At 44.6% G+C, this 57,671-nt stretch carries 48 protein-coding genes and 1 pseudogene (1 of these 49 only partly in view); 15 read left to right on the forward strand and 34 right to left on the reverse strand.

Features of this window, described 5'->3' with window-relative positions:
* Nucleotides 1-23: 23 nt before the first annotated feature.
* The 4 genes from ACFI6L_RS08645 to ACFI6L_RS08660 all read right to left on the reverse strand — a co-directional run bounded on the left by ACFI6L_RS08645 (nucleotide 24) and on the right by ACFI6L_RS08660 (nucleotide 3,975).
* Nucleotides 24-320: a type II toxin-antitoxin system RelE/ParE family toxin gene (locus ACFI6L_RS08645; protein ID WP_014976887.1), complete on the reverse strand. Its 297-nt coding sequence runs from the start codon at nucleotides 318-320 to the stop codon at nucleotides 24-26.
* Entirely contained in the window at nucleotides 317-547 is a 231-nt protein-coding gene (locus tag ACFI6L_RS08650; RefSeq protein ID WP_014976888.1) for a type II toxin-antitoxin system ParD family antitoxin, read from the reverse strand. Before ACFI6L_RS08650 ends, ACFI6L_RS08645 begins: the two co-directional genes overlap by 4 nt.
* A 354-nt stretch (nucleotides 548-901) precedes the next feature.
* Entirely contained in the window at nucleotides 902-2,116 is a 1,215-nt protein-coding gene (gene fabB, locus ACFI6L_RS08655; RefSeq protein WP_014949953.1) for a beta-ketoacyl-ACP synthase I, read from the reverse strand.
* Nucleotides 2,117-2,409: 293 nt separating this feature from the next.
* A complete protein-coding gene (locus ACFI6L_RS08660) occupies nucleotides 2,410-3,975 on the reverse strand; it encodes an AMP-binding protein (protein WP_462573793.1) in 1,566 nt (521 codons plus the stop codon).
* A 223-nt stretch (nucleotides 3,976-4,198) separates the two neighbouring features.
* Between ACFI6L_RS08660 and ACFI6L_RS08665 the strand changes: the two genes are divergently transcribed.
* Complete coding sequence (locus tag ACFI6L_RS08665; protein WP_462573794.1) at nucleotides 4,199-5,473, forward strand: Kelch repeat-containing protein; 1,275 nt, start codon at nucleotides 4,199-4,201, stop codon at nucleotides 5,471-5,473.
* Nucleotides 5,474-5,476: 3 nt separating this feature from the next.
* Complete coding sequence (mnmC, locus tag ACFI6L_RS08670; RefSeq protein ID WP_462573795.1) at nucleotides 5,477-7,537, forward strand: bifunctional tRNA (5-methylaminomethyl-2-thiouridine)(34)-methyltransferase MnmC2/FAD-dependent 5-carboxymethylaminomethyl-2-thiouridine(34) oxidoreductase MnmC1; 2,061 nt, start codon at nucleotides 5,477-5,479, stop codon at nucleotides 7,535-7,537.
* A 124-nt stretch (nucleotides 7,538-7,661) separates the two neighbouring features.
* Here mnmC and ACFI6L_RS08675 read toward each other — a convergent pair whose 3' ends face one another.
* The 7 genes and pseudogenes from ACFI6L_RS08675 to ACFI6L_RS08705 all read right to left on the reverse strand — a co-directional run bounded on the left by ACFI6L_RS08675 (nucleotide 7,662) and on the right by ACFI6L_RS08705 (nucleotide 12,090).
* A complete protein-coding gene (locus ACFI6L_RS08675) occupies nucleotides 7,662-8,387 on the reverse strand; it encodes a FlgO family outer membrane protein (RefSeq protein WP_342340731.1) in 726 nt (241 codons plus the stop codon).
* 10 nt (nucleotides 8,388-8,397) lie between these two features.
* A complete protein-coding gene (locus tag ACFI6L_RS08680) occupies nucleotides 8,398-9,162 on the reverse strand; it encodes a FlgO family outer membrane protein (RefSeq protein WP_462573796.1) in 765 nt (254 codons plus the stop codon).
* A gap of 4 nt (nucleotides 9,163-9,166) precedes the next feature.
* A complete protein-coding gene (locus ACFI6L_RS08685; protein WP_462573797.1) occupies nucleotides 9,167-9,832 on the reverse strand; it encodes a FlgO family outer membrane protein in 666 nt (221 codons plus the stop codon).
* A 409-nt stretch (nucleotides 9,833-10,241) separates the two neighbouring features.
* Nucleotides 10,242-10,661 (reverse strand): GNAT family N-acetyltransferase, encoded by a 420-nt coding sequence (locus tag ACFI6L_RS08690; RefSeq protein ID WP_462573798.1) that lies wholly within the window; start codon nucleotides 10,659-10,661, stop codon nucleotides 10,242-10,244.
* Nucleotides 10,658-11,036, reverse strand: a pseudogene (locus ACFI6L_RS08695) (VOC family protein). The gene ACFI6L_RS08690 and the pseudogene ACFI6L_RS08695 overlap by 4 nt, the downstream one beginning before the upstream one ends.
* 45 nt (nucleotides 11,037-11,081) lie before the next feature.
* Nucleotides 11,082-11,519, reverse strand: coding sequence for a GNAT family N-acetyltransferase (locus ACFI6L_RS08700; RefSeq protein ID WP_462573799.1), 438 nt, complete (start codon nucleotides 11,517-11,519; stop codon nucleotides 11,082-11,084).
* A gap of 73 nt (nucleotides 11,520-11,592) precedes the next feature.
* Nucleotides 11,593-12,090, reverse strand: a complete 498-nt coding sequence (locus tag ACFI6L_RS08705; protein WP_462573800.1) for a DUF2938 domain-containing protein — start codon at nucleotides 12,088-12,090, stop codon at nucleotides 11,593-11,595.
* A gap of 91 nt (nucleotides 12,091-12,181) precedes the next feature.
* On the opposite strand from ACFI6L_RS08705, the gene ACFI6L_RS08710 reads away from it, so the two are divergent.
* Complete coding sequence (locus ACFI6L_RS08710; RefSeq protein WP_131136576.1) at nucleotides 12,182-12,601, forward strand: helix-turn-helix domain-containing protein; 420 nt, start codon at nucleotides 12,182-12,184, stop codon at nucleotides 12,599-12,601.
* A 60-nt stretch (nucleotides 12,602-12,661) separates the two neighbouring features.
* Here the strand turns inward: ACFI6L_RS08710 and ACFI6L_RS08715 are convergent, their stop codons facing one another.
* Nucleotides 12,662-13,150: a GNAT family N-acetyltransferase gene (locus tag ACFI6L_RS08715; protein WP_080589185.1), complete on the reverse strand. Its 489-nt coding sequence runs from the start codon at nucleotides 13,148-13,150 to the stop codon at nucleotides 12,662-12,664.
* A 5-nt stretch (nucleotides 13,151-13,155) separates the two neighbouring features.
* Nucleotides 13,156-13,887 (reverse strand): SDR family oxidoreductase, encoded by a 732-nt coding sequence (locus ACFI6L_RS08720; protein ID WP_462556547.1) that lies wholly within the window; start codon nucleotides 13,885-13,887, stop codon nucleotides 13,156-13,158.
* A 119-nt stretch (nucleotides 13,888-14,006) separates the two neighbouring features.
* Here ACFI6L_RS08720 and ACFI6L_RS08725 point away from each other — a divergent pair, with 119 nt between their 5' ends.
* Nucleotides 14,007-15,533, forward strand: coding sequence for an ATP-binding cassette domain-containing protein (locus ACFI6L_RS08725; protein ID WP_462556550.1), 1,527 nt, complete (start codon nucleotides 14,007-14,009; stop codon nucleotides 15,531-15,533).
* Nucleotides 15,534-16,022: 489 nt separating this feature from the next.
* Here ACFI6L_RS08725 and ACFI6L_RS08730 read toward each other — a convergent pair whose 3' ends face one another.
* The 3 genes from ACFI6L_RS08730 to ACFI6L_RS08740 all read right to left on the reverse strand — a co-directional run bounded on the left by ACFI6L_RS08730 (nucleotide 16,023) and on the right by ACFI6L_RS08740 (nucleotide 18,948).
* Nucleotides 16,023-16,706: a DUF1826 domain-containing protein gene (locus ACFI6L_RS08730; protein ID WP_462573801.1), complete on the reverse strand. Its 684-nt coding sequence runs from the start codon at nucleotides 16,704-16,706 to the stop codon at nucleotides 16,023-16,025.
* A gap of 1 nt (nucleotide 16,707) precedes the next feature.
* Nucleotides 16,708-17,910, reverse strand: a complete 1,203-nt coding sequence (zigA, locus tag ACFI6L_RS08735) for a zinc metallochaperone GTPase ZigA (RefSeq protein ID WP_462573802.1) — start codon at nucleotides 17,908-17,910, stop codon at nucleotides 16,708-16,710.
* A gap of 81 nt (nucleotides 17,911-17,991) precedes the next feature.
* Nucleotides 17,992-18,948, reverse strand: a complete 957-nt coding sequence (locus ACFI6L_RS08740; RefSeq protein WP_462573803.1) for a GlxA family transcriptional regulator — start codon at nucleotides 18,946-18,948, stop codon at nucleotides 17,992-17,994.
* Nucleotides 18,949-19,052: 104 nt separating this feature from the next.
* Between ACFI6L_RS08740 and ACFI6L_RS08745 the strand changes: the two genes are divergently transcribed.
* A complete protein-coding gene (locus tag ACFI6L_RS08745; RefSeq protein WP_462573804.1) occupies nucleotides 19,053-19,598 on the forward strand; it encodes a cysteine hydrolase family protein in 546 nt (181 codons plus the stop codon).
* Between the two features lie 32 nt (nucleotides 19,599-19,630).
* Here the strand turns inward: ACFI6L_RS08745 and ACFI6L_RS08750 are convergent, their stop codons facing one another.
* The 7 genes from ACFI6L_RS08750 to ACFI6L_RS08780 all read right to left on the reverse strand — a co-directional run bounded on the left by ACFI6L_RS08750 (nucleotide 19,631) and on the right by ACFI6L_RS08780 (nucleotide 31,284).
* Nucleotides 19,631-20,191, reverse strand: coding sequence for an isochorismatase family protein (locus ACFI6L_RS08750; RefSeq protein ID WP_232306401.1), 561 nt, complete (start codon nucleotides 20,189-20,191; stop codon nucleotides 19,631-19,633).
* Nucleotides 20,192-20,273: 82 nt separating this feature from the next.
* Entirely contained in the window at nucleotides 20,274-21,581 is a 1,308-nt protein-coding gene (locus tag ACFI6L_RS08755; protein ID WP_462556565.1) for a short-chain fatty acid transporter, read from the reverse strand.
* Nucleotides 21,582-21,648: 67 nt separating this feature from the next.
* On the reverse strand, nucleotides 21,649-25,770 hold the full coding sequence (locus ACFI6L_RS08760; protein ID WP_462556568.1) for a hybrid sensor histidine kinase/response regulator: 4,122 nt from the start codon (nucleotides 25,768-25,770) through the stop codon (nucleotides 21,649-21,651).
* A gap of 266 nt (nucleotides 25,771-26,036) precedes the next feature.
* Nucleotides 26,037-28,790: a M16 family metallopeptidase gene (locus ACFI6L_RS08765; RefSeq protein ID WP_462556571.1), complete on the reverse strand. Its 2,754-nt coding sequence runs from the start codon at nucleotides 28,788-28,790 to the stop codon at nucleotides 26,037-26,039.
* 204 nt (nucleotides 28,791-28,994) lie between these two features.
* Complete coding sequence (locus ACFI6L_RS08770) at nucleotides 28,995-29,288, reverse strand: YfcL family protein (RefSeq protein WP_278347074.1); 294 nt, start codon at nucleotides 29,286-29,288, stop codon at nucleotides 28,995-28,997.
* Between the two features lie 96 nt (nucleotides 29,289-29,384).
* Nucleotides 29,385-30,548 carry an ATP-NAD kinase family protein gene (locus tag ACFI6L_RS08775; RefSeq protein WP_014949977.1) on the reverse strand — a complete coding sequence of 388 codons (1,164 nt, stop codon included), beginning with the start codon at nucleotides 30,546-30,548 and terminating at the stop codon, nucleotides 29,385-29,387.
* Nucleotides 30,549-30,561: 13 nt separating this feature from the next.
* A complete protein-coding gene (locus ACFI6L_RS08780) occupies nucleotides 30,562-31,284 on the reverse strand; it encodes an elongation factor P hydroxylase (protein WP_423088982.1) in 723 nt (240 codons plus the stop codon).
* A gap of 154 nt (nucleotides 31,285-31,438) precedes the next feature.
* Here ACFI6L_RS08780 and ACFI6L_RS08785 point away from each other — a divergent pair, with 154 nt between their 5' ends.
* The 4 genes from ACFI6L_RS08785 (at nucleotide 31,439) to ACFI6L_RS08800 (ending at nucleotide 36,243) form a co-directional block, all read left to right on the forward strand.
* Nucleotides 31,439-32,149, forward strand: a complete 711-nt coding sequence (locus ACFI6L_RS08785; RefSeq protein ID WP_462573805.1) for an FFLEELY motif protein — start codon at nucleotides 31,439-31,441, stop codon at nucleotides 32,147-32,149.
* Nucleotides 32,150-32,213: 64 nt separating this feature from the next.
* Nucleotides 32,214-32,663: an acyl-CoA thioesterase gene (locus ACFI6L_RS08790; RefSeq protein ID WP_039225244.1), complete on the forward strand. Its 450-nt coding sequence runs from the start codon at nucleotides 32,214-32,216 to the stop codon at nucleotides 32,661-32,663.
* Nucleotides 32,660-33,898: a retropepsin-like aspartic protease family protein gene (locus tag ACFI6L_RS08795; protein ID WP_462573806.1), complete on the forward strand. Its 1,239-nt coding sequence runs from the start codon at nucleotides 32,660-32,662 to the stop codon at nucleotides 33,896-33,898. Before ACFI6L_RS08790 ends, ACFI6L_RS08795 begins: the two co-directional genes overlap by 4 nt.
* Nucleotides 33,899-33,981: 83 nt before the next feature.
* Nucleotides 33,982-36,243, forward strand: a complete 2,262-nt coding sequence (locus ACFI6L_RS08800) for an ammonia-forming cytochrome c nitrite reductase subunit c552 (protein ID WP_462573807.1) — start codon at nucleotides 33,982-33,984, stop codon at nucleotides 36,241-36,243.
* A 60-nt stretch (nucleotides 36,244-36,303) separates the two neighbouring features.
* Here the strand turns inward: ACFI6L_RS08800 and ACFI6L_RS08805 are convergent, their stop codons facing one another.
* The 3 genes from ACFI6L_RS08805 to ACFI6L_RS08815 all read right to left on the reverse strand — a co-directional run bounded on the left by ACFI6L_RS08805 (nucleotide 36,304) and on the right by ACFI6L_RS08815 (nucleotide 39,808).
* Nucleotides 36,304-36,666 (reverse strand): HopJ type III effector protein, encoded by a 363-nt coding sequence (locus ACFI6L_RS08805; RefSeq protein ID WP_101566614.1) that lies wholly within the window; start codon nucleotides 36,664-36,666, stop codon nucleotides 36,304-36,306.
* Between the two features lie 141 nt (nucleotides 36,667-36,807).
* Nucleotides 36,808-38,850 (reverse strand): NADPH-dependent 2,4-dienoyl-CoA reductase, encoded by a 2,043-nt coding sequence (locus ACFI6L_RS08810; RefSeq protein ID WP_101565124.1) that lies wholly within the window; start codon nucleotides 38,848-38,850, stop codon nucleotides 36,808-36,810.
* A 118-nt stretch (nucleotides 38,851-38,968) separates the two neighbouring features.
* Nucleotides 38,969-39,808 carry a crotonase/enoyl-CoA hydratase family protein gene (locus ACFI6L_RS08815; protein ID WP_462573809.1) on the reverse strand — a complete coding sequence of 280 codons (840 nt, stop codon included), beginning with the start codon at nucleotides 39,806-39,808 and terminating at the stop codon, nucleotides 38,969-38,971.
* Nucleotides 39,809-39,945: 137 nt separating this feature from the next.
* Between ACFI6L_RS08815 and ACFI6L_RS08820 the strand changes: the two genes are divergently transcribed.
* Nucleotides 39,946-40,557: a TetR/AcrR family transcriptional regulator gene (locus ACFI6L_RS08820; RefSeq protein ID WP_101565126.1), complete on the forward strand. Its 612-nt coding sequence runs from the start codon at nucleotides 39,946-39,948 to the stop codon at nucleotides 40,555-40,557.
* 51 nt (nucleotides 40,558-40,608) lie between these two features.
* Here the strand turns inward: ACFI6L_RS08820 and ACFI6L_RS08825 are convergent, their stop codons facing one another.
* The gene (locus tag ACFI6L_RS08825) at nucleotides 40,609-42,261 is read right to left on the reverse strand and encodes a GMC family oxidoreductase (protein WP_462573810.1); all 1,653 of its coding nucleotides are present in this window, start codon (nucleotides 42,259-42,261) and stop codon (nucleotides 40,609-40,611) included.
* Between the two features lie 214 nt (nucleotides 42,262-42,475).
* Between ACFI6L_RS08825 and ACFI6L_RS08830 the strand changes: the two genes are divergently transcribed.
* Entirely contained in the window at nucleotides 42,476-43,201 is a 726-nt protein-coding gene (locus ACFI6L_RS08830) for a DUF1439 domain-containing protein (protein ID WP_462573811.1), read from the forward strand.
* 28 nt (nucleotides 43,202-43,229) lie between these two features.
* Here the strand turns inward: ACFI6L_RS08830 and ACFI6L_RS08835 are convergent, their stop codons facing one another.
* Genes ACFI6L_RS08835 through ACFI6L_RS08845 form a run of 3 tightly spaced genes read right to left on the reverse strand, consistent with a single transcriptional unit; the run spans nucleotide 43,230 to nucleotide 46,610 of the window.
* A complete protein-coding gene (locus ACFI6L_RS08835; RefSeq protein ID WP_014949988.1) occupies nucleotides 43,230-44,669 on the reverse strand; it encodes a wax ester/triacylglycerol synthase domain-containing protein in 1,440 nt (479 codons plus the stop codon).
* Between the two features lie 10 nt (nucleotides 44,670-44,679).
* Nucleotides 44,680-45,345: a TetR/AcrR family transcriptional regulator gene (locus ACFI6L_RS08840; protein ID WP_014976915.1), complete on the reverse strand. Its 666-nt coding sequence runs from the start codon at nucleotides 45,343-45,345 to the stop codon at nucleotides 44,680-44,682.
* Between the two features lie 56 nt (nucleotides 45,346-45,401).
* Nucleotides 45,402-46,610 (reverse strand): DUF445 domain-containing protein, encoded by a 1,209-nt coding sequence (locus tag ACFI6L_RS08845; protein ID WP_014976916.1) that lies wholly within the window; start codon nucleotides 46,608-46,610, stop codon nucleotides 45,402-45,404.
* A 414-nt stretch (nucleotides 46,611-47,024) separates the two neighbouring features.
* On the opposite strand from ACFI6L_RS08845, the gene ACFI6L_RS08850 reads away from it, so the two are divergent.
* The 3 genes from ACFI6L_RS08850 (at nucleotide 47,025) to ACFI6L_RS08860 (ending at nucleotide 50,591) form a co-directional block, all read left to right on the forward strand.
* Nucleotides 47,025-48,485: a DUF3336 domain-containing protein gene (locus ACFI6L_RS08850; RefSeq protein ID WP_014976917.1), complete on the forward strand. Its 1,461-nt coding sequence runs from the start codon at nucleotides 47,025-47,027 to the stop codon at nucleotides 48,483-48,485.
* Between the two features lie 78 nt (nucleotides 48,486-48,563).
* Nucleotides 48,564-49,997 carry a hypothetical protein gene (locus ACFI6L_RS08855; RefSeq protein ID WP_049587740.1) on the forward strand — a complete coding sequence of 478 codons (1,434 nt, stop codon included), beginning with the start codon at nucleotides 48,564-48,566 and terminating at the stop codon, nucleotides 49,995-49,997.
* A 57-nt stretch (nucleotides 49,998-50,054) separates the two neighbouring features.
* On the forward strand, nucleotides 50,055-50,591 hold the full coding sequence (locus tag ACFI6L_RS08860) for a DUF3592 domain-containing protein (RefSeq protein ID WP_156078532.1): 537 nt from the start codon (nucleotides 50,055-50,057) through the stop codon (nucleotides 50,589-50,591).
* A 376-nt stretch (nucleotides 50,592-50,967) separates the two neighbouring features.
* On the opposite strand, the gene ACFI6L_RS08865 is transcribed toward ACFI6L_RS08860, so the two are convergent.
* The 4 genes from ACFI6L_RS08865 to fadR all read right to left on the reverse strand — a co-directional run bounded on the left by ACFI6L_RS08865 (nucleotide 50,968) and on the right by fadR (nucleotide 55,696).
* Nucleotides 50,968-51,732, reverse strand: coding sequence for a hypothetical protein (locus ACFI6L_RS08865; RefSeq protein ID WP_462573812.1), 765 nt, complete (start codon nucleotides 51,730-51,732; stop codon nucleotides 50,968-50,970).
* A gap of 187 nt (nucleotides 51,733-51,919) precedes the next feature.
* Nucleotides 51,920-52,279: a phasin-related domain-containing protein gene (locus tag ACFI6L_RS08870; RefSeq protein WP_014949994.1), complete on the reverse strand. Its 360-nt coding sequence runs from the start codon at nucleotides 52,277-52,279 to the stop codon at nucleotides 51,920-51,922.
* A 174-nt stretch (nucleotides 52,280-52,453) separates the two neighbouring features.
* On the reverse strand, nucleotides 52,454-54,631 hold the full coding sequence (locus ACFI6L_RS08875; protein WP_462573814.1) for a S9 family peptidase: 2,178 nt from the start codon (nucleotides 54,629-54,631) through the stop codon (nucleotides 52,454-52,456).
* A 354-nt stretch (nucleotides 54,632-54,985) separates the two neighbouring features.
* Entirely contained in the window at nucleotides 54,986-55,696 is a 711-nt protein-coding gene (gene fadR, locus ACFI6L_RS08880; protein ID WP_014949996.1) for a fatty acid metabolism transcriptional regulator FadR, read from the reverse strand.
* 430 nt (nucleotides 55,697-56,126) lie between these two features.
* Here fadR and nhaB point away from each other — a divergent pair, with 430 nt between their 5' ends.
* Nucleotides 56,127-57,671, forward strand: partial view of a sodium/proton antiporter NhaB gene (gene nhaB / locus ACFI6L_RS08885; protein ID WP_014949997.1) — the 5' portion only. It continues 30 nt past the right edge of the window; the window shows 1,545 of its 1,575 coding nt (coding positions 1-1,545); it begins with the start codon at nucleotides 56,127-56,129; its stop codon lies beyond the right edge, outside the window.

Raw genomic sequence — 57,671 nt, forward strand, 5'->3', positions numbered from 1 at the left:
TTACTGGGTCTTTCCTTCGTATTTCAATCGCATAGATGTATAGAGTATTTCATCTGTTGATGAAGTACCCTAATGACGAAAATGCCGTCATCGACTTTTTTATAGAAGACCATGTGCCTATGAACTGGCAGTTGAAAGTAAGTCTTTCTGATATCCTCAGCTGAAGTACCGATACTAGGGTTTTCCGCCAGAATGACTAGAGCTTCGTGTAGGGCAACAAGATAGGCTTCAGCTTGAGTTACGCCATGAATATTGGCTGAATAATCGTAAATCCCGGAGATAACTTCCTCTGCTTTATTGGAGAGGGTATATTTATTCATTCTGAGGCTCGAGTTTTCTTAACTTGAATAATATCTAAAACATTCTTATCACTTTTCCCACTCAATTCACCTTCTATGAGAGCTAAGCTAATTGCCTCTCGCTCACTCTGATTGCGACGCACTAAATCGCGAATATAATCACTAGCATTAGCAAATTTGCCAGTTTTTACTTGTTCATCAATCCACGTACGCATTTCGTCAGGAAGCGACACATTTAAAGTTGCCATTGTCTATTTCCGAATGTCCACCATTTGCAAATTATGGCAAACATTGACAAAGATTGCCGATTGAGTAATGAAAGTTAGTTTAACCGATAGCTCAGAGCACTTAGTTAAACGACAAATTCAGCGTCACTCGAAACACTGCGCTTAATAAAAATTTGACATTCTGCTTCACGGACAAAACACACAATTACAATCGCTTAAGCGGCCGCTTCTGAAAACACAGGTTTTATTTAAAATAATATCAATAAAAAAAGGGCGTAAACACAAGCACCCACGGTGCTCAGGTTTACGCCCTTTTGTCTTCTTTGAAACTTCTTAACTGAAGCTAAAAAAGCTTACTGGTTCAAGCGGTTTTAATTAACCGTTGTAACGCTGCATAACAAGCGTTGCGTTAGTGCCGCCGAAACCAAAGCTGTTAGACATAATTGTGTTTAACGTTGCTTCACGAGCTTGGGTAACAATATCTAGCCCTTGTGCCGCGTCGTCCAGTGTGTCGATGTTAATTGATGGCGCAATAAAGTTATTCTCCATCATCAACAAGCTGTAAATAGCTTCGTTTACACCCGCTGCACCTAGTGCGTGACCTGTCAGTGACTTAGTTGCACTAATTGGTACGCCCGCTTGGCCAAACACTTCTTGAATCGCCGCAAGTTCCTTCACGTCACCTACAGGCGTAGATGTGCCGTGGGTATTCAAGTAATCGATTGGCGCATCGATATTTTGCATTGCCATTTTCATACAGCGAATTGCGCCTTCACCCGACGGTGCAACCATGTCGAAACCGTCTGATGTAGCGCCGTAACCTACCACTTCACCGTAGATTTTTGCGCCGCGCGCTAGTGCGTGCTCAAGTTCTTCAACAACAACCATACCGCCGCCGCCTGAACTTACAAAGCCGTCGCGTGCTGCGTCATAAGTACGTGATGCCACAGCAGGATTGTCGTTATATTTAGAGCTTAGTGCGCCCATAGCGTCGAATTGGCTTGATAGTGACCAATGTAGTTCTTCGCCGCCACCGGCGAATACTACGTCTTGCTTACCAAGCTGAATAAGCTCTAGCGCATTACCAATACAGTGGGCACTGGTCGCACACGCAGAAGCAATTGAATAGTTCACGCCGCGAATTTTAAACGGTGTGGCTAAACAAGCTGATACCGTAGACGCCATACAGCGAGGAACCATGTATGGACCAACACGCTTAACGCCCTTTTCGCGAAGAATATCTGCAGAAAGCACTTGGTTTTCAGAAGAAGCACCACCTGAGCCTGCGATAATACCTGTGCGCTCGTTTGAAATGTCGCTTTCTTCTAAACCAGAGTCTGCAATGGCTTGTTGCATCGCCACATATGCGTAGCCTGCCGCATCGCCCATAAAGCGCATAGCTTTACGGTCAATATGGTCTTTCAAATCGATGTCGATGTTGCCCCAAACTTGGCTGCGAAGGCCCATTTCGGCGAACTGTTCTGAAAATGTAATTCCAGACTTACCCGCTTTAAGTGAAGCAAGTACGTCTTCTTTATTTACGCCGATGCTTGATACGATACCAAGACCGGTGATAACTGCTCTTCTCATAGTTTACCCTTTGCGTTGTTGCGGCTTATGGTAACGATTTTGAATGATAAAGTGGTCTGCTCTGCCAATTGCCATACTCAAATTTGTTAAACTTCAGCTTTACAGTACCTGTTTCAAATCTGGGCTTATGTATACAAACAGGTAATTTCCCACTTCCCTTCTTTTTCGTTTTTGCCGTCTTCGTCTAAGCTTTCTTGTTCAGAATATTTCCAATGTAGCACGAATGCACAGGGTCATGACCAGCGTTAATTTATACCTTCACAAAACCTTCAAAATAGCTTTAGCGGTTTCTTTTATTGACCAAAGTGAGCTCTAAGTTTGTTCTTAAATATTTTACCCGTATCTTCTCTGGGCAGAGTATCGAGTATTTGCAACATTTTAGGCCACTTGAACCGCGCCAGTTTGCCATCTAAATACCCGTGTAGCGCATCAATCGACAGCGCATTGCCGGGTGAGCATTGAACAGCCACCACAACTTTTTCACCATACTCAGCATCAGCCACGCCGAACACTGCACAGTCTGTAACCTCTGGCATTTCTATGATGACGCTTTCTATTTCAGCAGGAAATATATTGGCACCACCTGAGATGATCATGTCTTTTTTTCTATCGCAAATATATAAGTAGCCATCTTCGTCCACATAGCCCATATCACCTAATGTCGTGAATTCACCAACATGTAAGTCGCTTTGCGTGCCCGTAGTATTGGTATATTTGAATGGCGCGAACATGGAAAGGTGCGCATATATAACGCCAACATCACCTACTTCGCACTCCTCTTTATCGTCGCTCAGTATTTTAATCGCGGCACCGGGAATGGGCTTACCCACAGAATTTGGCCTATCTAATGCTTCGCGAGATGAAATTAAGGTCATAAAGCCTAATTCACTAGCGCCATAAGACTCATAGAAAATTGGACCAAACCAGTTAATCATGGCTTCTTTCACATCGCTAGGCAGTGCGGACCCGGTTGATAAAGCAAATCGCAAACTTGAAGTGTCGTATTTGCTTCTTATCGACTCGGGCAGTTTAAGTAGCCTCACCATCATGGTGGGAACAATATAGGCGTGGGTCAGTTTAAACCGCTCTATGTCTTGTAAAAAGCGTTCGGGGTCGAATTGAGGCTCAATGTATACATCAATATTACCCGCTGCTAAACAGCAGAGCGTAAGCGCATGTGGTGCACTGTGATAAAGCGGTGCCGAGACGAAGAAGCGATCACCTATTGATAGCTGCATTAACGCTTCAGACAGCCCTTTAAATATCAAATAAGGATCTGGCCGAGTTAGGTCTACATCTCGCTTAATTCCTTTAGGTTTTCCAGTGCTGCCAGATGTGTAGGGAAACATGCCCTTAAAGCGCTTGGGCGGTTCATTGTGACGCTCTGCGTTTGGGGCAGCTAATAGCGTATCAAGGCACAGATACTGCTCCCCGATTTTCGGTTCCGTAGCCAATTCAGAATCACCTGTAAGATGATAGCGCTCTAAAATGCTTTTTGGCGTTTTAATCGTGTATATCGCAGACAAGGTGGGAACTTGTAATAACGTTTCGTGGGCATTCTCACCCTTTAATAAATCGCGATGAGCGAACAGTACTTTAGCGCCACAGTCGTCCAGAATAGGCAAAAGTTCGGCAACGGGGCTGTGCCAATTAAGCAGAACATAGCGCGATCCCACATATCGGCATGCCTCTACTATTTCAAATATATCGACGTGGTTTCGCATAAGAATAGCTACCACATCGTTATCGCACACACCTTGCTCAGCAAGTGCACGTGCGATGATACGTGCACGATCATCCATTTCGTCTCTAGTGCGTTTGCAAATGCTTTGACCACATTGGTGAAACACGCCCGCCATACCTTCTCCCTGAACTATCCTCAATAGACTTAGCGCCAAATTTAACAAATTATTTACAACAACAATTAACTAAACGTATTGTTTTTATTGATAGATTGTTATTTGCAGAAGCAATAAGAAAAGAAGAGTTTTAAGCAGGTACAAACTTTTGCGGAAAAACAAAAAGGTGACAGGTAGAATACGCGGCCAAACGTTCGAAATTTAGATAAAACTGAAGATTGCTGTGTTATTAAAAAAGCCAAGAACCATTGCTCTACGCATTTTTCAAAGTGCGGTACCCCGACTTTCTTTCGTGGTGGCTGCCTTTATGATTGCTTCTGCTGCGACTGTCTCTGCAACAGCTGCGCCTATCGCCCTCCCCGCGCTACCAGAGCCAGTTTCAAACAATGCCGTAGCTTCTGTAACCATAGACGACACGCAATATGTATTTAGTTTTATGGGACTTGGCAAAGGCAAAACCCATAAAGACGTGCACAACCGTGCTTGGCAGCTTGTGATTAACAACAACGATAAACCTTCGCAATGGCAAGCCCTTACCCCAGTTCCATCCAGCCTTGCGCTTAAAGGCCGTTTAGCCTCAGTAGCAGTAGGCGTTAATGACAGCATTTATATTTTTGGCGGTTACACGGTTGATGAAGATCATAATGAAATTAGTACGCCTGATGTTTATAAATACGCTCCTGTAACAGGGGACTATACGCTATTGGCGCCTATGCCCGTGCCTGTTGATGATGCAACTGCTTTAGTTTACCAAGACCGTTACGTGTACTTAATTTCTGGCTGGCACAACGATGGGAACGTAAACCTTGTGCAGGTTTACGATACGCAAACCGGCCAATGGCAACAGGCGAGCCCTTTTCTTGGCAGTCCGGTATTCGGGCAAGCTGGCGGCATCGTTAACAGCACTATGGTAATTTGTGACGGTGTATCAGTAACACCGCACAGTGATAAACGCCGTAGCTTTGCTGCAGAAACGGCCTGCTTTAAAGGCGTAATTGATAAGCAAAACCCTTTTAAGATTGATTGGCGTACACTTGACCATCCAACAGGTACTGCGCGCTATCGCATGGCCGCAGCGGGCAATGAAGCCACCAATAAAATCTATTTTGTTGGCGGCTCGACTAATCCGTACAACTACAATGGCATTGGCTATAACGGCGAGCCTTCAACTGCAGATGACGCCATCTGGATCTTTGATATTGCCGAAGAAACCTGGGCTATATCAAAAACAGATGCTGAAGCGCCTACCATGGATCATCGCGGATTAATTAACGTTAACGGTTCTTGGGTCACTATTGGCGGTATGCTTGGCGCGCAGCGGGTTACTAGTAAAGTCACCTCGCACTTTTCAACACTCGCAGAAGTGTCTTGTTTATCTCAAAGGCAGGCTAACTCTGACGTTTCAAAACAAGCATCGGATGGGCAAGCTATTGAAGTAGTGAAAGCCGCTTCCAATTCAAAGTGCCAACACCAAAACAATATAAACGGAGAAAAATAAACAGTGAAATCTAAGCATGCACAGGTTCATTTTAATGAGAGCGGTACGCCTGTCGCCGACCATTTTGACGACGTTTATTTTTCTAACGACAGCGGAATTGATGAAACCCAACACGTTTTTGTTGCAGGCAACGACCTTGCTGAGCGCTGGCAACAGTGGCGCAACCCAACTTTTGTCATCGCCGAAACAGGTTTTGGAACTGGGCTGAACTTTTTGGTCGCCATGCGTGCCTTTAACGAATTTAAAGCAGCCAACCCCGACCATCCGTTAAAGCACCTGTATTTTATTACCACGGAAAAGTTTCCACTGCCTCAACAAGATATGCAGCGAGCGCTAGAAGCTTTTCCTGCTCTTAAAGACGAAGCGGAAGCACTCGCCTCACTTTACCCCATGGGCCTAGAAGGTTGTCATCGCCTTCATTTTGATAACCATTCAACCACACTCGACTTGTGGATTGGTGATGTTCACGAACTTCTACCTCAGTGGCATTCCCCTGTAAATGGCCTCATCGATGCCTGGTTTTTAGATGGTTTTGCACCCAGCAAAAACCCTGATATGTGGACAGATGCTCTGTTTAGCCAAATGGCTCGCTTGTCAAAAACCGGAACTACCTTTGGAACCTTTACCGCCGCAGGCATCGTAAAGCGTGGGCTAGCTGGTGTGGGTTTTACCATAAAAAAACGCAATGGTTTTGGCCGTAAGCGCGACATGTTGACCGGCGTTTTTAACCAAGACCATGAGAATGTGCAGCATAAACTTCGTCTGCCTGCTGGCCCCTATTACAGGTACGCTGACGGCAGTTTAGATAAAACAAGTAAAGTTGCAGTAGTGGGCTCCGGCCTTGCAGCAGCTACGGCATGCCTGGCTTTAGTAAAACGCGGCATTAGCACTACTTTGTATTTTGATGGTGACACCCTTGCAAGCGGCGCTTCCGGCAACCCGCAAGGCGGCTTTTACCCGCAGCTTCATAGCGAAGCAAGTATTGCCAGTCGCATTCAGGCGCACAGTTTTTTGTATGCTAGACAAGCCTACGACCACACTATTGAATATGCAAAAGCCTGTGGCCTAGCCGACGTTGCCCATGATTTCTGTGGCGTTATTCAACTAAGCTTTAACGACAAGGTAGCAGAACGCCAAAATAAACTGGCAGCAGCCGACGTATGGCCTGAAGCTTTGATTAAGCCCGTGGACAGCAAAGAAGTGAGCGATATCGCTAACCTGCCCCTTCCCTATTCAGGCTTATACATCGGCCTCGGCGGATGGCTTTCTCCTCCACAGCTAGTTACTGCCATGATTAAAGAAGCACTTCAAAGTGGCAAACTCGAGCTGAAACCCAATCATACCTATGTATCTCATGAGGCAGTTGAGACAACAAAGCAGCAGGTGCAAATTCGTTTTAACTTAGATAGCGCTAAGAGTGAAGCAGTTATTACTGCCGATCACCTTATTCTTGCCCTTGGTGCAGGTGCGGTAAACGCTAGCGAATTTGACAGCCTGTCCCTTCGCCCTGTTCGCGGCCAGGTTGAAGCTATTCCTAGCCAAACGCCAATTGAACAGCTTAACACTGTGTTGTGTCACAAAGGCTATATGACACCTGTATTCGAAGGTCGGCATGCGTTAGGTTCAACCTACGTGAAAAACGACTTAAGTACCGATGTGCGAAGCGATGAAACCGAAACGAACCTAGCCACCCACGAACAGGCGCTGGCAAACACCAGCATAGTTCAGGCATTACAGCACGACGGCGAAGCAAGAGCAGCAACGCGCTTAGGTTCCCCCGACCACCAGCCAGTAGTAGGTGCACTGCATGATTTTAATGCGCTAAAAAAACACTACACTATGCTAGGTGTGGGCAAGCCGTTAACCAGAGCGCCAGTGTTGCCAACCAGCGTAGTTTCCACGCTTACTTGCTTAGGGTCACGAGGGTTAACTACTGCGCCTTTAATGGCAGAGATCTTGGTGAGCAGTCTATGTAATGAGCCGCTACCTTTAAGCAATGATCTGCTTAATGCTGTAAACACAAGCCGCTTTATGACTCGCGAAGCGATTAGAAGTCAGGGTTAATAGACGGAGAGGCCTTTGTAAAAACTCTCCTGTGCAAGACACAAAAGATCTGATGTTTAAAGGTTTTAAAGCGAACATGAAAGGAGTTCGCTTTGAAAAAACAGAGCGCAATGGAAGTAAATGGCTAGTTTACGCTAGCCATTTTATTTAAATCCATCACGATAAACGCAGGAATGTATACGTTGGCACTTGCTACCACTTGTTTATTTTCCAGCGACACGATACGGGCATTTACGCGGACGCCTCTGTCATCTTCAATGATGGTGCCGGTTACAACATGGTCCATTTCAACCTGTTTAGCGAGTGCAGTACCATCTCGAGTAAGTACGAAATCGCCAACTGGTGTCACGGTAATGCCACCTGCAAGTTTAAAGTCGACAACCGCTAATCCGAAGTCTTGCAGCTCAGCAATTAAATATTCTGAAAGCTGATTACCTAACACGGTGCTGTCGCTCAACGACTGATTAAGCCTCACAAAACTGGCCACACCCACCATATCTTGCTGCGTGAGACGGGTTGCATTGTCCATTAACTCCATCGCAAGTTGCGAGGCGTAATCATTTAAGCGCTTATGCGTTTGTGAAGGTGAATAGCCATGGTGTAGTGGGTCTTTATAGCCGGGTTCGACTTCTACGTGCTGTTGATATTGTCTATCGCGGGAATCTGGTGTGTACTCCAGTCCTGAACGACTTGGTACAGGCACTGGCTCGGCGTGATGCGTAATCTCACCGTCTTCACCTAACCAAAACGAGCCAATAGACTCTGTGCTAGTGCACCCTGTCATACATACACTTAGCATTATGCCAACGGCTACCCAACTGCTTGGCACTAGCTTCTTTGTAAACACCATGCTGAAACTCCTAGCCGCGACTTAGCTTAACGCCATCGCGCATACCGTTTTGCTGGCTACCGTCACTTGGAATAAGTGCATCTACCACGTAGAACGGCACTAACATTTGCGCAGTTGCCACCACTGCGCGCGACTCCATGCCCAAAATACGAGCGTTAACTAACACGCCACCTTGGTGCTTGGTCATCGTTCCGGTTAACACGTATTCAATAGGAAGGCTGCTGCTCAATTCCAAATAGTCTCGGCTTAATACAAAATCGCCATCGTCAGTAATGCGAATATACTCGGTGGCTTTGAAGTCGATAACCGGCACGCGGAATTTATGCAGTTCGTGAACAAAAGATTCCGCCATCTGACGACCAAGCAAATCTGTTTTCTGCAAATCAGTATCTAGCAGTGCAAAATGGGTTACACCAATAGGTGTCTTGTTATTCACATATTCCATATTGGCAATTAAGTCTTGCGTCATGTTCTTCACATAGTCGCCAATATGCTTGGTTAGAGGTCGACCTTTATACGCGCCCTGTACGCTCGAATACAAAGGAGGTTGACCGATAGCGCCGTACGCATCCATACCCTGAGACTGAGTATCACTGGTATTTTCAACTGGCTTTGAGGGAGCGCGGTCGGCGGCAGTAATATCAATCACGTTCATGGCCGGGCGCTGAGGCGCTTGTTCGGCTACCTCTTCTTCCCCCATCATCATAGAGCACCCGCTGACGCTTAGCAGTGAAGCACAAAGCGAAAGCGCCGCGTATTGATTTCGTCTTTTCATGGGGTTACCTCGTACCTTCAGTTCTGTATAACTTGCCGTTTCTGGTGGTTACTTGTTCTTCGCGCCAAAACAGTTCGGCAGGGAAAAAGCGTGTTGCTGCAGCGACAATGTTTTTATTTCTAGCGTTGATAATTCGAGCGTTAACCACCGCGCCAGACTCTTGATACACCATAGTGCCGGTAATATAAAAATCGACGCGCTCAATGTTGGAAAGCTGGTCGATATCGCGGGTTAATACTCTGTCGCTTTCGTTACTAACAATTATATCGTTCGAAAGCTTAAATTCTTGAGTAGAAAAGCCTCTTTTCGTGGCCTCAGTAATCATTCCCTGTTCAAGTTGATGGCCCAACAACATTAGCGGATGTTGATGACCAGCACTGTATTTCATAGTATCCGCAGGTACAAAGCCGACTACCGCATAGCGAGACTGACGTGCTGGACCCACATCAGCAAAAAGTTCGTTCGCCAACATATAGGTATGGTATTCCACATTCCCCAATGCCGATACATCGCTGGCATCGGTTTGCGCAAATTGACTCTTAGGTTCGTCAGATGAAGAGCAACCAGAGAGAAAGCCCAAGAGAAGCGCGGTATATGCCAAGGCTTTCGCGACTAAGCGACCATTTTCTGTCAGCAAAGCGTGAGAGACAGGTTTTGTCATACTTTTCATTACACGTGTCCAGTGAAAAACGTCAAATTTCTATCGGAAAGAAGCAAAAACTCATCGAAAAACAGTGATCAGCTACTACGCAAACCGACATTTTCAGTGTCTTTAAACAGGCTTTTGCAAAATTCACACCAAAGAGAGGCTACAAGCAGCATTGACCGTTACATTGAAGGTTACATTGAAAAAAATTGCTAATAACCAAGTGACGTAAAGCGCCTAGTTTAAGGAGATGTACCTTTCTCAGTGTTAAAAGAACTTGATGTTTTTCGTCAGGCCGTGCATGAAAAGCGGAGGCGACTTGCCGCCTTAGGACAGAAAGCTGCCGATAATTAATAGGCAATTATCATAATGCCAAGTGACTAAAGAACTTGAGGACTCCTGGGACTCTCATGCCACGTTAATGACCAAGTAGCTAAATAAACCTACACATGCCTAAACCTAAGCTCTGGCCATCGCGAGGTTTAAAGCCAAACTTAAGATAAAAGCTCTCTTTTCCGTGCGCAGCCAACAAGCCAATGGTTGCGCCAGGTGCGCAGCAAGACTCCAAATGTGCAATCAACGTGTTCATTATTTTCGATCCCAAGCCTTTATTCTGATGTTCTGGATGAATAATGACGTCTTGAATATAAAAATACATTGCGCCATCGCCAATCACCCGACCACAGCCTAGAAGGTTGTTGTCGAGGTAAATTGTTGCCCAAAACAACGAGGCATCAATACTTTTTTGAACAACCGATAGACACGGGTTACTCCATCCAATCAATTTTCTTAAACTGGCAAAGTCTTCAGCTGACGGAGGGCTTTCTTTAATGGTGTAATTCGTATGCATCATTCGTCATTCCGTCCCCCGTTCTCGCAAAAGCTAGCTACCTAATTCGGTAATGTGAAGTAGTTCGCCCGACGGGCCCCACAGATAGAAAACACTTCCCCAATGTTGTTGCTCAATTGATGACATTTTCGTTTTATGTAACGAGCGCGAGCACAAATCAAAAGCGTCCTGAATGTCTGCTACACATATTTGTAGCATAAAGTTATTCGCCAATTCAGGATTATAAAAGCGCTGGAGAAAGAAGAGACAATCACCATTCTCAAACAGTGTTAGGTCTTCATTTACGTATGAAGCATTAAATCCAATCTCAGAATAAAATGCTTTAGAAATATCGTAGTTTTTGCTTGGAATAAAAGTCTTAATATCTATGACGTCCATATCTTGAGATCCCTCGCATTTCGCTGCTTTAAATTTAAGTCGTGGCTAAACGGCAATAACAGCAAGCATGTCTTCACCATCTTCATCTAACCCCACTTCTTCGAAACCAAAGCTTGAATAGAAGGCTTTGGCGACAGGATTCTTGGGGTTATAGCATATCTCTATCTGTTTGAGCTCAGAAGTTTGCTTTATAAGCGTGATAGCTTGAGATAAAGCAACTCTGCCAATTCCATTATTCTGATGGCTCTCATCAATCATAAAGCGCCAAATGGACACTTTGGTTGGCGTTTCCTGAACCCACATCAAGAACCCTACGGGCTGGTCGTTGCAATAAATGGCTTTGCAGGTATGGTTATCGTTGTAGAAAGACTCAACCAACGACCACATATTGCACGCTACAAACGCTTGTTGATCATCCGCCACATCCAAGTCACAAACCTGCTCATAGTTAGATTTGTTTATTTCTTCCAGTGAAATTTTCATCCTGTCTTCTTATAAAAGCATGCTGTTTTATTGCCATTATAAGCTGAAGTTCACTCAAGTCATCATTAGTCGTTTATAGCCATATTGATAGTAAAAGCCTAATTAACAAAGCCGAAAGGTACAGCCCAACGCCAAATACGACGTGATTAATAATGCTGTGTAACCGAGCGTTATTGGGATTAGGCGTTTTCGATGCGGCAATACCCGCCCCCATACCTGGCTGCAATATAAAAAACGGTGCAACGACTGTAGCGATACCGAGCGCCACTGCTGGACCTAGCGTCGGTTCGAACAACCAAGATTCTCCGCATATGAAAATAAGCAGCGCTGCATAGGCAATTCCAATTAGGTAATGGGCTGTCCATCCAATAGCACTTTCCCCGTGAACAGCATGGGCACTTGAAATAGAAGTATGACGAAACTGCCCTTTTTTCATATGCCCTATCCAACGCCCTACCATGCCCCAATTTGTTGGAGTAATACCAAACAATTGCTTTCTCAACAAGGCCCATAAATCCATCACTAAAGTAGCTCCAATACCTATCAGCAAGATAAAAACAATACTTTCCATATTCACTCTCAATAACTAGTTTCAATTAACATGAGATGCTAGCCTACAACTTCAAGTTAACTTTAAGTCAAGCATTCCTTTGGGAAAAAGTATGGAAATATCTCAGGTCGCCAAAAAGTCCGGAGTGTCGGCATCAACACTGCGCTTTTATGAAGAAAAAGGCCTTATCAAATCTATTGGTCGACAAGGTATACGTCGCGTATTTAGCTCAAACGTTTTAGAGCGCCTTGAATTAATCGCACTAGGCCGCGCAGCTGGTTTTTCACTGGAAGAAATTTCTGGGATATTAGGAACCGATGCAAAGCCTGATATAGACCGCGCTCTGCTACTTAAAAAAGCGAGCGAATTAGATGGAACAATCAAAAAATTAGAAGCAATGCGTGATGGTCTGCAGCATGCAGCTGCTTGCACAGCACCGAGTCATTTGGAATGTCCGAGGTTTCGTCGATTGATGAACCTTGCAGCCGCAGGGGTGATTGAAGGCGTTGCAGCGAATAAGGCAGTAAAATAAATATCCGTATCAATGGAAACCACTCAACGCTTTGCGGGTACTAAAGTCACCATCGCAGAGCTACCTCAAAATGGCAAAAATATGGCTATCGTAAAACCGTCCATTTTTAAAAATGGCGCGTTGCAATATCGCTTCTTGCTTAAACCCTGCATCTAACAGCAGCTTTTGCGAAGCAAGATTGGATGAAAATACGCAGGCAAAAATGCGCTCTATACTTGTGTTTGAGAAAGTAAGGGCGATAATTTGGCGCAGCGCGTCACGCATAATCCCTTTTCGCCAATGTGATGAACAAAGCCAGTACCCGACCTCTCCGGCTCTTTCATATTCAAAGTTTCCAGGGTTAACACCAATACACCCTACTAACTCGCCGTCGTACTCTACAGCTTTTATAAAACCCTCTTTGCTCCCCTCTTGAATCCACCATGTGGCATCTTCTTTTGTATAAGGGCTGGGAATTTTTGTCGACAGAAATTGCGTGACCGACGGTTGATTCAAAATATCTACCAGTCTACCTACATCGCTCATTTTAAAATCTCTGAGTGTTATCACGCGCTTTACTTCCCACCCGCTAAATCAATAAACGACCCTGTAACATATGAAGACTGAGGTGATAGAAGCCAGGCTATCGCCTGTGCGACTTCATCTGCTGTACCGCCCCGCTGCATAGGAATTTGTGAGCTTAACCGTTCTACTCTGCCAGGTTCACCACCATCGGCATGAATGTCTGTTTTAATAAAACCAGGCCGGACGCTGTTTACACGAATGTTCTTCGCAGCAAGTTCTAATGAAAGCCCTTTAGTAAATGAATCCATTGCCCCTTTCGACGTCGCATAGTCGACGTATTCAAAAGGAGCACCAGTGCGAGAGGCAATGGACGAAACATTAACGATTACGCCCCCTGCAACGCTTTGTTTTACAAAAGCCTTTGAACACAAGAATGCGCTAAGCACATTGGTATTAAGTACTTTGGTGAAGCGCTCTGCACTGACGTTAATTAACTCAGTTTTGGTAAATAAAACACCCACATTGTTAACCAAATGCGTTACCTCACCCCACTGTTCCCTTACATATTCGAACATTTCCAGTACTTGCGCTTCATCGGAAACATCGGCTTTATGAGCAAATGCAACGCCACCGTTGTCAGTTATCGACGCACACACGCTATCAGCTGCGTTTTTATCCGAAAGATAATTTACGCAAACTTTATAATCGCTACTTCCCAACAATTTAGCAGTCGCAGCACCAATACCACGACTAGCACCTGTGACAATAACTACCTTGCCCACAATTTGATTCCCTTAACTGGCCATTGAACGTGGCGCTAACTTTATAAGACTAACTTACCAGCTAGTTCTGGCTTCAGAAAGTCTTATTCACCATTGACACGTAATCAGAAAACTTCACAATGGTTCTACTCCATATTCACTCGCGATCATTAATGCTGTACCTTTCTGAATTTCAAATAAAGCTTCCTAATCAATACATTACTCCTGCATTTTCGCTAGCGCTCTGTACTGAAAGTGCGCCGTCGCACTTCCTTATCGCAGGTAGAAACAGTAGCGGAAAGTCACTCTTAATTTCCGCGCTTGCCGGTAATGGGAAGGTAGCAAGCGGTAGTCGTGAATGTACTTCGGTTGTTGCAGAGGTATCGGTTTTTAAACAGCAAGCGATAATTGAAGAAGAAAAACAAAAAGACAGTGCAGATATTTTAGACGTAATAGCTGAGCCAACACAGGTTCGCGAACTATTCGCACAGACTAATGAGGATTATAAAAACCACCCTTATTACGACGAACTCGCCTCTGCGCTTAGAATTGAGCATCTGCTAGATAATGCGTTTCTTTCACTTTCAACAGGTGAAACCCGCAAGATTATTATCATGTTGGCATGGTTAAGTAATGCCTCTATTATTTTGCTTGATGAACCCTTCGAAGGTTTAGATGTTGAAGCGATAAGCGCATTTAGTCGCTTTCTTGTCTCTCAGCAGCAAGCTTCTTTAGTACTTACCGCCAACAAACTCGCAGATATTCCCAAGAATATACAAGCTCAGTTGATTGTCATGGATGACTTGGCCATTACGTGGAAATCTGAAGATAAACTTAACTATGACGGTTTGCGCTCAGAACTAAGCACCTGGTTTGCACTAGAGTCTGATGATATCGATGTTCCCTCAGCCCTAAACGCTAAAGACAAACACGGCGATGACCCCAATCGCAATGACCGAAACCTCAATGAGCAAAACAGTGAGTTAGATTCACTACCTCATACCTTAATTCAGCTTAAAGATGGGTTCGTGCGCTTCGATGAGCGAACCGTATTTGAACAGCTTAACTTTACGCTTAACAAAAATGAGCATTGGCAGATCACTGGTCCAAATGGGTCAGGAAAAACCTGTTTGCTTCAAATGTTTACTGGTGATAATTCCCATTGTTATACCAACGATTTAACAATGTTTGGCATAAAACGTGGCACAGGCGAGAGCATATGGGACATTAAAAAGCACATTGGAATTATGTCGAATGCGCTCCACATGCAGTACAAAGTGAATGCAAGTGTTGAGCACGTTATCATTTCAGGCTTTCACGACAGTATTGGTCTGTACACTCGCCCCACGCTAGCGGAACGCATGGTGGCAGAGCAGTGGCTTGAAGTACTGGGTTTGAAACAGAAAAAGAACACGCCGTTTCAGTCACTGTCTTTTGGTGACCAGCGATTAGTACTTATTGCACGTTCTATGGTTAAGCACCCCGCCGTGCTTATTTTGGATGAACCTTGCAATGGTTTAGACGACTTCAACCGCCAAAAAGCGCTGAAGCTTATCGATATATTGGCTAAAGCAGGCACCAGTACACTGCTGTATGTAAATCACCATGCAGAAGAACGTATTCCTAGCATTCACAACACGTTAAATATGAAAGATTATAATGTTTAAGGGTGTATGTTGAAAAACTTGGCCTTTCAGGTCTTCGCTAAAAAGACGTGGCACTTGCCTGTTAGACTATTTACCTTAACGCTGGAAGCTTAAAAGCGAATATTTAAGAAGATTAGCGAGGCTAGGGCCTGTTGACCTTTGTTGTACATTTTTGCAGCGGTCTGTGTGCCATCTAGACAAGGCGAATGTTTGACGGTTTAGTGGTTCTAAATCGAGAACATTCAACGCAGTATAGATGGCACAAAGGCGCTGCCCGAAGGGGTCGTTATGGAAGCCTTTTACTCTTTGTCACAGTCCTTTAACTTAGCCCGCTAGGCTTGCAGGACTGTTTCGCGATTAAAAGGCTTCCATTTAGACCAAAATTCGTACACCAAAGGTCACCAGGCCCTAGGTACCGAGAGAGAAAAAAGCGCTATCACAAGGGAAAACTCATGGAAAAAGTGATAGCGCCGAAGTAACCGAGGGTGAGGTACAATAAGTATTTAAAAACTACATGGGATCCAGGGTAAGCAACACGCGATGAGTACCAGGGATGACTTTGCAGGACCGATGCACGGCGGCAAATTCTTCATGGCCCTGCCACGACTTACCTTTAAGTAAACCCACATCGAACGCGTTCATTTGCCTAACGCTGCTCTCTCGATAGTGCTGGCCCAATCTATTCTTAGTAAGCCCTTGCGTATTCGCGTCGTTAAGACCAATCATTGGGCGTGTAACCACACTTTCTTTCGGCAGCCACTCTGTACCTTCGCCCAAATAGGTATTCACCAACCGAACAGGAATATTGTCCACATGAAAGCTTGGGCACATTGCTAATGAAAGGGGCACTAACCTTACACCCACACTGTCACAGTCAAATAGCGTGGTGAGCATGTCAGACAGCAAATAAATATCGTCAATGGCAGCCTGCTTTCCGGCATTATTTCTTCCATCAGATAAAAGCTTTGCGATTTCCTCTTTCAGTGATGTTAAAGAGAAAACACCGCGAATCCCCATTCCTAATGATTTAAAAACGTCGACATAATATTGCGAGACAAGTGGAGCTTCAGGCCTTGTCCATAACGCAACGCTTATCCCTTTTTCAAAGATATCGCCCAACACCATAGCATCGGCGCTTGAACGCCAAGAGTCGCTGTGTTCAAAGGAAGTATTGTGGTCTTGTAGCGCCTGCATATTAGTGCTCCCACGCAGGAAATGGGTCAGGCATTTCAGCCCAAACATGATGGCCTTGGATAAGCTGATCGTCTGTTAACAAGCAACGATCTAACCGCTCGATAATGTCGTTTTTATTAAGCCCTTGTCCAATGAACACCAGTTCTTGACGCATGTCACCGAAGGGCTCCATCCATTGTTCTTCAATCGCTTTAAGGTATTCAGGGTCTTCAGGCCACTGCTCTTTGGGTACGGCTTTCCAAAACAGCCCAGCAGCCCCGTATCTTGCCATACCGCCAGCTTGGCTCCAGCTACCCGCTAATTGAGGGCGTGTTGCCAGCCAGAAGAAGCCTTTTGAACGAATTAACTTACCTGCAATGTCTTTACTATGAATAAAATCATAAAACTTCTGCGGATCGAACGGACGTCGCGCTTCGTACGAAAAGCTGCTTATACCAAACTCTTCAGTCTCTGGTACGTGCTCGCCACGCATTTCTTTCAGCCAACCAGGCGACTGCTGAGCACGCTCGAAGCTAAACCGCCCTGTGTTCAGCACTTTGTCGAGGGGCACTTTTCCATGCTCGATAGGAACTTGAATAGCCTCGGTGTTGAGGGTTTGCAGAATACTTTTAAGGCGCGCCAACTCTTGTTCAGAGACTAAGTCGGTTTTGCTTATTAGCAATATATCAGCAAATTCCACTTGTTCGACCAACAAGTCTGCCACGCTTCGCTCGTCTTCCTCCCCCAAGCTCTCACCCACTTCTTTGAGAAACTTAGCTTCGTCATAGTCTTTAAGAAAATTCAAGGCATCGACAACGGTAACCATCGAATCGAGGCGTGATATTTCCGACAAGCTTTTACCGTCTTCATCGGCAAACGTGAAGGTCTCAGCTACAGGCAAAGGCTCCGAAATACCTGTGGACTCTATTACCAGATAATCGTATTTACCTTCATGCGCTAAACGCTCTATCTCTTCAAGCAAATCTTCTCGCAACGTGCAACAAATACAGCCATTGCTCATTTCAACCAGCTTTTCTTCAGCTCGATTAAAGCTAACTTCATTTTTCACCGTAGCAGCATCGATATTGATTTCACTCATATCGTTAACAATGACGGCTACTCTTAATCCATCACGATTATTCAGAATATGGTTTAGAACCGTGGTCTTACCGGCGCCTAGAAAGCCCGATAGTACGGTAACGGGAAGCTGAGTTTGAATAGACATAACGACTCGCTAAGTTTCATTTTAAATCTCGAATTTAACAAATGTTATAACATAACAACTAAAATAAAAATAACGATATGATTAATTTATTGCAAAACGCTCGCGGTATTCCACCGGACTAAGCCCATATTCTTTACGGAATATCTTCCTAAACGCATTGACGTTTTGATAGCCCACGTTGAATGCAATATCAGCAATGCTACGCGTAGATACTTCAATTTGCTGACAAGCATGATGAAGTCTCAGCTTCTGCAGATAGTCGATGACTGACATACCTAACGCTTGCGTAAATCTTCGCTGTAAGGTTCGCTGACTAACGAAAGTGTGACTGGCTAAATCGCTAAGAGAAATTGGCTGACTGTAATGATTTGCCAAGTAATTTTGCGCTTTAACAACGAGAGCATCACCATGATCTTTTTTGGGTGAAAACTGGTGATAAAAGCCTTGCTCCCTGTAACCTGTATCCACCACCATCTCTTTAGAAAGACTCAAGGCAATGGTGGGTGAACTTAAGGTCGATATAATTTCAAACACAAGATCAATCCACGCCATTCTTCCACCAGCTGTTATTACACCCTCCCCGTTTACCACGATAGCCTTAGCATCTAGCTTTGCAGTGGGAAAGGTTGCCATGAAGTGATCGGCAATTCGCCAGTGTGTAGTACACACTTTGTTATCTAAAAAGCCCCCCTTGCCAAGAATAAATGCACCTACGCAAGCAGATGCGAGCAATGCACCTTGGGACTGCATGACTTCCATATAGTTGATGAGTGATGTGAAGTCATGCTCAAAAAATGTTTCACTCATGCTTGGCGGCAAGATGACGACATCAACCAGTGCATTTGAGTTTAACTGTTCCGCTTTGTAAATACTCGCGCTAAATGCCACATCAGCGTTGATTTGCTCACACATCGTATTTGCTAACTCTAACATCTCAACGATGCCGTAAAGCGCAGATTGGCTTGCGGTTGGATAGTTTATTACTGCTATTTTTATTTCTTTCATCGTTTCATTGTCGTTCTGTGAACGCTGTCGCATTTGGCGCGCTTTTTGTCATTATCGTCACTCTCTATTACACGTGAAAATCTGCAAAATAGTCAATATCGAGTAAGCACAACTTAAACCGTGCTAGAGACTATTTCTTGGATAAAGAGGGTAAGACCGTGGTTAAACAAGCACTTATTGTTATAGATATTCAAAACGATTACTTTCCTGAAGGGAAGTATCCTTTACACAAACCAGAGCTTGCGATGCAAGAAACACTTAAAGCGATGGCTATTGCAAAGGAAAAGAGCATTCCGATTATTCACATACAGCACCTTGTGCCTGTTGAGGCCGGAGAAGGGTTGTTTTTCTATGAAGGATCTCACGGCGCTGAAATTCATAAAGAGGTGATAGCCGCAGCCCCGAATGCGCCCATCATCACAAAGCAACACGCCGATTGTTTTGAGAACACCAATTTAGAAGAAACCTTACAGTCATTGGGCGTGGATGAAATTCTTCTTGCAGGTATGATGACGCACAACTGCGTAACTCACACAGCATTATCACCAGCTGCTGCCAAGTATTCCCCCAAAGTCATTGAACCTTGCACCTGCACGCGTGACGCCATTGGTCATCTATTGGCGCTGGATTCTATGCAAGTGCGTGGTATTGACATTGTATCGATAGAAACCGCTTTCGCTTAGCTCCGACTTGTTTCGCTCATCACGTTGTTCGACTACTTGATGAGCGCTAACACTTCTCGGAATTTTGGGTGTTGGCATGATTTTAAAAGGCCAAAAAGTGTCATCTCAAAACTGCTGATCCGTGCGCCCTGCTCACGCATATTTTGGATGGCGAGCACAGCATTTGAAGACTCTCTTGAAGAAATGCAGTCCTGTATTACTTCCACAGTGTGATTATTTTCCAATAAACCCGTTACCGTTTGATAAACGCATACGTGCGCTTCAATTCCCACAACCAGCCATCGACTTAATTCCATTTCACCAATGTACGCCAGTATTTCGGACGAGCACTGGTCAGTACCTGCTACTGCGTTAAAAGTAAATTTCTTAAAGTGAGGATCGCTTGCGACATGAGTTTCAATTTCAGGGACCGTTCTCCCCAAGCCATCAGGATTTTGCTCAAGTACAACTACGGGAATATTGAGCAATTTACAACACTGTATTAACTTCACCGTTTTGCAGATCATTGTCTGGCTATCATTGACTTTTCGAGCCAGCGCGCCCTGAACATCTACGATCAACAAACCTACCTTTTCTTCGTCTAAATGCATCATTCACACCGCTTTTATTTAAGTTGTGGCTTCACATTCGGCTCTTTTCGCTTTGTTTTACGGCATTAAATTGCTCTCGAAATCCTCACACAAACCGCAATACCAAGGAAATAATGACACCGGTTACGATAAGCTGAACTAAGCAAAAGCCCATAATGTCTTTGGCTTTCAGGCCAGCTATGGCAAGTACGGGTAGCGCCCAAAATGGCTGAATCAAATTGGTCCACGCATCACCCCACGCTACCGCCATGGCAACTCTATTTATTTCGGCTCCAAGTTCAGCGGCAGCCGGCAAGATTACTGGGGCTTGCACTGCCCACTGACCTCCCCCCGAAGGCACAAAAATATTAACAATGCCTGCGCTAATAAAACTCCATACTGGCAGCGACTCTGCAGATGCAAAGCTAATCAGCCATTCTGACATGGTTTGGGCCAATCCTGATTGAACCATTACCGCCATGATCCCTGCATAAAATGGGAACTGTATAACAATACCACTACCGCCCTGAACGGCTTGCTGCAGGCTGTGCAGTACATTGCGTGGTGTACCGTGAAGGACAATAGCGAGAAAGAGAAATAGCGTATTAACGATATTGAGATTAAGCCCGCCCCCAGAAACAAAGTAGTTAGTGAGATAAGCAAGCCCTGCAAAGCCTACGAGTAACCCAAGCACCTTGCTGTTTTCAAGTTTGTCGGCGGGCCGCTCGTTTGTTGCCGAAGGCAAAGTGTCGTCTTTTAGCTTGGCGCTATCGACAATAATGCTTTCAGATTCAGGCGGTAACATTAAACGATTAACAAGAGGAATAATCACGAACATGATTGCCAATAACAGCAAGTTAAACCCACTGAAAATAGTCTCTCCAGTGCCAACTACGCCAATCTGTGCTTCTGAAAAATGACCCGGCGTTGCAATAGTTAAGGGCACAGAGCCCGCTAGACCGCCATGCCATACAATAAAGCCTGAGTACGCGCTTGCCACCAATAACCGATAATCAACCGACACTTTTCTTGCTAAGGCTTTAGCGAACAACGCGCCTACAACAAGACCAAAGCCCCAGTTTATCCAGCTTGCGATAAGCGACACCAACGTGACCAGCACAATGGCGCTCCCAGGGCTTTTTGCTAAGCTCGCAAGCCTTTCAAGTAAAGCTTTTACTAATGGCGTGCATGCCAGCATAAACCCAGTGACTAGTACCAAAAGCATTTGCATTGAAAATGTGAGCAGCCCCCAAAATCCGTCACCCCACTGTTGAATAGTTGTAAATGGAGACTGATTTTGAATGACCACTGCAAACGCAAACGTAATTAGGGTGAGTAATAAAACGAAAATGTAGGGGTCAGGAAGATATCGTTCGACGAGTTTGACGAAGGGTTTTGATGCTCGGTTTAGCATTAACGCTCTCACAACATGTTAAAAACTTGTTGCATATTAACGCGTTTATTTCCCTGTTGGCGAGGGTCTAATTAACTTTGTTGAGCCAGTGCTGTAATGTTGAAGTTACTTTATTGTGCTCTATGGGTTTGGTGAGGAAATCATCCATACCGGCTTTCATACACATATCTTTGTCGCCCTGCATAGCATTCGCCGTCATCGCTATGATGGGTACACGTTTGTAAACGTCGCCGGCTGCACCATAGCGAATAAGCTTGGTTGCTTCGAACCCGTCCATTTCCGGCATTTGGCAATCCATGACAATTGCGCTGTAATGCGCCTTTAGCTTGCTGCTTTTCAACAGTTCTAACGCTTCTACACCGTTGTTGGCAACGTCAACCACATACCCTTCGCTTTCTAGAACATTGGTGGCCACTATTTGATTAATGGCATTGTCTTCTACTAACAAGATTCGATAAGCATTGCCATCAGAGGTGTATTTTGCGTTTTCTTCAGGTGATTGCACGTGCTGAGTGTTGCCTTCGATAATATGAACCGGATCATCCTCGCGTTTTTTAAAGCGTGGTTTAGCTTCATAGTCAGATGTATTAACTGATTCCTCTACAATTCGAATTAAATCTGAAGAGGTCAGTGGCTTAGGAAGACTCTCATCAACGTCTACTCCGCCATAGACAACAGAGCTCTCCATGTCGCTTAGCTGTGTCATTAATACCAAACGCGTATGTTTTGTTCTGGGGTTATCTAAAAGTATCTGGCCGAAGTGTTGTGAAAACTCCTCCTCTTCTGCTTTCTCCAGAAATACAACATCAATGGGTATTGCCGGTATCTCTTGCTCGCTGTCTTTCAAATATAAGCTAATCGCTTCCTCAATCGAAGATGCGGTCAGCGTAAGCACTCCCCAAAGTTTCAGCTGGCTTTGCATGGCACGTCTTGTTGAAGCATTGTCGTCAATAATCAGGCAACACATGTCTTGTTTAGCAAGCTGAGGGCGCACAGCGTTGCGTTGCTCGGCGTAGCGAATTTCGCATGTCACATCAAAACGGCTGCCTTTGCCAAGCTCGGTGGTAACACTTATGTCTCCTCCTAACAATTGGCATAGCTTTTTGGTAATGCTCAACCCAAGCCCTGTTCCGCCATAGCGTCTAGTTGTAGAAGCGTCGACCTGTGTAAACGCATCGAACAAATGAGGTAGTTTTGATGCGGGAATACCAATGCCCGTATCTGCCACCGCAATGTGCATAAGCGCAGTATTCTGATTGTTAGTAGGAAGCAATTCTGCCGTGACAGAGAGCTCTCCCTGCTCGGTAAATTTAACGGCGTTGCTTAAAAGGTTTGTGAGGATTTGTTGAATTCGGCTGGGGTCTGAGTTTATTTTTGACTCACTGACCTTTGACAAATCTACAACAACATCCAGCCCTTTTTCTTGCGCTAAATGCGCGATCGATTGAGCAATGCTCTCAATCAATTCCCTTACATCAAATTCAACGGACTCAATCTCGAGTTTATCCGCTTCTATTTTAGAGAAATCCAAAATATCATTAATCAGGGCCAGTAGAGAATTAGCGCTTGAGCTTGCGATGTTGACGCGCTGTGATTGCTCAGTAGTTAGGTTGCTTTTCTTAAGCAGACCCAGCATCCCTATCACGCCGTTCATTGGCGTTCTAATTTCATGGCTCATATTTGCAAGGAATTCAGACTTCAACTTTGTTGCTTCTTCGGCTTGTTCCAGCGCTTTTTTCAAATCGTTGGCCTGAGCTTTCAACGAGGCTGTTTTTTCTGAAACTTGTTGCTCTAGCGCCTGAACAAAGCGCTTCTGCTTGGTAATTTCTGTTTGCTGTAAGTGGGTTCTTAAGTAAATGATCAACAGAACAATGCCGAGTAAAAACGCAATGTAAATGCTGTATGCCCACCATGTTTTCCAAGGAGCTGCTGCTACATGCAAATTAACCGACATGACTTCGCTGCCCCATTCACCATTGGGCTTCATTGCTTTGACCAGCAATGTATAGGTACCGCCATTTAGGTTAGTAAATGAAACGTTGTTGTGATTTCCGATATCAATCCACTGTTCATCGTACCCTTCTAATTTGTAGGAAAAATGAGAACGCTTGGGATCAGAGAAGTCTAGAAGAGCAAAGTCTAATGAGAAGAAATAGTCTTCGTAGGAAAGATTAATATCCGTAACGTAGGATAGTGGCTTATCAAGGCTTACTGCTTCGCCCATTTTGTTGAAGCCAGTTAGCACAATTTTAGAATCGACCAATTCAGACTGTCCTGGCACATACTCAAAGTATTCAATACCTCGCTGGCTACTGGTAAAGAACGTGTTGTTAGTGGCTCTAAGTAAACTGTTTGAATAGAAATTCTGACTTACAGCCCCGGCAGTGCTAGTGTAATTAATGGCACTTTCAGTAGCCGGATTAAAAAGAAAGATCCCTTTATTCGTGGTAAGCCAGAGCTGGCCCTCGTCGCCGTCTGCAATCGCTCTTACTAAGGTAGCGGGCAACCCTTTCTGCTCCCCAAACCACTCGAAGGATTTCGATTCGGGCTTATAAAGGTTCAACCCCCGTTGGGTTGCAATCCAAATTTGGCCGTTTTTGGTCTCATGAATATCTTCGACAATGCTGCCCAACAGACCTGCATTGTGATCTTTATTGTATTCAATCTGAGTGAAAGTATTGTCCTGAATGGACCATAAATTTACGCCGCTTCCAGTGCCAATCCACATATTTCCTTGAGAGTCATTAACAATGGCGTGAATCTCTGGGTGAGCTAAGCCGTCAGTCGTTGAAAGATGCTCAAAGGCGCCAGATTGCACGTTGTATATATAAACACCATGCTTGTAGGTACCTATCCATACATTGCCTTCGTTATCTAGCGCTAACGCTCTGAATTCTCTGAACTGGCGATATTTGCTGTTTTCTCTGGGATATTCTAAGCGACTTACATTTCCATTCTTTCTGTTAACATGTGCAATAAAGTTGTCTTGTGCCACCCAAATATTGCCGTGTTTATCGGGGACAATAATAGGTCGTTCTATAACTCCCCTATTTGAATATTCACTGTCTTCTTTAAATACCGAGTCAAATTCCTTTTGGAGTATTTGCTCTTTCACTTTCCATGTATAAATTTCAGCATTTGCTGTAGCAATCAATACATCGCCACTATTTTTGAAGGTATCTAGCTCAATGCCACTGGGTGAAACCAATGAGTCACTATTGATCTGCTTGATTTTACGGCGAGGAGATAGTTTAAATATGCCGTGAACTTCACTGGTTACCCATTTTGTTTTAGTGTGGTCTTCATATATTATGCGAAGTCCGTTGTCATAGCCGAAGTCCATCTTCTCTACGTAATTTCCCTCACCTGTATGTCTATAAAGACCCGTGGTGGTCACAAACCAAATGCACCCTTCGTGATCTTCAATCATTGAGTTCACTTGGCCTAATGCTTTGCCGTCTCGCGTAGTTTGTGCAAGGAATACGCCTGAACTTGGAAAGAAAAGAAAAGGGCCTTCCTGAGTCGCCACATAGAATTGGCTTGACGAAGTTCGCAGCAAGCTACGTATTTCATTGGCTCCTGTCGCAGTACGATTATCAGGGTCGGGAAAGAAGTGTTTGGTGGCGAGAGTTCTTTTGTCTAATAAGTTCAAGCCAAAACTGGTGGCTACCCACAGGCTGTTGTCATTATTATCCATAATGTCCCAAATGCGATTATGAGACAGACTATGGTCTTCATTGCTTTTCTTCTGAACCCTTTCGAATTCCCCATTTCCTAGAAAACGATTTAAACCTTGATCATACGAACCTAGCCAAATTTGGCCCGTTTTATCGTGGAAGAGTGATTGGATTCGATTTGAAGATATGGAGCGAGGGTCGTCTGGATCATTCAAGTAACGAGAATAGTGACCTGTTGTTGGGTCGTACTTGTTAACTCCACCTCCCCACGTTCCAATCCATATATTGCCTTCTGCATCCAACATCAAATTGCCAGCGTCGTTGTGTGATAGCCCTTGGCTAGGATCGCTGTCAGACTCAAACAACGTAACTCTACGACCGTCGTAACGCATTACACCGTTTTCGGCAGTACCAAACCACAAAAAGCCTTGGCGATCTTGGATAATGGAATAAATCTCTGATGAGACGAAGCCATCTTCGGCAGTTAAAAGCTCAACCGAATACTCATTCATCAGCTTGTCTGCATTAGATGGATAAACACAGGGAACATAAAACAGGCAGAGAAGAGCTATTGCAAACAAGCGCACTGGTGCAAGTACAGGATTTGTTATGCTCGCAAAGAAGGCATTCTTCAAAGTGGAATCAAGACATTAAATTAAACTTTCTTAACCATAAAGCATCTATTGAACGCAATCTATTCTACAAAAGACGCATTTGTCACATAAAAAAGGGCCGAAAATGATATCGGCCCTTTATCTCTTGGTTAATTATTTACCAATTACAGTGAATTCATGCTTTGCACGCTAACAGGCCCGAGCTGAGCCGCTTCAACTTCTGCTTTAATCTTCTCGGCATCTCCGATGATTATCCAGGTTAATTTCTCTGGGTGCAGCACTTCTTTCGCCGCGTTACTCAAATCGTCTAAAGACAAGCTGTTGTATTTCTCGACCAAGGACTCTGGGTAGTTATATTGTCTGTTAAATCTTTCACTCGACAGTAAGCTATACAATACCGCGTTAGCCGTCTCAAATTGACCTGGCAAAGAGCGAACTTCGTCTAACCGCGCCCTTTCAAGTTCATTCGCCATTGGCGGCTTTTCACCTAAGTAAGCGTTAAGCTCTTTCTTAAGCTCAAGCAGTGATGGACCTGTTTTATCGGTTTGCACCGGCGCATAAACCATAAACGGGCGCTGTCCCCTAGCATCTTGCAGGAAGGTGTACGCGCCATAAGACCAGCTTTTATCTTCACGCAGGTTCATATTAACGCGAGCAGTAAAAGCACCACCTAAGGTTAAATTCATGGCATTAATTGCAATATTGTTGTCAGCCCCTGTTGGTGGCGCTAAATGTGCAGCCAGAATAAGTGACTGTTGTGCACCAGGGCGGTCGATAATAATCGCTTGGCCTTGCTCAGGCATTGACGCTTCAGCAATTTGCTTCGCACCTTTGCTACCTTCTACCTTCCATTTGCCAAACTCTTTCTCAAGCATGGGTTTAATGGCACCTAACGTGGTGTCACCAACAACAAAAATTGTCGCATTGTCTGGGCGTAGCCACGTATTTTTAAAGTTAACAAGGTCATCTCGCGTAATCGCTTGTACGTCTTGTTCAGTTCCGGTACCGGTAAACGGAATACCGTACGCATGGCCTTCACCATAAATAAGAGGCGGAAGTAACGTAAGCGCAATACTTACAGGGCGTGTTTTTTGCTGTGCAATATTACTTAATATAAGCGCTCGTTGACGTTCAATCTCTTCCTCTTTGAACGTTGGTGATTTCAAGATATCCCCCATCAGCGCCAAAGAAGGCTCCATGTTCTCTGTTAACATTGACATGGTAACTGTGGTGGTATCTAGGTTTGAGCCGGCGTTTAAATCAGTACCCAACTGCTCAAGCTCTGCCGCAAGCTCCAGCGCGTCATATTTTCCCGCGCCTTCGTCAAGCATCTGTGTGGTGAAGCTCGCAAGTCCTAACTTGCCACCCGCATCAGCAGCGTAACCTGCGTCGAATTGCACCGCAACATTCACCAATGGAACCGTAGAGCGTTTTGCAAATACTACCTTTACACCGTTAGAAAGCGTAGTTTCTGTCACCTCAGGAAAGCTCAGTTGAGTCTCTGCATCGATTGAAGGCAAGCCAGAGCTGCGGTCAATGCCTTCGGTAGATGCTGTGTGCTCAATAAACGGAACAACCGTGATTTGATGCCACCCTTCTTTTAGCCATTTATTCGCAGCCGCTTTAACCCCGTTAGGAGTAGCCTGTCCTAGCTCACTCAATTCAGTTTTGAAGTAGTTAGGGTCGCCAGCAATGAACTCACCACTAGCAAGCGTATCGGCTTTACCGCCAAAGCCCCCAACCTCTTCAAGCCCGCGAATAATTGAAGCACGTCGCTTAGTCGACACCAATTTAACTTCGTCTTTGCTTGGACCTTTACGCAAAAACTCGCTAATGACTTTATCTATTTCTTTTTCCACTGTCGCAACGTCAACGCCATCTTTTACGTCAACCGTCACACCAAAAATAGACGCCATTTGTAGCTCGTAGTTAAACACCGAGGCATTGGTAGCAATTTGTTGGTCGTACACCAGTTCTTTGTAAAGGCGTGAGTTTTTACCATCGCCCATGACACTCGCGGCAATGAACAAATCGGTTGCGGTTGAAGAGGTATTTTCAGGTGAAACCCAAAGGCGGTAAATGCGCGATTGTGGCACCTTGTCTTGAATCACTTCTCGGGTATTTACATTGCGCTTGGGTACCCATGCTTCCCATTTAGACAGTGCTGGGCCCGGCTCAATGTCAGCGAAGTACTTGTTAACCAGAGGTTTGGCTTCTTCTGCGTTAATATCGCCGCTTAGCACCAGTATTGCGTTATTCGGTCCGTAATATTGGTTAAACCAGCCTTTAACGTCGTCTAACGATGCGGAGTTAAGATCTTCCATCGAGCCAATCACCGTATGATGGTAAGGATGGCCTATGGGAAATAAGCCTTCAAAAATATGCGTGAATACGCTTCCGTATGGCTGGTCTTCGCCCTGACGTTTTTCATTTTGTACAACGCCACGCTGTTCGTCTAATTTCTCTTGTGTTACCGCACCTAGCAAGTGCCCCATGCGATCAGATTCCATCCAGAGAATACGATCAAGTGCAGGTGTCGGAACCGTTTGGAAATAGTTAGTACGGTCAAAGTTTGTGGTACCGTTTAATCCTGTTGCCCCAGCTTCTTGTAACGGCCCAAACCATTCATCGTCATAGTTTTCCGTGCCGTTAAACATTAAGTGTTCAAATAGGTGCGCAAACCCTGATTTGCCGTTTGGTTCGTCTTTTGAACCCACCTTATACCAAACCGCAACGGCAACCACTGGGGCCTTGCGGTCTTCATGAACAATTACCGTTAACCCATTATCGGTAGTGAACTTTTCGTAGTCGATATTGATATCGTTTTTAGCAAACGCTGAGCCAACCAGCGTACTACTTACTGCCAGCACACCTACACTTACTTTTAAGCGCTTGGTGAGATGCTTAAGTACAGTCATTTCGTCATCCTTAATCTTATTATCTGTGCTGAACACCAAAATGTGCCAGGCACCACAAAACGGCTTTACGCCAATACTAAACATAAATCAATTTGGTAGTTTATAAAGAGTTACGATGCAGAAAACTGTAACGGATTGTAAAAGAGAGGATAAACGACGAACGAAGAAAAATTGATAGGGGAAAAGTAAGGAAGAAAGTCGCAATTATATTGCGACTAGCCGTGCCCAAAGCGCTTTAACTTGTTTAGCGTCTTCACTTTCTAATTCGTTGTTGGCGAATGCGCTATTTAGGCTCTCGAGCATTTTATCATTAAGCATCGCAACCGTAGCATCTTCTTGCATTTCTAACTGGCGAGCCTCTACTGCAAAGTGACCTTGCAAGTAGCTGGCTATAAACAATTCGTCATCACTACCGTGATTTACCACGTCATCAAGCGATGCCTCAATATCTGCGATGGCGTTAACGACATTTTCTGGTGCTGCAGCAGGTGGTAACACGTCTTACTCCTTCCTGTTTTTTAATATCAAATCTTAGTTCGAGATAAACTCATTTTTTATGGCTATACATGTGCCGTGTTGTATCAAACTACGTCTTTAAACAGCTTGGCAAAGTACTTTATCTTTATACCCAGTGATAACCGTGAACGCGCCTGCGAGTTCAGCGTCTAGCGTTGCATCGCTTGAGTCTAAGCGAAGCGGCTTACCGTTTAATGCCTGTAGTTTTTGTTTAGTGGCAACAACGAGCATATTCTGCTTGCCAATTTGACGGATAAAAGCAGGGCTAAGCTGCTGATTTCCGCGACCTAATATGTGGCCCTGACCACCGATCACCGTCAAAATGACTTTAGTGGGCTTGTCATGAGTCAGCGCAATCAGTTCGCTCGCAGTAACGTCACTTGCGATTAGCTCACCTTGTTTAACCACATCCACACCTAACAAGGTATTTTCTAGGCCAAGAAAGTCCATGACCGCACCTACGGTGGAGCCGGATCCCATGACAAAATAGGTATCAGGCTCATCGTCAATAATTTCACCAACGTAAGCGGCAATGTCGTCAAGCACTAAGGCCTCGTCTTCTTTCCCGCCCATTTTTACTGCTTGAACGTAAGTGAGCTCTGCGGGTACGCGCATTTCACCATAGTGTTTGGCAATAACTTTGCCCTCGCGAAACGCGTTTTCGTCAATATCACGTACTTCGGCGTCCATTTCACTCACAAGCTCGCCTGCGATCATCTGACTTACTACCTGCCCTGCCGCTGACGGCGACACGCAGTAAACGCCAGAGTGAATTTTGCAACCTGCAGGCACACCTAGCACGGGCACCTGTGTGCCAACTACGCTACAGATATTACGGGCTGTGCCGTCGCCACCGGCAAAAAGCAGTAAGTCGACGTTGGCGTCCACCATTGCTTTAGCTGCACGCTCTGAATCTTCGCCCTCGGTTTGCACGGCATCAGCCGTGTAGATTACCTCATAAGGAATACCTAGAGATTCACAGATTGTTTCACCCATATCGCCCGATGCTGTCACGACGGTAAATTGCCCAGATAAGGCTTCTAGAATGCTGAGCGCTTTCGCCATTTTTTCGTTGGCTTTTTTCTCTGCTCCCATAGCCAGTGCTTTTTCGCGAATTTCTGCACCGTCGCTGCCTTTAAGCGCGAGTGCTCCGCCTATGCCGGCAAAGGGATTTACCACAACACCCAATTTGAATTTGGGTTTGTTATCAAACGTTGATTGGCTAAGATCAGTATGATTCATTCGGCATCTACTCCTATCCCGCCACCCAATTTGCTTTTAGCGTATTTTTTGACGTGTCTGTTACCGTGCTATTTATTATGCTGCTACATGAACCAGACGACTTACCTTTACCAAACGCAGATGACAGCGCATTAATAAATTGTTCAGCCCGAGGCGGAAAGCCCTCAGATTTATAGCGTTCAAGCTGTGCGGCTACGTTTCGCGTAAAACCTTCTCTGTCGGGCTCAGCGCCGTTTAAGTTATCCGTGCTTACCTGAAACTTTCTTCCTGCTGCTTCTGTAAACGCCCACTCAATGGCCTGGGGCTTAATTTCTACTTTTTCGAAGTCAGCTTGCTGTGATGCATCGCGGCCATCTGGGCAATACCAGTAACCGTAATCTTCTAATAGTCGACGCTTTTCACCCGCAATACACCAGTGCGCAATTTCATGCAAAGCGCTTGAAAAAAATCCATGAGCAAACACGACTTGATGATAAGGTGTTGCGCTGTCTGCTGGGATGTAAATGGGTTCGTCATCACCTAAAACCAAACGCGTATTAAAATCTTCAAATGTCGAATTAAACAACGCGATTAACACAGGTACATCAACGTCTGCTTCTGAGTGATCCGACCCCGTAGTCGTTTCTCGGTGCATGCCCGGATATTCACTTTTTAGGCTTTCAACGTTTGAGCCTTTAGTATCGGTATTTTTAGTTTCAGTCTTGGCAAACAATGCGTGATGACTTGCGATGTTCATGGCGGCTAATAAATTCTACATAACAGAGCTATTTCAATGGCGGTGGAGTATACCAGTAAAACTTTGTCTTCTCACTTGAAAGGCTCGCTTGCTTAGGTCAATCTAGGTTTACAACAACGAATTAGCCACACTATCTCAACAGGGAGTTTGTCATTTGGCGCAAGAGATAATTAAACATATTCATCGGGTCAATGCCCTTCGTGACTTAGCCAATCAGTTGGGTGTAATGCCTATCATTCATCAATTGCAACACTGGCAATGCGAACGCTTACTGGTCACTCACGACGATTTAGCACAGCAAAAACGTTACCAAAAAGCCATGGCTTTTTTTGTAGATGAATTGTACGGGCCAAAAGATTTTAGCCAACGGGACGCTGATTTAGTGCGAGTTATTCCGAAGCTCGCAAAAGTATTGCCTGACAAAGCTATGAACGCTATGGACGACGCATTGTCGTTAAATGCACTATCGTTCAATTTGGATATGGCGATGGCTCAGTACTTACAAAGCCATTTTCCCGGAGAACCTATCAACCGAGATAACTACGCTTTGGCGTATCGTAATGTGGGCAGAATTGAGGATAGAAAGCATCAAATCGACATAATTTCCCATTTGGGCGATCAACTCGCAGACGTTATAAAAATTCGTGGTATAGGTATGTTAATTTCACTGTCCCGTCGTCCGGCTAAATTAGCAGGATTACTCGCATTGCATGAATTTTTGGAACGAGGGTTTGATGCGTTTAAAGCGATAGGTGACGTGCAGAGCTTTATTGACCCCGTATTGGTGAGAGAAAAAGCGATAATGCAATTATTGTTAAGCGATGATTTAACGTTACCTGAAGATAATCCCCTGCCTGTGGTATGAGGCATAATGCCTGAACGTGAAGAAGCAGAGTAGATCAAAGCAAAAATATGAATAAGGAAAAGATTTGAGCACCCCAACGCTTAATTGGATGTTAGACGCCCCCTATGTGCAGCAGTGGCATATTGATGAAACGCACATCGACCACTATCAGCACGTTAATAATGTGGCATACCTGTCGCAGTTAGAAAGCCTAGCATGGGCCCATTCAAACGCGCTTGGCTTGCAGTTTGCCGATTATCAATCGCTTAACCGTGGCATGGTCATTAAGCGCCACGAGCTAAACTACCACCTGCCAACACATCTTGGAGATACGTTAGAATGCGCTACATGGATAGTGCATTGCGACAGCAAACTTACTTTGAAACGCCAGTTTCAATTTATCTGCCCAAAGCGAAACAAAACCGTATTTGATGCTATGACCACATTCGTATGTGTTAGCCTTGATACTGGCGCCCCAAAGCGAATGCCTAAACAATTCGTGGACATCTATGGCAAGGCGTGTGTGGCACAATGAAAACGTGGCTAGCGATAGTGCTTTCGCTCTTCCTTATTGTGTCGCTAGGCATAAACGTTTACCTATGGCTTAGTTTAAAGCAGCACAATGATAAAGCTTATGCACTAGAGGCCAGTTATGAACACCGTTTAGATAGTGACAAGCAGCTAGAAACCCAAGCACAGTTGGTGGATGAAACTCAGGTAAACGAAAAAGCTGAGCCCTTCAACAATGAACGCTCTCCCGCCAACTTTTCACCTATGACAGGCACTAACACGGCACCCAACGCACTTGACGATCTACGCACCTCTTCACCACTCGTTAATCAAGATCAATTTGAGTCACTGACTACCCTACTCAATAACGAGCAATACGCGTTGCTCGCCACTGAATTAACAAACCTTTTGAAATATGACCCGCTCAACGAATCTCTGTTGTTGCTAGAGGGTGAACTGATTGAGTTAACCAAGCCTCTCTCAACGGCCATAGTGCACTACTACGACTTGGCCGAACTGCCTCTTTCAACTGAAACTCTCTCATTTATTGACGCAAAAATTGCTACTTTGTATCAACAGGCCCAGACGCAGTTAAGTCAAGACGAACAATGGGAACTGGTTGCCAGATTAAATGAGCCACTGTATCAACGCATACCTGACGCTAGGCACTACACCCTTAATTTGGCTGAAGCGTACGCTTATCAGCAAAAGCTTACGTTAATGGAAGACGTGCTTGCTGCCCTTCCATCAAACGACAGAGACGCGAATATCATTCGCAATAAAGCCTATGAAATGCGCGATATTGCTGACACAGATAACACGCTTAGCGAAAGTGAAATAGAGCCAACAGGCGCTGAAGCCGCACGTTATCAAACCCGTGTAGCCTTAGCGCGCATTGGCGATCAATATCGCCTTGATGTAAAGGCGCTTAACCAAAAAGCCACCATGATTTTAGATACGGGTGCCAGTACCACCGCAATATCATCGCGACTCTTTGCGCGTTTAGGCCGTATGCGAAATCTCACGTTCATTGGTAACTTCAACATTAGAACCGCGTCAGGAACCATTGAAGCCCCTCTGGTACAAATACCCCGATTTTACTTTGCTGGCTACGAGTTCAACGATGTTTCTGCCATCGTGCTGCCCGAAGACGCTCTACCCGATGCCGACGGATTGTTGGGAATGAACGTTCTAGGTCAGTTTGACTTTGCAATAATGCCCCAGTCTAGTGAGTTGATTTTGACAGAGCGTGATGAGTAACACTCTAATCAATGAAAGCGTGCAATATAAAAACTAATATTGTGATAAAATATTAGCTGTAATCGAAAGTCATGGATGTAGTAGTGTCGCGGTTGTTCTCACTCTTCGTTTTATTAACGCTAACAACAAATATCTTTGTTGTTGCACAAGCACAAGAAGCAGCAAATTGCGTAAACTGCCACAAAGAGCAAGTTGAACAGTGGAAAATATCTGACCATGCCAAAGCGATGGACCATGCTACCGACTCGTCAGTACTTGGTAACTTTGAAAAAGCGACCATCACACACTTCACACAAACCTCGTATTTCTTCAAAAACGGTGGCGATTTCTTCGCAAAATTAACTGAAGCCGGTGTTACAACAACCTACCCCATCACCTATGTTTTTGGGCACTATCCGCTGCAGCAATATCTAGTAGAAACGCAGAACGGGCAATTTCAGGTTTTTCCTTTCGCATGGGATGCACGTGACAAGAAAGAAGGCGGTCAACGCTGGTATCCCAATTATTCATCAGAAGATATAGCGACCAACGACAGGTTGCATTGGAAACAACCATTGCAAAACTGGAACGGTATGTGTGCTGACTGCCATTCTAGCGGCTTAACGCGTAATTTTGATACAGACTCCCTCTCATTTAATAGCCAGTTTGATGAAATCAACGTCTCATGTAAATCTTGCCACGGCGAGATGTTGTCACACGCTGACGTTAAAAACAGTGAATTTGAGAAAAACGAGGGGAACCACTACCGCTTAAGTGAACCTGCTGATGAATTTCACAAAAGTTCAGGTACCACGCTTGCCAATACTTCTCCCACGTTATCCCGAAATGAGCAAAAGTCGCTAGGAAAATGGCTGTTAAAAGAAGGAAGTCGTATTGCGACATGGCATGAAGAAAAAGATGGCGAATTTGTTCCAGCTTCCCGGGACAATTCGTTTATGAATACCTGTTTCGCCTGTCATTCACTTCGCAGTGCACTTACTGATGGTATCGAGCCACAGCAGCCTTTCTTAGACCAGTTTTCCCCTTCGCTGCTGCTTTCCCCTCTTTACTTTGCTGACGGCCAGATTCGAGAAGAGGTGTATGTTTATGGTTCGTTTTTGCAAAGTCGGATGTATGAGGCAGGCGTTAACTGCAATGACTGCCACAATCCCCATTCTATGAAGCTTAAAATAGAAGGCAACGGCTTATGCTTGCAATGCCACTCAGTCGCCACGTATCAGGGTAAAATCCACAGTAGACATGCTGAAAGTGAAGGTGCTAATCAGTGCATAAACTGCCATATGCCTAGCCGCACTTATATGGGGGTTGATGCTAGACGAGATCATAGCTTCAGTATTCCAACTCCGCAGGTTTCTGCTATAACAGGTTCACCCAATGCATGTTTGAATTGCCATAACAAAGACAACGAGTGGGTATCGAAGCAGCTAACAAAATGGTACGGAAGAGATTCTACGCTAAGTAGTATTGAAGAAGATTACGTGTCACTTATGCACGGCGATAGTTTTAGCAATCAAGCTATATTACGTATTGCACATTCAGCATCGTTGCCTGTAATAAAGCGAGCAACGGCGATAACCATGCTCCCTTTAACAAATCAGCCGCTCAGTAACAAAGATTTACGACATTTCATTCAAAGTAATGAACCGCTAATTAGATTAGCAGTAGCGCAAGCCGGCCGAGCTCTTCCACTTCATGAACGGATGAAATCGTATGTCAAACTGCTTGATGACCAATATAGAGCCATTCGCATTGCGGCGGCAAACAACCTAATTGGCTCCGATAAAAAAAGTAAAAGCTTTAAGAGCGCACTGTCGGAACTTACGCTGTCAAATAAGGTAAATCAATGGCGTGGTGAAGGTAGCCTGAATCAAAGTTTAGTTGAATACCAACTAGGAAATGTTGGTCAGACAGAAGTATTATTAAAACAAGGTGTCAGAGTAGACCCGTACTTTGAAGCCAACTATATAAATCTTGCAGAGCTTTACCGTACTCAACACAAAACACAGTTGGAAAAGCAGATCTTACTAAATGGGACAGAAAATATGCCCGAAAGCGATCTATTTAATTACGCTCTCGGGATGTTTTATATTCGAAATCAAGAAAAGCCAACTGCGATTGCTTACTTTAAGAAAGCCACAGAGCTTGCACCTGATAATCCACAAAATTGGTATATCTATGCACTTGCACTAGATAGTATCGGAGAAACTGAAACTGGGATTAGTATTTTGAAAAATGTCATTATTACAACCCCAGATAGCTCTCTTGTTAAACTAGGCTTGTCGTTGTCACGGAAACTCGGCGATGATGCCTCAACCCTCTTTTTTCAATCAAAAATGAGACAGTAGCCTGCTCTCTCAGTTTGACTATGAGGGAAACTAGCGGCCGAGCTATATTAGTTTCAACCACTACATAGCAGGACTTAGTACCAAAGGAAACGTCTCAAACACCACCCCTTCGTGGCCCGTTTCCATAAAGTTGCGGATGTTGGCATGGTCGTCGCCGTTAGGGTTATTAAGTACATCTTCTCGATAAAAACGCCCAAATAAGGCTAGGGTTTGCGCTTGGTTTAGGTTTAAATGCTGACCGAGTGCGAGCAGTTTGCAAGAGCCATTGTTCTGATTGGCTTCGTTTTTCACGTCACCATTAGTGAAAGCGGTGGGCGTGAAAACAAACGCGCTATCAACGAGCGTGATAACGTCGTTAAATTCGATAGTATCTGGGGAATTAGTGACTGCTTGAACTAAGTCTTGGGTGCTGCTGTATGCCATGTTTATCTCAAAAAAAGAAAACGATAATAACAGGTCTATGTCATTACAAAAGTCCACAACAGGTTCACTTTTAATATAGACAAAAAAAGCGCCTCTCCATGAGGCGCTTATAATGCTAACAAGGTTGGGTTTACTAGCTCGTTAAACCGCAGCGCACACGCGCGTGCCTTGGTCGATAGCGCGTTTTGCGTCTAGCTCTAACGCTTCATCAGCACCACCAATTAAGTGATAAGGCATGTTTAAGCCTTCAACGATATCACGCATCGGCTCTTGGCCTGCACAGATGATAATGTTGTCTACCGGCAATACTTGGCTGTTACCATCAACCGTAATATGTAGCCCTTCGTCATCAATTTTATCGTAGCTTACACCTGGGATCATGGTCACGCCTTTGGCTAGTAGACCCACTCGGTGTGCCCACCCCGTTGTTTTGCCTAGACCCGCGCCAACTTTGGTTGTCTTGCGCTGCAACAGAAAAATCTCTCTTGGCGATGGCTCAGGCTGCGGCTTAACGCCTTCGATGCCCGCGCGAGCAGAGAAGGTCATATCAATACCCCACTCTTTCATAAATGCAGGAATATCTTGGCTTGGCGTTTCTTTACCATGAGACAAGTACTCAGCGGTATCAAAACCAATTCCACCAGCGCCGATAATGGCCACTTTATTGCCAACGGGTTTCTTTTCCTTCAATACTTCGATATAGGTCAGCACTTTTTCGTGCTCAATGCCTTCAATCGCTGGCGTACGCGGCTTTATCCCCGTCGCAATCATCACTTCATCGAAACCTTCGTCGTTTAGCGCAGCCGCATCAACATAAGTATTCAATTTAAGGGTAATGTTTTTATGAAGCTCGATTTGGCGTTTGAAATAACGTAGCGTTTCGTAAAACTCTTCTTTGCCCGGAATTTGTTTGGCAATATTAAATTGCCCTCCAATTTCACTAGAAGCATCGTAAATCACAACATCGTGGCCGCGCTTGGCTGAAGTCACTGCCGCTGCTAATCCCGCTGGGCCTGCGCCTACCACTGCAACACGCTTTTTGGTTTCTGCTGGTTTTACGTTAATTTCAAGCTCGTGACAGGCACGAGGGTTTACCAAACAGCTAGTCATTTTGCCGTTGAAAACATGGTCAAGGCATGCTTGGTTGCAGCCAATACAGGTATTAATTTCGTCGGCCTTATTTTGCTGGGCTTTGCGCACAAAATCAGGGTCTGCCAAGAATGGACGTGCCATAGACACCATATCAGCATCGCCGCGAGACAGCACTTCTTCAGCCACTTCAGGCGTGTTGATACGGTTCGATGTGATCACTGGAATTGAAAGCGCCTCTCTGAATTTTGCGGTAACCCACGTAAATGCCGCTCGCGGTACTTTAGTGGCAATGGTTGGAATACGCGCTTCGTGCCAGCCAATACCGGTGTTAATGATAGTGGCACCGGCTTTTTCAATCTCTTTACCAAGCTGCACGACTTCTTCATAAGTAGAGCCACCTTCAACAAGGTCTAGCATCGATAAGCGATAAATAATGATGAAGTTCTTACCTACCGCCTCGCGCACGCGGCGCACTACCTCAATAGGCAAGCGGATACGATTTTCGTATTCACCGCCCCACTCATCATCGCGGTGATTTGTGCGTCTCGCAATAAACTGATTGAGGAAATAACCTTCAGACCCCATGATTTCAACGCCATCGTAACCCGCGCGCTGTGCTTGGGTTGCGGCAGTGATGAAATCTTTAATTTGCTTTTCAATCTCGTCAGCTTCAAGTGCTTTTGGCTTAAACGGGTTAATTGGTGCTTGTACCGCAGAAGGTGCCACTAGCTTTGGGCTATACGCATAGCGGCCCGTATGCAGAATTTGCATACAGATTTTACCGCCTGCTATGTGTACCGCGTCAGTCACTTCTTTATGGTTTTTAACCGCTTCGTCTGTATCTAATCGAAATGTTGATGGGTGAGTTGCGCCTTCTTCATTTGGCCCGATACCACCTGTAACGATAAGCCCTACGCCACCTCTGGCACGTTCACCATAAAATGCCGCCATACGTTTATGGCCGTCGGGTAATTCTTCTAAGCCTGTATGCATAGAGCCCATTAGCACGCGGTTTTTAAGGGTAGTAAAGCCTAAGTCTAAAGGACGAAATAAATGAGGGTAAACGGGATGATCGGTAACGGTCTGATTCATGATACATTCCTGAAAGTCGTTTTGGCTTCGTAAAAGCCGTTAAAAAGCCTGTTTAAATATTCTTATCTAATGCGCTCTTTCTCTGAAGGCGCTATGTAATTCAACGAATTACATTCACTTACGAATTCATTTTCTTAATGGCTGGGTGCAATGGCGGATATTCTGGCAGCGTTTTGGTTTTCTGTGCTTCCATGGCTTTAAACACATCTTCCATTTGGAACATGCCCGCTTGCCATGTGGCCATATAGGTCAAGCTCTCTGCCACCGTGTGTTCTGCCGCGTAGTTAATCATAGTCTTAGTGCCTGAAACTGCTAACGGCGAATTCATTGCAATCTGCTGCGCTATTTTCATCACTGCGTCTAGCAATGATTCTTGGTCGTCAAATACCTGATTTACAAAGCCAAGCTGCTGCGCTTCTGCTGCACCAAAATTGCGACCTGTATAAGCCAGTTCTTTAACTATGCCAATGGGAATGAGTTTTGGAAGTCGCTGAAGTGTGCCTACGTCCGCCGTCATACCTAACTGGGTTTCTTTTATGGTGAAAAAGGCGTCTTGGGTGCAATAGCGCATGTCGCATGCACTAAGCAAATCTACTGCACCACCAATTGCCCCGCCCTGCACGGCACCAATAACCGGCATACGTGCCTGCTCTATGGCGGTAAAGCTATCTTGAAGCAACATCACCATACGGCGCATACGCTCTGCTCTGCGCGACGGGTCGCCCTTAAAGTCTTCTTTCATATTCAGGAACACCGATAAGTCCATACCGGCAGAGAAATGCTTACCCGTTGATGAAATAACAATGACACGGGCGTTGCCTTCATCGTCTATTTCACGAATAGCCGCTGGCAATTCGGTCCAGAACTCTGGGATCATGCTATTCATTGCGTTGGGGCGGTTTAGTACTACGTGGGCAATATGACCCTCTTGTTTTACTTCTAATGTAGAGTACTTCATGGTTTGCGCTGTCTCCTTGGGCTGTTCCTGTTAACAAATTTGCAAACTAGACAGCGTCAAGATAAAAGGCTATGTTGACAGTGTCAAGATAAAACGTTATCTATTCGTCTCAATTTGAAAATGGAAACATCGGGTTTATGGCTAATGCAGTACAAAGCTACCATCACGGCGACTTGCGCAGCGCACTGATAGAGGCGGCAACGGCGCGTCTGTCTGAATACGGCGTTGATAGTTTATCTCTCAGAAAGCTGGCAGAAGATGCCGGAGTGTCACGTACTGCGCCCTATCACCATTTCAAAGACAAGAGTGCGCTTTTAAGCGCCATTGCAGCCAAAGGCTTTAGCGATTGGCATACCGCAGCTAAACGAATCTTCGAACAAGAAGACAAAACACCGCAGGCACGTTTCCGCGAATTTGTGCACGAATACATTGGCTACGCTGCCGACAACCCAGAGATGTACGAATTGATGTTTGGTCGCACAATTTGGCAAAACCAAGCGGCGACCAACGATCTGAAAGAGGTTGCATTTCCCTGCTTTCAGTTTCAGGTGACGATGACGCGCTATTGGCAAGGTAAAGGGCTTCTCCCGAATAATCAGGATGCGCTGAGACTCGCACAGGTTACCTGGGGCACGTTACACGGGATTGCACGATTGCTCATTGATGGTATCTACGCTGACAGCAGTCATATCGAGGAAATGTGTGATTGTGCAGCAGATTTGTTTATGCAAAAGCAAATGGATGCTTAGAACGGATGAATTGCCAGAGCGAGACAAAGACTCGCTCGTAGCACTTTTTAGTTACGCCGATTCCGCTTTAGCCATAGATACTGGCTGACCTTCGTGCGTCGCTTTAATAAACTCAGCAGCACGTTCAGCAATCATGACGGTGGGCGCATTGGTATTGCCGCCAATTAGGCTGGGCATCACTGAAGCGTCTACCACTCTAAGACCTGCTATACCTCTTACCCGCAATTGGGTATCAACCACTGCCATCTCATCGTCATCACTGCCCATTTTACAGGTACCAATTGGGTGATAGATGGTTTCAGCACGCTCACGTAAAAACTCTAATATTTCTTCATCTGTTTGTGCTTCTACCCCAGGATATAGTTCACTGCCTTGGAACTTGTCGAAGTCTGGTGCAGATAGCAGCTTACGGGCAATGCGCACACCTTCAATCATGACTTGCTGATCTTCCTCTGCAGTCAAATAATTGGGGTCAATAAGGGCTTGATCAGCAGGATGGTTGCTTTGAAGCGAAATAGTGCCGCGGCTTTTGGGGTATAGACAGCATACATGAAGGCCATAACCGTAACCAAAAGCTAACTGTCTTCCATGGTCGTTTAAAATTGCCGGTAGAAAGTGAAACTGGATGTCTGGGCCTTGTGTCGCTAAGCTTGAGCTAACAAAGCCACCTGCTTCGGCAATGTTAGACGAGAAAATACCTTTGCGCCTAAACGCATAGTCTGCGGTGGCTTTTACGTAGGAAGGCAAGGCCCCTAACGCCACGGCATAGCCTTCTCTCGCTTTACAAGTATATTGTACAATTGCATCAAGATGGTCTTGTAAGTTTTGGCCCACACCAGGCAGATCCTGCTGTACAAAAATCCCCTTTTCTTCTAACTCTGCTCTGGGGCCTATACCTGAAAGCATGAGAAGTTGTGGTGAATTAATCGCGCCGCCACACAGGATAACTTCGCTTTTAGCAAAATAGCGATTTACTACGCCTTTTTCACGTACCTGAACGCCAATTGCACGCCCCTCTTTTAACAGCACTTTTTCGGCTGCGACTCTTGTAAGTACAGTTAAATTGTTGCGATGCTTGGCCTGCGTTAAATATCCTTTTGCTGTAGAACAGCGCTGCCCGTTGGCCTGCGTAACATGGTAATACCCTAACCCTTCCCTGTCGTCTCGGTTAAAGTCGTCGAGCTGTTGATAGCCTGCAATCGACGCTGAGTTCACAAATGCGTCTGACAGCACGCTGGTATGCCTAAGCTTGCTAACATTGAGTGGGCCGCCTGTGCCGTGGTATTCATCAGCACCTTCTTCAAAGTTCTCAGAGCGTTTGAAATAAGGCAGTACTTCATCAAACGACCAACCTTCAGCCCCTTCTTCATTAGCCCAGCGGTCGTAGTCTTCTTTTTGCCCGCGAATATAACACATCGCATTAACCGAACTGCTGCCGCCCAAGGTTTTACCGCGGGGCCAGAACAGTTCTCTGTCATACATCTCTTTTTGGGGTGCTGTGTGATAACCCCAGCCAATCCCCTCAAATCTACTGAGTAAAGACAACCCAAACGGGATATGAATAAGCGGATTAGTGTCCTTTGAGCCAGCCTCTAATAGCAAAATATCTAACGCGGGGTTTTCTGATAAACGGGTGGCAAGCACCGCGCCTGCAGAACCGCCGCCTACAATAATGTAATCGTATTTGCTCAGTACTTCGCTCATTTCGCCAACTCCTTGAGGGCAAGACTATTAAATGTTAAAAAAACGTTGTGGTACGACCAGATTACCAAACAACACTTCGCCAAGAAAAGACTTAAATTGTAAGATTTAAAAAATCTAATAATCCTGATAACTTAAGTGCTATATCGAAGTAGCCCCTACTCTGAAAAAACTAACAACAAGCCACCGCCTAGTAGATTTAGGCTAAGAATGAACGTTGACCAAAAACCTATCGTTTAAAGACAAATGTAAAGTCTACCTTGCACAATGGCTTGTGAAATGGGGCAAGCTGACGCACGACGACTTCACGAAATCAGAGCTTCATGACCTCGTAAAAGGCAGCTTTCCTTACTCATTCACTTTCGATATCCCCATGGGAACTGGCACGGTTACCGTGCTTGAAGGAAATATCACGCTAGATAGTGAAAGCAACCGTATTGGTCTGCAGTGCCTCGCTGCGCTTAATATTGTGGTTGCCTCCACGACTATTTATCGCGCTCATGTTGTATTTACCGTGTCGGCTTCACCCTATTACGACAAAAATATGAGTACACTCTATTTGACTGGCGTTGCCACTGATAGCGTCACCTTAGTTAACGATGATTACGCGTTGATTAAAGACACGCAATTTCTGATGTCGCGACTCTTCCCCAAAAGCGTTAATTCTTTGCTTGGTGGCTCTTTAAAATCAGCATTATCACTGTTTAGCGCCGGCACATCCGATATGGCTGCAGACTATCTAAAGGTCTATTTATCTGGCTCGAAACAAGCAGTGTTGGACTATCACATCCCTCTCATTAACAACGCCGTTAAAAAGCAAATTAAGCAGGAAGACTTAAGCCATACCATGCGTAACGACCATTGGCGCGAGGTTTTGTTCTCAAAAGCTGGCCAAAACGTGCGTGTAGAAGACGACGTACTGCGCTTTTACCTCATTGAATGACAACGCTTACTGTTTGAAGCAATGCACGCTAGTGATCTGACACAATAGAAACAGGGACGGTATCCACCTGTTCACCTATATCGTCGATGTTTAACCTGGGATCGTCCACACTTGCTTCTAGCATATCGAACGCCTCTTTGACGTAGCGCGCTAACGGCTGTAGCGATTCAATATTCTTATTGCAGCACACTAATCCCACATTTGCCGTGCCTGCATATGTCATAAGCGTAATATTTACCCCGCCACCAGGCGTCATGGTAGAAATGGGGTAACAAGCCAGAAGCTCTGCATCTTTTAGATACCGCGTATCTTTTGGCCCAGGTACATTGGAGATTAAGATGTTGGCAATGGGTTTGACTACGCTAGATAGCCTTAACCACTCAAAGACCAGTGCAAGCGATTGAATAACAATAGTATAGCCGCTAAATGCTGCGGGTCGCGCGTGCTGCGCTGCATGTTTTACAATGCGGTGATTCACTACAATTTGGCGCAAACGTAAATAAGGATCGGTTTCGCCGTGAGCAAGCTGCACCGGCACAATAGCTATCTTATTGCCCGTGGTTTTCTCGCCGGGTTTACGTAAGTTAATTGGCATATTGGTGAACAAGGCTTTTTTAAATACTTGCCCGTGGTCTTGCAGCAGTTTATGTACGCCAATATCGAAGGCACATAGTAATACCTCGTTTGCCGTAGAGCGCGTTCGCCTTGCCAGGGCTTTCACACGCTTAAAGTCTAAGTCCATGGTAGCCACAGCCCTTCCCGCTTTCACTTGTCCAGTCAGCACTGTTTTCGTACCAGTGAAAGGAATAGGCATATAGTGTGGGTTCACTCGCAGCACTTTCATAAATATACGAATAAAGATAATTAGCAAATCGAGCGCGGTTTTAAGCGCGTAACCCACTCCCACTAAGCGCTTGTAAAAGCTCACAGGCTCTCTGCGCTTATGGCGCAGTCGTTTTACTGCCCATACTGGTGTGAACTTAGTCTCGTGAGAGTTTGATACATATCCCGCTTGGAACCAGCGCACTAAGGTTGCCCCATCGCCATACATATGATGAACCCGCGCATAAATAGCAAACGTCTCGCTGTTGTCATCAAAGATGAAATGGTATTGCCAAAGGGGCTTGTCGGGATCTAACCGCGAAGCATGTAATCTTGCTACAAACGCATCGAGTGCTTCGCGGTTTGTAACATCAGCCACACGATGAATTTGAACGTGATAATCCATGTTGAGCTTTTTTACCGGCGCAAACCCCACCGGGTACCCCAATACCGTTTTTACCGCACAGTTGAAGGGAGAAGTAGCACGGGCAAAGCTTCTTATTTCCTGGAATAATTGAGGGACATATTCGGTACTTTTTGCCCCTTTAGGTATGGCAAGTAGCTGCAAGCAAGCTACGTGTTTTGGATTCTCGTCTGACTCGGTTATCCAAAATGACTTATCTAAGAAACTGAGCGTTTTTGCCATTACTATTCCTTTACGCGAAGTCGAGGGGTGACGGGGTTGAGGCATCTCTCATAAAGTCATGAGAGTCGAGCATCTGTTCTAACTGCTGTTTTTGTTCATCGGACAGTGCCAATCTTGGCAATACGCTTACCATCATTAGCGACAAGGCATGATAGCGCTGCATCGTACTATCCATATGGCTGTTTAATTCATCAAATTGACAAGACTGTGTGATGATTAAGGACATCAAATCCACCATAAGTGCCCTGTCTGCCTTTGAGGCAATAAGAATGTCTCGTTTCGATAGTGACTCAAAAAGAAACGCTAATTGTTTATTCAAGCTAGACAATATGTGCTGTCTAGGGCGCACGATACTAGGATATTTTTCTGCTAAGTCAGCCGGGCTACGGTAGAAAAAGCGAAACACATGAATACTGTCTATAAGCAAGTAGAGGTAATACATAATTTCTTCAGGATGAAGTGTATCGAGCTTTTCTCGGCTTAGTATCTTCTGCATCTGCTGCTCATGCATTTTCATCAACGCGTTAACCAGGCTATCCTTGCCTTTAAAGTGGTAGTAGAGATTCCCCGGACTAATATCCAGCTCAATAGCAATATCAACACTGGTAACGGTGTTTTCGCCGTGCTCGTTAAATAAGGTTAGCGCGGTGAGAAGTATTTTCTGCGCGGTTTTCATAATTTAGTTCAATCCTTTGCCAACCCAGTGCGTTAATTTTTTATTCGTGAAACACGCTACATAAACACCAGATAGAGTTGAGCAATACCAGCTACCATACCTAGAATAGCGCCGGTTACGATGAGCTTCCACTCATCCTGTTGATAAGCTGGGCGCAAAACGCCTTCAAATTCTTCAACACTTAACGCCTGCATGCGCTCACTTAAATCGTGCCCAATCTGCATAGCATTATTAGCGTAATCAAACGCATAAAGCAGATACTTATCAGAATTATCAAATATCTGACGCACCGCTAGTGCCTTCATTTTATGGTAATTTTCTGACCCCACACCCAACGCAAAATACGGTTGCGCTATGGCAACATAGCGTTCAATAGCGTCATTGACATGAAGCTCAATGAGTTCTAAAAGCTGGGCTGAGCCTGAACCATGCAAGATTACATGGGTGATGTTTTTAGGCGTTATAAGCTTTTCTTCAATAATGTTTGAATAGACTTCGGACACTTCTTTTTGGCGCTTTAAAAACATACCTTGAATAGTAATCGGCCCCAGTTTTCTTGGGCGTTTGGGTTCGAATATGATTTTGATAGCAATCCAATTAGTGGCATAACCCACAAGCAGCCCACCTAACGGCAGAATCCACCATGCTTGGTAGAAATACCAAAGTAGCATGGTGGGCAAACCAAACAAAAAGCCAAAATAGAAGCCGGAACGCACAATAAACGGAAACTCTTTGCTGCCTGCCGTTAAGAAAATTTCATTAACGAGCTCGGGCGCATTCACCAGCTGCTCTACCACCAGCTCTTTAATATCTAAAATTTCTGAGACATTGTGTTGAAAGTCGTCCACCATTTTATGAACAACATTAGGAATGTCGTTTTCGATACGTTGATAGACTAAATTTTTGCCCTGTACAGGCAACGCAGCCCAAAGTTGAGGCGCAGATTCTGCCATTACATCGTTAACGACTTTGCGAATAACTTGACTTAAACGCCGCTCAATTGCTTTAGTGAGCTCGTCTGCGTCTAAACGCTGTGCTAACTCTTCAACACTAAGCAGTTTGCCTAGCACTAGCTCAACCTCAATCTCGGCCATTTGGCGGCGCTTCGCAGGAATGAGTCCCTGCCACCCTAAGAAAGGCTTAATACCAACAAACTCAATGGGGTAAAACATCATTTTTACCGCCAGATAGTTGGTTAGCCATCCAACAATAGCGCTAATTAAAGGAATTGATAGCAGACTTAGCGTTTCAAAGTTCCATTCCATACTACGAACATGTGGTCCAATTTGTTATTTTCTCTCTCAGGCTACTGAGTGCTTATGAAATGGTCAATGTAAAAAGTGAAATTACTGCTAATTGTTGATTGAAAACAGCTAAATGAAAGTCTAAAAGTTAGAACGTTTGACCTTGTGTGATTCACCTAATGTGCATCAGTTTTCTCAACAACAAACGATTAGGTAGTGAATTCTAAATTTACGCCATACACTCAAAATAGTGTATGAACCGCTGTTCTCAAGCCCGTGCTTTGAGTCTTCGCTATATGGACATTTAAAGACCTGCAATTTTTGAGAACTGCGTTCTAAATGAAAACTATCGTTTTGCTGGTGTTTTTTGGGTCAGTGTACTTTTTCCAATGAGTAGAAGGTACAGCCCTCATCAATCAAAAATAGGTACTCGTCATGGCAGTATTCGACTTGCGGTTAAAAAAGCTTGAACATGAAATCGAGCATGCAGGCAATTATGATGAATATGAGGCCGCGTGCTTAGCGCACGATGCATTGTCTGGTGCAGAGGAATGGAAAGCCGAAGACGCTAGCGATGATTACGACTACAAACTAATTCGCAAACGGGTTCAGCGCCTACAGCTTGCCAGAGGCAAAGGCGATTTACATGCGCTTATGTCGATTCTGCACGAGGGGCTACACGGCAATTTAGGCAATATTGCCAACCCCGTATTACTTACCCAGTGTAAAATAGGCACTAAATATCTTATTGAACAGTTTATTGACGAAGTGATATTGGCGCTAGAGCAAATTTATCACGCCGATGAACAAGACGTAGACTTTTACGAGAAACTGTCATTTTTTGAAGAGACTGCACACGCCTTCGGGCGCAGTTGCCTTATGCTTTCAGGTGGCGCAGGCTTAGGCTTTTTCCATGCTGGCGTGGTTAAGTCATTAAACGAAAAGAATTTGTTACCTACCGTAGTGTCTGGCTCTAGCGCTGGTTCTATCATCGCAGCCATGTTGGGTACACGAACTCACGACCAATTATTAGAAGCACTCAGCGCCGACTTTATTTACGAGACTTTTAAACACTGGCGAAGCTTTGCCGGTCTTGGAAAGAAAGGGCTATTTGATAGTTCCGTGCTCGAAAATGCGCTGATTGAACTTTTCGACCTTACCACTTTTGAGGAAGCCTTTAAGAAAACAGGTCGACACATTACTGTGACGGTATCCCCTGCCGACCTCCATCAACATTCGCGCTTGTTAAATGCTAAAACCTCACCGAATGCAATTATTACTCAAGCGGTACGTGCATCCTGTGCAGTTCCCATCATTTTTAGCCCTGTACAGTTAAGAGCGAAAACGCCTTCGGGCGATATTGTGCCTTATATTCCCAACCGTCGTTTTGCCGATGGCTCATTAATGGCCGACCTTCCCTTCGAGCGCTTAGCGAGGCTATATGGCGTAAATCACAGTATCGTGAGCCAAACAAACCCGTTGGCAGTGCCATTCATTTCCGCAAACCGCATTGACCCCAACTCGCTGTGGGACATGTCTGCGCGCCATCTTGGCCAACTAGCGAAAACTAACAGTATTTTCGCCATTGATATCATTGAAAGATTAACCGGTAATAAAAGTGCCAAATTGGCTATTCATAAAGTTCGTTCTATCATTGATCAGCAATACGTAGGTAACATCAATATTTTACCCAAGCGCCAAATTAGAAATTTATCGCAGGTGTTGTCTAATCCAACGCGCGAAAGCATCAATCAGTTGATTGTCAGTGGCGAACGGGCATCATGGCCGCAACTTCATGTTATTAAAAGAAATACCAAAATTAGCGAAAATTTACGGTATCATTTAGGCCAATTGAAAAAACGTGAGGCAGTAGAGCTTGGGCACGAAGTAAGATAGCGTGTGCGTCGCTTGACCTGTCTTGAATTGCCAATAGCAAAGTAATGGCAATTCGCAGCATCTTTTGAAAGGAAAACGGTGAGCGCACAAAGCCAAAACCCCGACAGCATTTACACGCAGCAAGTAAAACAACTAATCAATATGATTTATCCTCAAGAAACGGGCTACGGTTCGGTGTTCGAGGATGCGAGTCACTATTTTTCGCTTACCCCCTCTCTTGAGCAGCACATTGAAGACTTGAAAGCTCAGCTTAAGAAAATTGAGGGAAATAAAAACAAAGAGGTGCTTGCAGAGCAACTGACCAAGCAAATAACAAACAGCACTGAAAAGCTTGAAGAAGAGCGTCTGGCAAGGATAGAGCGGCTTGACGCTGTAAGCACCAAAATTATTGAGCTTTGTGAGGGCGATAACTGGCAAGAAACACAACAGCTCAGCGCTAAGTTGCTTGGTACACTTATGCTGCTCACACGAGGACCAGAGGGCAACTTTGCACGTGTGCACATGCGCTTCAAACCGCTCTACAAAGCGGTGCTTACACTGCGCTTAGTCGATAGACTGTTAGAGCACGACACGATTGCTCACAAATATCTCTCGAAGTATCGCGAAGCTGCATCCCGGTTTCGTGGGAACCGCTATTGGCGCGATAAATGGAAAACTGAGCTTGGACGACCGCTAATTACCGCAGCGTTACTTCAAGATATTGGCCTGCAAAGCCCTGCCGCACTCACCATCTTGAAAGGGGAAAATGGCGATCTAGACGAATTTCGTTTGCTGGAAGAGTCGCAGCGAAAGGATCTTCTGAAGCTAAACTATCACTTCACTTTAAAGTACTTGTCTGAAGGGTTAGGCCTACCTAAGTATGTAGGAAACAACAAAGAAGAAAGGGATCGCTTTGTTCAAACTCACAAAGAAGCCAATGAATTTTTGCAGCAGCTGGTAAAAGATGCATTTGTGTCGAAAACGGGGCTGGGAGAGATTGTAAAGATCCCTCAAATTTATGTTTCGATTGTGCTTTCAACTAAGTCTGACTACTCACGTATGAGCTTGCCTAAAGGCTACATGCTCATTGAACAATTAGCGAAAAAAGGCGGCTTAAATAAGCAGTTAGCGCAGGACTTTGTTGAGCTTGTGGGGTATTTCCCACAAGGGTTCGGCATTACCTACATACCGATGAATGAGAAAGGTCATGAAAAGGACCAGTACGAATGTGCAATAGTGATTGGCCTCAACCCTGCAAATCCAGCTGAGCCTTTATGTAAAGTGGTAACAAGAAATCAGAAGTACATTACCAGCGGTACGCAAGAAATCATTCCCAAAGGAAGAAACCTTTATTTCCCAGCTAACCGCAAGAAACTCATGCGCGTAGGGAAAGACAGATTAAGTGAAATTATGAGTCAATTGTCGAGCAACTTCACTCCGGACGCACTTGACGATTTAGTACCGAGTTTCTGGGAACCCTATGACTTCTTCGGTTTTAAAAAGCATCAGAATTTGTGGGCGAAAAATAAATAGCGAGTAAGTATTCTTCTATAAAAATATGATAAAACACGGACTGAATGAGACGTTTTTATGACTATTGAGGTAAGCCGAGCACAACTTAGAAAAGCAAGATTGGGAGTCTATTTTGTCGCTTTAGTTGCCCTAATTTTTGTCATCGTCTTTTCAATACAAGTAGTTAAAGGGTTAGCCGGCCCAATCTCTTCAATGAATTGGGTTCCTATCAAAGCAACTTTAATAAATGTATATATTGACGAAATGATTACAACAACGACTAGAGATAATCGAAGCCAATATACTTTATACACGCCTCGTATCCTTTACAAATACAATACTAGTGGCCAAGAACATACCGGAAGAAAAGTTACTTGGTATGACATTTATGACGACGGCTTTATGCTTAAATTAGGGCTTGAATTAAAAAGAAAATTTGCAGCTTCTGAGCCAGTAGACATTTTCATAAACCCCAAAAACTCGGCAGAATCCATTTTGATCAAGCGTGTTATCTGGGAACATATGTCGATGTTGCTTGTCGGTTTTCTTGTTTCTTGGTCGGTATTTCTTTGGTTAGTTTACGTTCTTATTTTTAAGTTAAAGTATAAACGTTGATGACTTTGAATTTATCTAGTTGCATTTTAAAAGTTGCTTTTGATTCTTTTGAAAAGCTTCTTTTAGTAACGACACAAATATATACATCTGAAAGCTCACTGGCATGTCACAAACTGAGCACCCTAACTACTAACCAAACAAGAATTGTATTAATGTTTCATGGTGATTATTACGCAATACAAGATGACTCGGATATACTGGCAAAAATTCTTGGATTAGAGGTGGATAGTTTAGAGGCCTGACATCACCGATAATTATCTCTACACTCAAACAAAAAGATAATTTAAACGAACCTAGACGAAGCAGCGCCAAATATACGCGTATTCATTTATTTGGCGCTATTACCAAAAACTACCTTTACCTTTATTGAACGCCTTTACTCGTCGTTCTTTGTGATGTCAGACGAATCCGATGTACTTTTAGTCGTACTTTTGGCCGATGTAGCTTTTGTACTAGCCGTTGTTTTACGTGCTGTACTCTTTGCTGCCGTTGACTTTGCTACGGTGCGTTTATTCGCTGTTCCGGTCGCGGCCTTTTTAGTCGCACTAGGCGATGAAGCGGCCGTTGTAGTGGTTGTTTTTGTTTTACTCGGTTTGCGGGTACCGGTAGTTGTCGACGAGGTCGTTGTTGACTTAGCTGAAGAGCTTTTAGTTGCTGTTCTGTTATTGGCAGTAGCCTTACTTGCAGTACTTGTCACTTCGGCTTTTTTAGCCGCCTCCTTTGCAGCTAAAAGGGCTACTTGCTCGACGAGTAAGTCCACTTTTGCGCTCAGCATTTCAAGCTGTTGTTCTTTCTGTTGACGTTTTTGACCGCCAGACAACGCCGAAAATAATGGCGTTGATGCAACCAGTTTTTGAGCAGTATCAACTAGGGCGAATGGATTAAGCGTACGTCTAAGTTCACTCTCCACTTCCAAGCCTTTAGCTTGCATAGCATTGATGGTTTCTTGAGTGTTATCAATTTTTTGGCTGACCACACCTGCCGCTTGATCTAGCTTTGAAGACAATAGGTCGGAACCAGCAAAAAGCCATCCAAACAAGGGGGACGACTTCAGAGATGAAGGGGTAGTACCATTTAGCGTTGTCGATTCTCTTTGGACAACAGGCATAGCTTCCGGGTTAGGAATATTTTTGTTGCTCATAACGCCTCCAATATGGAGATTTAGTAAGCATGACAGTGGAAAGCAATGTGATTTACAGCACACTAAGTTGCACACTCGCTTTCCGCGGTCACTCAACTGTAGCTTTCTATCTAGCCAATTTAGTTAAAAGGACTAAATGAAAGCTGCGTTTTGGACACCGAAAACGGTGTCCAAAATACTGATTGCTTTACTTGCTGGCAGCTAGCTTTGCAACCGCTTCAGTCAAGGCATCGATTTTTGCTGAAAGCTCTTCGATGCGCTGATCAGCTGGCTCTGAATCAAGGCCAAGCTTCTTGCGCACGTCTGCAACGCGATTTTCAACATCGTTAGTCGTAGATTTGAACTTACTCTTTGCGTCTTCTTCTAGCGTTTCGCCCTTTGTCACTAGCTCGTCAAACATTTTGTTCGCTTCTTCGCTTAGCTTCTCGTAACGCCCCTGCGCTTCTTCAACGCTCTTGCCATAAGCGCCTAGGCCTGCTAACCAAATTTTACGTGCCATTTCTTCGGCTTCGTTGATTTTACCTTTAATTGTGTCAGTAGTAGTCATGTTCAGCTCCTATGAATGCTAAATGAGAGTGTATTTCAACACCATGGCTTTACTTTACGATTAACAATTAGAATCCGCATACTAAAAACACAAAAAATAAAAATGCCCGAAAAAGCGCTAACTTGTTCGGGCGAAATACCAGAGGAGACTGGTTTTAAAAAGGTGGGTGTAGAGTTAGAGTGGAACACCTGCAAGATGCAATACAAACGCATATTCAAGCGCGGTAGACTCGAATCGTTTGAAACGTCCTGAAGCTCCACCGTGACCCGCTTCCATGTCGGTTTTGAATAGCAGTAAATTATCGTCTGTTTTGTATTCTCTTAGCTTCGCCACCCACTTCATTGGCTCAAAGTACTGCACTTGTGAGTCGTGTAGTCCGGTTGTAACTAACATATGTGGATAGTCTTTTGCTTCAATCTGATCGTAAGGCGAGTAGGAAAGCATATAGTCAAACTCAGCTTTGTTGGCTGGGTTACCCCACTCGGTATATTCGCCGGTAGTCAGCGGAATAGACGCATCGCTCATCGTGGTCACTACATCAACAAATGGAACGTGCGCGCTCACACCTTGATAGAGTTCAGGTGCCATATTTACGATTGCGCCCATTAATAAGCCACCCGCGCTGCCGCCCATAGCAAAGACGCGTTCTTTGTCTGCGTACTGCTTTGCCACAAGTCCTTTTGAAACGTCGATAAAGTCAGTAAAGGTATTAATTTTCTGATGCATCTTGCCGTCTTCATACCACTCGCGCCCCAACATTTGACCTCCGCGAATGTGTGCGATCGCGACAACAAAACCTCTGTCTATCAAAGATAACCAGCTGCTTCTAAACGTTGGGTCTACAGTCGAACCGTATGAGCCATAGGCGTATTGATATAATGGATTGGTGCCGTCTTTCTTAAACTTATCTTTGCGATAAACCAACGAAACGGGAACCGACGTACCGTCTCTCGCTTCAATCATCACGCGCTCAGAGGCATAGAGAGAGGAGTCAAAAGTGTCAGATACACGGGTTTGTTTCATCACCTCGCTTTCAAGGGTATCTAAGTTGATATCAATGATAGAACCAGGCGTGGTCAACGAGCTGTAATAAATTCTAAGCTTATTGGTATCCATTTCAGGGTTTGCATTAAAATACGCACCGTAAATTGGATCTTGAGTTGGAATAACTTTCTCTTCGTTTGTCGTCAGATTGTGAACGACTAAGCGCAGCATCCCGTTTTCTTTTTCTTTAACCACTAAGTGGTTGTTCATTACTTCAATACTTTGAAGGAAAACGTCTGGACGATGTGCAATCACTTCTTGCCATTTCGACACATCGTTAGTGGCGTCTAATGGTGCTTTCATCACTCTAAAATTCTTCGCACCAATATTAGTCAACACAAAATAACCGTCACTCGCTTTTGCTACACTGTATTCTTGTCCGTCTTCAATGGGCAAGAATACTTTTGTTTGAGACGTTGGGTTATTCGCATCAATCAAAGTCACACCTGTTTTTTCGGTGTTGTCATGGTGAATGTATATGACACTATCGTCTTTACTTTTACTGATATAGGTATAAAAGGTAGGGTCGCTCTCTTCATAAACTAAAACATCTTCGCTTTGAGACGTGCCCAATTTATGGCGATAGACTTGGTATCCCAAAAGAGTCTGCGGGTCTTTCTTCACGTAAAAGAGGTGGGTATTGTCGTTCGCCCAAACTACACTTCCAGATGTACCTTCTAATACGTCATCAAGCTTTTCTTCACTCTCTAGGCTTTTGACATACACAGTGTAGATGCGTCGGCTAAGCGTATCTTCAGAATACGCAAGCAACTTGTTGTTGCTGCTCACCGCATAACTGCCAATACTGAAATAATCATGCCCTTCAGACATTCGGTTTGCATCAAGCAATACTTGCGGTTCAGCATCAAGTGAAGGTTTTCTTAAATAAATAGGATACTCATTTTCACCTGAGTAGCTGGTGTAGTACCAGTAACCATTGTCGAGAACGGGAACGGTTGAGTCGTCCTTCTCAATCCGAGACACGAGCTCCTCATAAAGCGCTTCTCGGTTTTTCTTAAGAGGAGCCAAAACAGTCTCAACATAGCTGTTTTCTTGTTCTAAATGGGACAATATCTCTTCATCGGTGCGGGAGTCATCACGCATCCAATAGTAATTGTCATTACGGGTGACACCATGTGCGGTCATTTCATGCGGCACTTTTTTCGCCACAGGCGCACTTACTTGAGTATTTAGCATAACGGATGACGCTGCACTTTCAGCTACTTGTTGAGGATTTTCAGTTTTATTTTCGACGCCACAGCCTGCTACCAAGCCACCTGCGGCAAGTGCTATCCATAGATATTTCATTATTATTCCTGTTGTGCACTTTTATTGGCGCTTTGTTTACCGCCAAGCGATTGAAGACAATCGACTTTTGATCATTGAAGATTTAAGAAAGCAGCTAAACTAAGCGAAGTTTATAAGTAAAGTGAGTATATATAATTACGATTTAGGGTCTAGCGTTACTTAACGCGAATGAGACTAAGTAAGGGTTAAAATGTTACAAGATATGTGAAACTGTGTTTCATCGCTGTAAATTCACCAACGAGCGTTAGTAGAAAGCGATAAAAAAACGCCGCATATTCAGAAATAATGCGGCGCTTTTGTTGTTTATTGTAAAAGCCGTCGTATGGAAACCAACAGCCTTTGGCAGCCTAGTGTTTAGTCGACCAAATCTTTAGGCATGTCATCACGAATAGCAAGCCACACCTTTCCACTTTCTATACCGTACTTTCTAACTACTACAGGGACACGGTCGTATTCGCCTTTCTCAGCAACATCAAGCAAGTCTGCGTAATACTTGTTTGCCACGTCGCGTGCTTGTTGGTGCGAGAAGAAATAGCCACCAATACGCGAGTACAAACCACGGAAACCGTTCATCATCAAAACAAATACGTTATTGTTAGACGCTAACGCCAAGTCATGTGACATTTGATAGTCGAACTGGGCAAAAGCTAAACCTTCTTGCTCCACATTTTTATAACGGGCAATAATTTCAGCAGACTCTTGAGGGTTGTTTCGAATTGCGCCTCGAATGAAAACCGCACTTAAATTAGTGCGCGCTGCTAATAAATTATCAACCAGTTCAGGGATCCCTTCTTGGTCTAAACGAGCGAGAGTTTCTAAAATGTTTAACCCACACGTTTCCCAGAAATTGTTAACCTTGGTCGGCTTACCGTGTTGAATTGTTAACCAACCATCACGAGCTAGACGCTGAAGTACTTCACGCAGTGTAGTACGCGTTACACCAATTAACTCAGAAAGCTCTCTTTCTGCAGGCAAAATGGTGCCAGGTGGAAATCTTCCACTCCAAATAGATTCAACAATATATTCTTCGGCGAATCCAGCTGGACTCTGTGCCTTATAAATCATAACTAATCGCCTGCACGTTATTGTTATTTTGCAACTGATTGTACCAGATGCTGTTTTATTATCACAATGAATTATGCCTCGTCCACTAAAGCTTTTAACAACTTGTTAAAATTAAAGTGTTATTTCAAACACCATTAAACACTGCTTGTACATTTTATGTTCGAAATATTACGTATTTTCAAATTCAATGATAACTATCATAAAAAAAGTGATAAATATTCAGTGACTTTCACATGGTGGGGTCTGTGAATTGCTTTCTCAAGACGTTAATATCATGTACGCTTAATTTCCGATTATAATGACAGCAGCAAAACCGCGGTAAGGCGAAATAAATCGCATAGCGCCAGCAGTTTATGTATGCAATAACCGGAACTACACAGTATAAAGATGCGCAAAAACGCGTGCTTTGTTGTAAAAGGAACAGGAACTCATGCAAACCTCAATGATCGCGGCGATCTATAAGAATTTCCTGGGACATGCGCCCGACTGGTATAAAAAAACCATTATTGCCTTTCTCATTGTTAATCCCTTTATCTTTATGGTGGACCCATATGTAGCGGGCTGGACGCTTGTAATCCAATTCATCTTTACCTTAGCGATGGCATTGAAATGTTACCCGCTTCAACCAGGCGGCCTGCTTCTCATCGAAGCGATGTTTATAGGCATGACATCGCCTGGCCATATGATGCATGAGATTGAAGTTAACTTAGAAGTGTTATTGCTACTGGTATTCATGGTAGCGGGCATTTACTTCATGAAAGACCTGCTTATGTACTTGTTCACCAAATTGGTGATTAAGGTTCGCAACAAGCTAATTTTATCCCTATCGTTTATTTTTGCATCTGCATTTCTATCGGCGTTTCTCGACGCATTAACGGTTGTTGCAGTAATAATCAGTGTAGGTCTGGGCTTTTACTCTATCTATCACAAAGTAGCGTCGGGCAAGGAGTTTCATTCTGATCACGACCACACAAGCGACGACGAGCTGGGAAGCCACGACTTAGAAGACTTCAGAGCTTTCCTACGCAACCTTATGATGCACTCAGCGGTAGGTACTGCCCTTGGTGGTGTTATGACCATGGTAGGTGAACCACAAAACCTGATTATTGCAGACAAGGCCGGCTGGGACTTCGTTGAATTTTTCATCCGTATGGCACCTGTTACCATCCCAGTATTCGTATTTGGACTACTTACCACCGTAATTCTGGAAAAAACCGGTATGTTTTCATACGGCGCAAAATTACCTGCAGCGGTAAGACAGATCTTGGTCGACTATAACGACCATATGGACAAGGGCCGCAGTAAGCGCGAAACCGCTAAGCTGGTAGTACAAGCACTAATAGGTGTTTGGTTAATCATTGGTCTTGCTACGCACATGGCGTCAGTGGGTCTTATTGGTCTGTCAGTTATTGTACTTGCTACTTCTATGAGCGGTGTTATCGAAGAACACGCACTTGGAAAAGCGTTCGAGGAAGCACTGCCATTTACCGCATTACTTTGCGTATTCTTTGGTGTAGTAGCCGTTATCATTGACCAAGGCCTTTTCCAGCCGGTAATCCATTGGGTACTGTCGTTTGAAGGCGAAACGCAAATGGTTATGTTCTATCTTGCTAACGGTGTGCTTTCGATGGTGAGTGACAACGTGTTTGTGGGCTCTGTTTATATCACTGAAGTAACAGCTGCTCTACAGGCCGGTCAAATCACACGTGACCAGTACGATATGCTTGCTGTAGCAATCAATACGGGAACCAACTTACCCAGTGTGGCAACACCAAACGGTCAAGCTGCTTTCCTATTCTTGCTGACCTCAGCCATCGCGCCACTGCTTCGTTTGTCGTACGGCCGTATGGTTATGATGGCATTGCCATATACCATCGTGCTGACCATCGTTGGTTTGTTAGCAACTTACATTGGACTTGCTGATGCTACTCAGGTGCTTTACGACATGCACCTCATTGAACACCACACCGCTGCT

The organism is Alteromonas sp. G4i35, assembly GCF_054960375.1.

Coding starts and splice junctions, on each gene's coding strand:
- ACFI6L_RS08645 (WP_014976887.1), bottom strand. CDS start 320: ATGAATAAATATACCCTCTCCAATAAAGCAGAGGAAGTTATCTCCGGG.
- ACFI6L_RS08650 (WP_014976888.1), bottom strand. CDS start 547: ATGGCAACTTTAAATGTGTCGCTTCCTGACGAAATGCGTACGTGGATT.
- fabB (WP_014949953.1), bottom strand. CDS start 2,116: ATGAGAAGAGCAGTTATCACCGGTCTTGGTATCGTATCAAGCATCGGC.
- ACFI6L_RS08660 (WP_462573793.1), bottom strand. CDS start 3,975: ATGGCGGGCGTGTTTCACCAATGTGGTCAAAGCATTTGCAAACGCACT.
- ACFI6L_RS08675 (WP_342340731.1), bottom strand. CDS start 8,387: ATGGTGTTTACAAAGAAGCTAGTGCCAAGCAGTTGGGTAGCCGTTGGC.
- ACFI6L_RS08680 (WP_462573796.1), bottom strand. CDS start 9,162: ATGAAAAGACGAAATCAATACGCGGCGCTTTCGCTTTGTGCTTCACTG.
- ACFI6L_RS08685 (WP_462573797.1), bottom strand. CDS start 9,832: ATGAAAAGTATGACAAAACCTGTCTCTCACGCTTTGCTGACAGAAAAT.
- ACFI6L_RS08690 (WP_462573798.1), bottom strand. CDS start 10,661: ATGATGCATACGAATTACACCATTAAAGAAAGCCCTCCGTCAGCTGAA.
- ACFI6L_RS08700 (WP_462573799.1), bottom strand. CDS start 11,519: ATGAAAATTTCACTGGAAGAAATAAACAAATCTAACTATGAGCAGGTT.
- ACFI6L_RS08705 (WP_462573800.1), bottom strand. CDS start 12,090: ATGGAAAGTATTGTTTTTATCTTGCTGATAGGTATTGGAGCTACTTTA.
- ACFI6L_RS08710 (WP_131136576.1), top strand. CDS start 12,182: ATGGAAATATCTCAGGTCGCCAAAAAGTCCGGAGTGTCGGCATCAACA.
- ACFI6L_RS08725 (WP_462556550.1), top strand. CDS start 14,007: ATGGTTCTACTCCATATTCACTCGCGATCATTAATGCTGTACCTTTCT.
- ACFI6L_RS08730 (WP_462573801.1), bottom strand. CDS start 16,706: ATGCAGGCGCTACAAGACCACAATACTTCCTTTGAACACAGCGACTCT.
- zigA (WP_462573802.1), bottom strand. CDS start 17,910: ATGTCTATTCAAACTCAGCTTCCCGTTACCGTACTATCGGGCTTTCTA.
- ACFI6L_RS08740 (WP_462573803.1), bottom strand. CDS start 18,948: ATGCGACAGCGTTCACAGAACGACAATGAAACGATGAAAGAAATAAAA.
- ACFI6L_RS08750 (WP_232306401.1), bottom strand. CDS start 20,191: ATGATGCATTTAGACGAAGAAAAGGTAGGTTTGTTGATCGTAGATGTT.
- ACFI6L_RS08755 (WP_462556565.1), bottom strand. CDS start 21,581: ATGCTAAACCGAGCATCAAAACCCTTCGTCAAACTCGTCGAACGATAT.
- ACFI6L_RS08760 (WP_462556568.1), bottom strand. CDS start 25,770: ATGAATGAGTATTCGGTTGAGCTTTTAACTGCCGAAGATGGCTTCGTC.
- ACFI6L_RS08765 (WP_462556571.1), bottom strand. CDS start 28,790: ATGACTGTACTTAAGCATCTCACCAAGCGCTTAAAAGTAAGTGTAGGT.
- ACFI6L_RS08775 (WP_014949977.1), bottom strand. CDS start 30,548: ATGAATCATACTGATCTTAGCCAATCAACGTTTGATAACAAACCCAAA.
- ACFI6L_RS08780 (WP_423088982.1), bottom strand. CDS start 31,284: ATGAACATCGCAAGTCATCACGCATTGTTTGCCAAGACTGAAACTAAA.
- ACFI6L_RS08795 (WP_462573806.1), top strand. CDS start 32,660: ATGAAAACGTGGCTAGCGATAGTGCTTTCGCTCTTCCTTATTGTGTCG.
- ACFI6L_RS08805 (WP_101566614.1), bottom strand. CDS start 36,666: ATGGCATACAGCAGCACCCAAGACTTAGTTCAAGCAGTCACTAATTCC.
- ACFI6L_RS08810 (WP_101565124.1), bottom strand. CDS start 38,850: ATGAATCAGACCGTTACCGATCATCCCGTTTACCCTCATTTATTTCGT.
- ACFI6L_RS08815 (WP_462573809.1), bottom strand. CDS start 39,808: ATGAAGTACTCTACATTAGAAGTAAAACAAGAGGGTCATATTGCCCAC.
- ACFI6L_RS08820 (WP_101565126.1), top strand. CDS start 39,946: ATGGCTAATGCAGTACAAAGCTACCATCACGGCGACTTGCGCAGCGCA.
- ACFI6L_RS08825 (WP_462573810.1), bottom strand. CDS start 42,261: ATGAGCGAAGTACTGAGCAAATACGATTACATTATTGTAGGCGGCGGT.
- ACFI6L_RS08835 (WP_014949988.1), bottom strand. CDS start 44,669: ATGGCAAAAACGCTCAGTTTCTTAGATAAGTCATTTTGGATAACCGAG.
- ACFI6L_RS08840 (WP_014976915.1), bottom strand. CDS start 45,345: ATGAAAACCGCGCAGAAAATACTTCTCACCGCGCTAACCTTATTTAAC.
- ACFI6L_RS08845 (WP_014976916.1), bottom strand. CDS start 46,610: ATGGAATGGAACTTTGAAACGCTAAGTCTGCTATCAATTCCTTTAATT.
- ACFI6L_RS08850 (WP_014976917.1), top strand. CDS start 47,025: ATGGCAGTATTCGACTTGCGGTTAAAAAAGCTTGAACATGAAATCGAG.
- ACFI6L_RS08860 (WP_156078532.1), top strand. CDS start 50,055: ATGACTATTGAGGTAAGCCGAGCACAACTTAGAAAAGCAAGATTGGGA.
- ACFI6L_RS08865 (WP_462573812.1), bottom strand. CDS start 51,732: ATGAGCAACAAAAATATTCCTAACCCGGAAGCTATGCCTGTTGTCCAA.
- ACFI6L_RS08870 (WP_014949994.1), bottom strand. CDS start 52,279: ATGACTACTACTGACACAATTAAAGGTAAAATCAACGAAGCCGAAGAA.
- ACFI6L_RS08875 (WP_462573814.1), bottom strand. CDS start 54,631: ATGAAATATCTATGGATAGCACTTGCCGCAGGTGGCTTGGTAGCAGGC.
- fadR (WP_014949996.1), bottom strand. CDS start 55,696: ATGATTTATAAGGCACAGAGTCCAGCTGGATTCGCCGAAGAATATATT.